The organism is Acidimicrobiales bacterium, from assembly GCA_035546775.1.
In the GTDB taxonomy this organism is placed as follows: domain Bacteria; phylum Actinomycetota; class Acidimicrobiia; order Acidimicrobiales; family JACCXE01; genus JACCXE01.
Map to the genome: position 1 here is coordinate 399,320 of DASZWD010000030.1, position 44,588 is coordinate 443,907.

The following is a 44,588-nucleotide window of genomic DNA, read 5'->3' on the forward strand; positions in this document are numbered from 1 at the left end:
GCAAACGGTGACGCCGAATCACCTCCTCGGCCGCGTCAATTCGGTCCATCGCATGTTCGGCATGGGCTCGATCCCGATCGGCGCCGCCCTCGGCGGCTTCGAGGCCCACGCCTTCGGGGTGCGGGCCCCCTTCGTCATCGCGGCGATCGGGTTCGGGCTTGCCGCAGTGTTCCAGCGCGTCGTGCTGGCGCCACTACGAGACGAGGTCGTATAGCCAGCTTGAGCGTCCTCGCGGTGCGTCGGAATTGGCTGGCCGGCCACGCCGTGGTTTGCAACGGTTGTGCGGTGACGCCCTACGACAATTGGGTCGCCGATCTGGCGGTCAAGCACCGCGCCAAGGACGCGTTCTGGCGCCTCGTCCTCAGCGGGCCGGCCGCCCTCCCGGCGGTGCGGCGCGGTCTCGTCTCGGACAACGACGACATCCGGGTGGGCTGCACCAAAGTGCTCGACCATCTCGTCGACGAGGAGAGCTGGCCCGAGCTGATCGCCATGATCGACGACGCCAACCCGGACGTGCGGATGTGGACGCTGCACTCGCTGGCGTGTGACCGCTGCAAGGAAAGCGGCTGCGCACTGCCCGAGCGCAGCGAGGTACTCCCGCCGGCGATCCGCGCCCTGGAGTCAGACCCCGATCAGCACGTGCGCCAGATGGCCGTTGGTGTCATCGCGCAGTGGATGTACGACGACGCAGACGCGGCAGCGGCGCTGCGGCGCGCCCACGAAGCCGACCCGCACCCGGCGGTGCGCAAGAAGGCGGGCTGGTTCATTCCGGGCGGCGCCCGCTACGAGCGGCTGAAACCGCGCGCTATGCGGTGACGATGTTGGTGGCGTCCTGGAGGTTCCAGTCCTCAACTGCGGCTTCGCGCATCTTGAACTTCTGTACCTTGCCCGTCACCGTCATCGGGAAGTCGGCGACGAACTTCCAGTAGCGCGGCACCTTGAAATGGGCGAGGCGCTCGCGGCAGAAGGTGCGTAGCTCGTCCTCGGACGGCTCCGCCGCGCCCTCGCGCAGCGAGATCCACGCCGCCACTTCTTCGCCCATCTTGGCGTCCGGAACGCCGAACACCTGCACGCCCGCCACTGCCGGGTGCTGGAACAGCACCTCTTCGATCTCGCGGGGATAGATGTTCTCGCCGCCACGAATGAGCATGTCCTTGGCGCGCCCGACGATGTTGCAGTACCCGTTGTCGTCCATCACCGCGAGGTCACCGGTGTGCATCCAGCCGTCGGCGTCGATCGCCGCCCGGGTGGCGGCGTCGTCCTCCCAGTAACCCGGCATGACGATGTAGCCCTTCGAGCACAGCTCGCCCTTCTCACCGACGGCGACGGTCTCTCCGGTGTCGGGCGACACGACCTTGAGCTCGACGTTGGGCAGCGCGGTGCCAACCGTCGTGCAGCGAACGTCGAGGCCGTCGCTGCGTCGCGTCGCCGTCGAAACGGGCGACGTCTCGGTCATGCCGTAGGCGATCGTCATCTCCGACGCGTGCATCTCGTCGACGACGCGCTTCATCAGCTCGACCGGACACGGCGCGCCCGCCATGATCCCGGTGCGCAGCGTCTTGGTGTCGAGCAACGCAAACTCCGGCGCCTCGAGCATCGAGATGAACATCGTCGGCACGCCGTAGATCGAGGTGATTCCCTCGTCGACGATGGTGTTGAGCGTTGCCACCGGTTCGAACGACTCACCGGGATAGACCATCGTCGCGCCGGTGGTGACACAGCCCAGGTTGCCGATGCCCATCCCGAAGCAGTGGTACAGCGGTACCGGGATGCACACGCGGTCCGCCGTGGTGTAGCCGAGCACGCCGGCGATGGCCGCGCCGTTGTTGACCACGTTGTGATGCGTCAGGGTGGCGCCCTTGGGGTTACCCGTCGTGCCCGAGGTGAATTGGATGTTGATCGGGTCGTAGGTGTCGAGCTGCGCCTCGCGCTGCGCCAGGGCGTCGGCGGGCACCGTTGCCCCGAGGGCGAGCAGATCCGACCACAGCAGGTCGTCGGGACCGTCGGTCTTCTCGACGCCCAAAGCCACGACGCGCTCGAGGCTGGGCACGTCGCCGCGGACCTCCTTCACCATGGCGTGGTAGTCGGACGTCTTGAACTGCCGGGCGGTGACGACCATGCGCACGCCGACTTTGTTGAGGGCGTAGAGCAACTCGCTCGGGCGGTACGCCGGGTTGACGTTGACCAGGATCGACCCGACGCGCGCCGATGCGAACTGCAGGATCGTCCACTCGGCACACGTGGGCGACCAGATGCCGATGCGATCGCCGCGGCCGACACCGAGCGCCAGCAAGCCCCGCGCCGCTTCGTCGGCCGCCGCGTCGAGGTCGTTCCACGAGAGCCGGATGTTCTGGTGCCGACTGACCAGCGCCTCGGCGTCGCCCCACTTGGCCGCCGCTTGGCGCAGCGCCGCCCCGACGGTCACGTTCATGATCGAGTCGTCGACGGGACCGGCGGTGTACGCGAGCGTCGTCACAGCCCGCGAGTGTAGGAACTCAGGCGACGGCGGTGACCGGAACCTGAGCCGGACGCAGCCGCTCCTTCATCCGCAGGAACGGCGCTTCGATGTAGTGGTAGCTCACGAGCGAGACGCCGAGGGCGATGACGGTCATGAGCGGCACGGCGATCCAGTTGGTCGTGTGCGGGAAGGCGTTGCGGAACATCACGAACAGCGGCAGGTGCCACAGATACAACCCGTAGGAGATCTTGCCCAGCTCGGTCAGCGGCGACCACGCCAGCACCCGAGGCATCACGCCCGTCGGCATGACGACGACGGCCGCGACGATCGCCGCCGTGCACAGCGCGATGAACGAGAGCCCGAGGCCGTGGTAGTCGCGCACCCCGGGGCGACCCCACCACAAGCAGGCGGCGACGACGACGACGGCGCCGGCGAAGCTGGCGGTGCGCAGGGCGGCCAGCGTCGCCCGCCGCCGCGGCATCCACCCGGCGTAACACGCAATCGCCACCGCGCAGCCCATGAGCAGCGCGTCGACGCGGGTGTCGGTTCCGAGGTAGATGCGGTCGAGCCTGGCGCCGTGGGCGATCAACACCCAGCGCACGGCGGTCGACGCGGCCACGCCAACGAGCGCGACCTGCGCCAACCGGCGGTAGCGCCCGCCGCGCAGCGCCAACGCCACGACGATCGGCGGCCACAGCAAATAGAACTGCTCCTCGATCGACAGCGACCAGGTGTGCACCAGCAGGTACGGCTTGCTGCCGACGTGGATGTAAACCCAGTTGACGACGTAGAACATCGCCCCCGCTTCGGCGCGCGCCACCTGGTGACGCGGCGCGTGCCCCGGAAAGAGCAGCGAGTAGGCGGCGACAAAGGCCAGTACGGCGACGAGCGCCGGGAGCAGGCGCAGGACGCGCCGCAGGTAGAACTGCCGCAGGCTGATACCGCCGGTCTCCCGCGCCTCTTCGAGCAGCACGGCGGTAATGACGAACCCGCTCAACACGAAGAACATCTGCACCCCGAGGTAGCCGCCCTTGACGCCGATGCCGGCGTGCAGCGCGACGACGGCGGCGACAGCGAGCCCACGGATTCCGTCGAGCGGCGCCCGCCTCCCCAGGGTGAATGGCATCGGGCGTCCAACGAGAACCGCGCGCCGAAACTCGCGCGACTTTCGCGCATCGTTGAGATTTGACGGTCCGTTTAGAGCGGTTTCGGAGAGCGAGGATCAGTTCGGGCGCTGTTGCGCCAGCGCCCGCAGCTGCACCCGGGCGTTGCCGAGCGCGGCGGCCTCGACCGGACCGACGGTGCACGGCAGCTGCGTGGCGCGTTCGATCAGGGCCACCAGCAACGGGATCTGCGTACCGCCGCCGAGGAGGTCGAGGGCCCGCACCGGCGTGCCCGTGACGTGGCCGATCTGCTCGATCACGCCGGCGGCGGCAGCGGCGATGGATTCGAAGATGCAACGCACCACGGCGCCGCGATCGTCGGCGTCGAGCTCAGTCAAATCCGCGATCGCCTTGGGCACGTTCGCCACGCCGGCGAGGCGCGGGTCGTCGGTGTTGACGACGACGCCGCCGCGCGCCGCTTCGGCGGCCGCAACGAGCTGGTCGAGCGAGGCGTCGGGCCATTGGTCGCGGCAGCGTTCGAACAGCCATAAACCCGTGATGTTCTTGAGGAAGCGGTACCCGCCGTCGACGCCGCGCTCGTTGGAGAAATTCGCCAAGCGGGCCATACGCGTCGTACAGGGCTCGTCGCGCTCGACGCCCACGAGTACCCACGAGCCCGTCGACACGAACGCCCGGTCCTCGGCGCGGCCGCCGGGACGGGCGAAGACGGCAGACGCCGTGTCGTGACCGCCGACGAGGTGCACCGGGACGTCGCGCCACGCACCGACACGCGTACCCGGCGCGGCGATCGCCGGCATGAGTCCGATCGGGACGTCGATCAACTCGAACAACTCCTCGTCCCATGTGCCGGTGTGCAGCGACACCAAACCGGTCGTCGCCGCGCTCGTGATCTCCGCGGTGATCGCCCCCGTCAGGTGATGCACGAGCAATTCGGGCAGCAGCAAGACGTGGGCGGCGCGCGCCAGCTCGGCGCGATCGTGCACCGCCAGTTGGAAGATCGTGTTGATCGCCAGCAACTGCACGCCGGTGTCGGTGTAGAGCAGCTTGTCGCCGAGGCGCTCGACGACGCTGTGCCAGCTGTCGGTGCGCGGGTCGCGATAACAGAAGGGCGCGGCGACGAGCGCGCCGGCGTCGTCGATCAGGCCGTAGTCGACGCCCCAGGTGTCGACGCCGATCGAGTCGAGTGGCCCCGCCTCGAGCGCCAGCGTAAGACCGCGCTCCACTTCGGCCACGAGTGCGTTCCAGTCCCAGCGCAACGTGCCGTCGTCGTGGGTGACGGGCTGGTGCGCGTAACGGTGGACGACGTCGACGCGGTCCGGGTCGCCGCTGTCGACGATGGCGATGCGTGCGCTCGTGGCGCCGAGATCGACGGCGGCAACGCGCACGGCCTTACAGTCCCGTCGCTACTGACTCCGCCCCACGCTCTTGCACCTTCTGGGCGCGATACCCCGATGCGCGGTACGCGAGGAACGGCTCGACGGCGGCGCCGTTGTGTCGTCGTGCCTGTGCCACCAGCGGCCGCACGTCGGTACGGAACGCGCGGTGCAGTACCTCGGCGGCCCGCGCCGGATCGTTGTCGCCCTGCGCGTCGGCCAACTGCTGACGGTTGACGCACAGCGCCAGCGCCAGGGCGTGCTGGATCGCATCGGTCGCCTGGATCAAGTCCTCGATCGGATCCTTGAGGTTGTGGCTCTCGTCGATCATGTACGCCAAGTCGGGCATCGTGCCGCCGCCGACGTCGAGCAGTTCGAGAAAGATGAGGAACAGCTGGAACGGCTTGATAGAGCCGACGGTGAGGTCGTCGTCGCCGTACTTCGAATCGTTGAAGTGGAAGCCGCCGAGGCGATTCGTCATGGCGAGGCGCGACACGACCTGCTCGATATTCGTGTTGGGCAGGTGGTGACCGAGGTCGACGAGGCACTTGCACCGCTCCCCCGTCGCCAGCGCCAGCAGCAGCGACGACCCCCAGTCGTTGTTGACCGACGAGTAGAACGCCGGCTCGAAGGGTTTGTGCTCGGTGAACATCAGCCAGTCCTCGGGGAGCTCCCGGTGGATGGCAGCGAGCCCGTCGGCGACGCGCTCGAATTGCCCGCGGAAACTCGCCTGCCCCGGGTGGTTCATGCCGTCGGCCAGCCACACCGTGAGTGCCTTCGATCCGAGTTTCACGCCGAGCTCGATGACTTCGAGGTTGTGTTCGATGGCCGCCTTGCGGGCCCCCTCGTCGACGTTGGCCAGGCTGCCGAACTTGTAGGAGATGGTGCCGCCCTGCGTTGTCGCGGCGTTGTCCTGGAACGTGTTCGAGTTCATGGCGTCGAAGGCGATACCCCGGCCCTGCGCGAACCAACGGAGGTCCTCAGGGTCCTCCGGGTTGTCCCATGGCACGTGAAGGCTGATGGTGCGGTTTGCCCCGGTGAGGGCGTTGAGCGCCGCGACGTCCTCGACTTTCTCGTAGGTGTTGCGGGGCTCGCCGCCGATCGGGAAGCGACCGAAACGCGTGCCGCCCGTGCCGACGGCCCACGACGGCGCGGCCACGGAGAAGCGGGCGACCTCGGCCACCACTGCGCCGGCGTCGATCCCGCCCGCCTCGAGCACGTCGTGCGCGTGAGCGACGTCGCGGCGCAATGCGTCCTCGTATTGCTCGTTGTGCTCGGCGACGAACTCCGGGGTGATCATCGGATGGTTCCTCCTAACGAAGGAAGGCCTGCGGGACTCCCCCGTCGACTGGTACCAGTGTGCCCGTGGTGAGGGGCAGGTCGCCACCGACGAGCGCGAAGACCGCGGCGGCGACGTGCGCTGGGAGCACCTCCTGCTTCAGCAGCGTGCGCGACGCGTAGAACTGACCGAGATCCTCCTCGGCGACGCCGTACACCTTGGCCCGTTCTGCTCCCCAACCTCCGGCGAAGATGCCCGAGCCCTGCACCACACCGTCGGGGTTGACGCCGTTCACCCGAATGCGGTGCTCGCCCAACTCGGCGGCGAGCAGGCGCACCTGGTGCGCCTGACTCGCCTTGGCGGACGAGTACGCGACATTGTTCGGGCCGGCGAACACGGCGTTCTTCGACACGACGTAGACGATGTCGCCGCCGACGCCTTGGGCTTCCATCACGCGAGCCGCCGCCTGGCTGACGAGGAACGAGCCGCGCGCCATCACGTCGTGCTGCACGTCCCAGTCGCGCTCTGTGGTGTCGGCCAGCGGCTTCGACACCGACAGACCTGCGTTGTTGACGACGATGTCGACGCCGCCGTGCTGCAACACCGCGGCGTCGAAACCCGCGGCGATCGACGCTGCGTCGCTCACGTCCATGCGCACGTCGGCGCCATCCGCGATGTCACTCACGATCACCGCGGCGCCCTCGTCGGCCAAACGTTCGGCGATGGCTTTGCCGATGCCCGACGCCGCGCCGGTAACGAGCGCGACGCGACCCGTCAGCGCCTTGGGCTTGGGCCGGCGCTGGATCTTGGCCTCTTCGAGCGCCCAGTACTCGACGCGGAACTTCTCGTCTTCGGGCACCGGCGCGTAGCTCGACAACGCTTCAGCACCGCGCATGACGTTGATGGCGTTGACATAGAACTCGCCGGTGATGCGCGCCTCGGCGGGCGTTGCGCCGAAGGAGAACATGCCGACGCCGGGCACGAGCACGACGGTGGGGTCGGCGCCGCGCATCGGCGGCGTGGTCGCCGTGGCGTGACGGGCGTAATAGGCGGCGTACTCGGATCGATAGCTTTCGAATGCCTCCGCGATGCGCGCTGTGTCCTCGATGAGGAGCGGTCGCACCTTCGTACGGATGAAGTGATCGGGACACGACGTGCCGAGCGCCACCAATCGCGGCGCGGCTTCACGCGACAAGAAGTCGAGCACGACGTCGCTGTTGTCGAAGTGCCCGACCATCCAACGGTCACGCGACGCCAGACCGCGAATGACCGGCGCGAGGTCCGTCGCTGCCGGCGCTGCGGGACGCTCGACGATCGGTCCGAACGGTTCGGGCTTGCCGCGCGCCGCGATGAACGCCTCGGCTTGCGCGATGACCTCGAACGATGTGCGCTCGCACTCCTCCGACGTCGCCGCCCAGGTCGTGAGGCCGTGGCCGCCGAGCACGACGCCGCGCAGGTTCGGCTGGGCGCGTTGCAACGCGTCGATCTCGAGCGCCAGTTCGAATCCGGGCCGTCGCCACGGCACCCAAGCGACCGTGTCGCCGAAGCACTCCTTCGTCAGCGCTTCGCCGTCGGCAGCGGCGGCGAACGCGATGACAGCATCGGGGTGGAGATGGTCGACGTGCGCCGCGTCGAGCAAGCCGTGCATGGCCGTGTCGATCGACGGCGCGGCTCCGGCGCTCACGCAGCACAACTCGACGAGTCCGACCATCTCGTCCTCGTGCTCGACGCCGCGGTAGCGCGCCTTCAGGCCGCGCAGCTCGCGCAACCGCAGGGTGGCCAGCCCGTCGGCGTGCAGCGTGCCGAGGTCGCCGCCCGATCCCTTGACGTGCATGACGTCGATGGCGTCACCGGTGAGCGGGTCGTCGAGCGTGGTCTTGCACGACGTGTTGCCGCCGCCGTAATTGGTGACGCGCTTGTCGGCGCCCAAGGCGTGCGACCGCGCCAGCAGGTCGTCAATGGCAGCCATCACCGACAAGTATGGGTCGCGTGAACCTCCTGCTCATTCGTCACGCCCTGCCGCAACGCGTCGAGCTGGCCGAGGGGCGCGCCGATCCGGCGCTGTCAGAGGAAGGACTGCGGCAGGCAGCGCGGCTCGGCGAGTGGCTCAAACACGAGGAAATCCACGGGCTCTACGCCAGCCACCTGCTGCGGGCCCAGCAGACGGCCCAACCCATCGCCGCGGCGCACGGCCTCGAGATCGTGACCGAACCCGACGTGGCGGAATTCGACCGCGACGCCTCGAGCTACATCCCCTTCGAGGAGATCGACCGCAACAGCGCCGAGTTCCAAGCCATCGTGAGCGGCGACTACACCGCCATCGGTGGGCCGAAGCCCGACGAGTTCATGGGCAAGATCGTCGCGGCCATGGACCGCATCATCGAACGCCATCCGGGCCAGACGGTCGCGGTGGTGTGCCACGCCGGCGTCATAAACGCCTACATCGCCCACATCCTCGAACTGAACCGCGTGATCTTCTTCGGCCCGGGCTACACGTCGGTCAACCGTGTCCTGGCCAACGCCCGCGGCATGCGCGGCGTCGGATCGCTCAACGAGTTAGCGCACCTGCGCGGGATCTAGCGCCCGGTAGAAGCACTGGCCCGACGACGACGCGAGCAGCGTGCGGTTCTCGCTCCACACCTCGCCGCGGAAGGCGAACAAACCCTGCGTCGACACGTCGGCGCGGCCGGCCATCAGCAGCCACTCCGCCTCGGGCTCGAACCGGTGGAACTGCACGTTCAGGTCGAGCGACGGCGCCATCCACGGCAGCGGACCCGAGTAGGCGCGCGTGGCCGACGGCCAGCTCACCGTGTCGGCCAGCACGATGAGGCGTGCCGCGTCGACGGCCACGTCCTTCGTGTCGGGCGTCGGGTTGTAACGCACCCAGTTGGTGAACACCGGGTCGCCCGCGGGACGGTCTTCCCAGTTGTCGTGCCACACCGTCGGGCGCTCCTCGAAGTTGCCCCAGAACGTGAAGCCGCGCTGGCGCTCCTCCTCGGCCACGCCCATGCGATCGAGATGGTCGCTGACCGTCGGCAGCTCGCTCCAGTGCGCCACGTCGGGCATGCGGGCGAAGTCGTGCTCGAGCCCCTCGTGGTTGTCGTCGATGAACCACGCCTGGGCCGTCAGCAGCAGCCGCTCGCCCTGGTGCAGCTCGACCGTCACCGCCTCGGCGCGTTTGGTGCGCCGCGTGGTGACGACGCGCGCGTCGACGTCGTCGAACGCGCCGACGGCCAGGTACTGGCAGCTGAAGCTCGCCGGGCGCAGCAACTCGGCGTGTTCCGCCGCCGCCCGCAACGCCACTGACGCGATGTAGCCGCCGTTCGGTCCCCAGATTTCCCACGCTCGTTGCAGGCGGCCCCTGTACAACCCAGGCTCGACCAACGCAACGGCGGTGTCACTCCCCAGCTCACCCATGGGACGGATCGTCGCACAGCGACGCCCCGTCCCATGCGGCATTTTCGGTTCGCTCCGCCCGAGGGCTCCGCTCACGGTTCCGGCGGGGACCCCAACCCCGCGGGCTCTATCTTCGGGCATGGCTCTTTTCCACCGCGCAACGATCTCGCCTACCAAGGCCGAACTCATGGCCGACTGGATGCCGGGCCAGCCGTGGGGACCACCCGCGGGAGACGCCATCGACGTCATCGGTTCGTTCCGCTTCGACGATCCCGAGGGCCGCGTCGGCATGGAGACGCACCTGGTCGCGGCCGGCGGCGCACTGTTCCAGGTGCCGCTCACCTATCGCGACGCGCCCCTCGACGACTCGGCGGCGCTCATCACGAAGATGGAGCACTCGGCGCTCGGCACCCGCTTCGTCTACGACGGCCTGCGCGACCCGCGCTACGTGCTCATGCTGGCGGGCGTGACCATGACGGGCCAGGGCGAGGCGCTGGGCATGGTCGAGGTCGAGGGCCGGTGGTACATCGCGCCGAGCAACGTGCGCATTCGCGGCGGCGGCTGGACCGGAGCACGCGTGGCCGTCGACGGGTTCGAGTTGGTCTCCGACGAATCCACGGCGTCGGTGTTGCGCAACGACCGCTTCGAGCTGACCGTCTACCGACGCCCGACGGCGGGCCAGCGCCCGCCGATCGCGTTGACGGCCAAGTGGGAGCGCGACACCGAGCCCGTCGTGTTGGCGAGCGTCACGGAGCGGTAGGACTACCGCCGTGAACTCCCGCGAATTACTCGACGAGCTGTACGGCCGGCTCCCCGACCTCGTGCGCCACGCCGTCGACGGACTCGGCGCCGACGAAATGTGCACTCCGCCAGCCGACGGCGCCAACACCGTCGGCTGGCTCGTGTGGCACCTCACCCGCGTGCAGGACCATCACGTCGCCGAGCTGGTCGACCAGCCCCAGATCTGGGTGACCGACGACTGGGGCCCGCGCTTCGGGTTGACGTCGGACCCGCACAACACCGGCTACGGCCACGACGCCGACGACGTGGCCGCGGTGCGGCCGTCGAACGCCGCCGTTGTGGTCGCGTACTTCGACGCGGTGTTCGCCCGTACGCGGGAGTTCATCGCGACGCTCACCGACGCCGACCTCGACCGCGTGGTCGACACGCGATGGAATCCGCCCGTCACCCTCGGCGTGCGACTCGTCAGCGTGGCCGACGACAGCCTTCAGCACGCGGGCCAGGCCGCGTACGTGCGCGGGCTTCTGTAGCCCGCTACGCGTTCGTCTTGGCGCGCTTGGCGGCGCGGCCGCGCTCGGTGGCGTCGAGCACCACCTTGCGGATGCGCACCGACTTCGGCGTGACCTCGATGCACTCGTCTTCGCGGATGAACTCGAGCGACTGCTCGAGCTGCATCGTCACCGGCGGCACGAGCTTCACCGTTTCTTCGGCAGTCGACGAGCGAATGTTGTTGAGCTTCTTTTCCTTGGTGATGTTGACGTCCATGTCCTCGCTGCGAGCGTTGACGCCGACCACCATGCCTTCGTAGACCTCGACGCCGGGCCCGACGAAGAGCTGGCCGCGCTCTTGCAGGTTGATGAGGGCGAAGGTCGTCGTCGGACCGAGACGGTCGGCGACGAGCGAGCCGTTGGGTCGCGTCTTGATCTCGCCGAACCACGGCTCGAAGCCTTCGAACACGTGGTGCAGCTGGCCCGTCCCCCGCGTCTCGGTGAGGAACTCCGTGCGGAAACCGATGAGACCGCGCGCCGGCACGATGAACTCCATGCGCACCCAACCCGAGCCGTGGTTGACCATCGACTCCATGCGCCCCTTGCGCAACGCCACGAGTTGGGTCACGACGCCGAGGTAGTCCTCGGGCACGTCGATGGCGACGCGCTCGACGGGCTCGTGCGTCTTGCCGTCGATCTCCCGGGTGAGCACCTGCGGCTTGCCGACGGTGAGCTCGAAGCCCTCGCGCCGCAGGATCTCGACGAGGACGGCCAGCTGCAGCTCGCCGCGGCCCTGCACTTCCCACATGTCGGGCCGGTCGGTGGTGAGGACGCGGATCGACACGTTGCCGATCAACTCGGCGTCGAGGCGGCTCTTGATCAGCCGGGCGGTGAGCTTGGTGCCCTCCTTGCCCGAGATCGGCGACGTGTTGACGCCAATGGTCATCGACAGGCTCGGCTCGTCGACGGTGATGACCGGCAGCGGGTGCGGGTCGTCGGGGTCGGCCAGCGTCTCGCCGATGGTGACCTCGGCGAGGCCGGCGATCGCCGCGATCTGTCCCGGGCCCGCCTCCTCGGCCGAGACGCGTTCGAGCGCCTCGGTCACGAACAGCTCGGTGACCTTCACCTTCTCGATCGTGCCGTCGACCTTGCACCACGCCACCATCTGGCCGCGCCGCAGCACGCCGTGGCGCACGCGGCACAGCGCCAACCGCCCGAGGTAGGGCGACGAGTCGAGGTTGGTGACCAGCGCCTGGAGCGGATGGTCCTCCTCGTATTCGGGCCCGGGCACGTGCTCGCGCAGCATCTGGAACAGCGGTTCGAGGTCGGTGCCGAACTCGCCGCGCAGCACGGCGTCGAGGTCAGTGGTCGCCTGACCGTTCTTGGCGACGCAGAAGATGATCGGGAACTCGATCTGCTCCTCGGTGGCGTCGAGGTCCAGGAACAGCCCGTAGACCTCGTCGATGACTTCCTTCACTCGGCTGTCGGGCCGGTCGACCTTGTTGATGACGAGCATGACGGGCAGCTCGAGCTCGAGCGCCTTGCGCAGCACGAAGCGCGTCTGGGGCAGCGGACCTTCGGAGGCGTCGACCAACAGCATGACCCCGTCGACCATGTTGAGGGCCCGCTCGACCTCGCCGCCGAAGTCGGCGTGCCCCGGGGTGTCGACGATGTTGATGCGCAGGCCGTCGTGCAGGACCGACGTGTTCTTGGCGAGGATCGTGATGCCCTTCTCGCGCTCGAGGTCCATCGAGTCCATGACCCGCTCGTTGACGTCCTGGTTGGCCCGGAAGGCGCCGCTCTGCCAGAGCATCGCGTCGACGAGCGTGGTCTTGCCGTGGTCGACGTGGGCGACGATCGCGACGTTTCGGAGGTCAGAGCGGACTGTCATAAGGAGCCGACAGTGTGGCTTGTGCACAGGGCGATCCACATATCCACTGCACGATCCCCAACGAAACGCCCGTAAATCCCCGCGAAAAACACATGTTTTCCTTCTTGTTCCCCACAGGGGCACGGGAGTTTGATGTCTCCATACCCGGTGCACGGGAAACCGAGCCAGGGGGGAACGAGACGGTGGCAACACCACTCGGAAACCCCGGGACACGGAGCCCGAGCACTGGAGATGGGTTACCAAGCGGGTGTGGAAGGGGCGGCCTCGGCCAAACCGGAAGCGTCCGGGTCCGGTGATCGCACTTCGGTGCGGACGCCGGACGAGGTGCTCATCGCGTGAGCGGTCCCCCGGGGCCGCCGGGCTTCGGTCCGGCGACGTCGGTGGGGCCGCTTTTCGCGTTCGGTTGCGTCTCGGTGCCTCCGGGCCGAACAAGTCGGCCCTGCGGCGTTACGTCTTGCGTGCCTGCGGCTGCTTAGCGCAGGTCTGCGAAGAGGTCGGTGCTGAAGTAGCGCTCCATGCGGTCGCAGAAGACGGTGGCGATCGTGTGGCCGGGCCCGAGCTGGCTCGCCAATGCCTGTGCGCCTACGTAGTTGAGGCCGCTGCTGAGGCCGCAGGGGAAACCTTGGCGGATGAGGGCGCGGGTGGCGACGACGGCTTCGTCGTGGGTGACGGCGATGTCGTCGGCGAGACCGATGGCGTCGCCGTCGAGGATGGCCGACATGCAGTCGACGACGCCGGGGATGTCGGAGCAGGGCCCACCCTGTTCGGCATCGGCCTCCGCCCCGGCGACGCGCACGCGCGCCAGCACGACGTCGTCACCCATCGTCGCCCGCAGCGCCGCGCCGACGCCCATCAGCGTGCCGGCAGTACCGACCGCGGCGACGAAACCGTCAATGCGCGTACCGACCTGGCTGATCATTTCCGGACCCGTCCGCAACTGATGGGCGCGGGCGTTCTCGACGTTGGCGAACTGGCGCGGCAGGAACACGTTCGGATCGCGTGCCGCCATGTCCTCAGTGCAGGCGATCGCCCCCGCCATGCCATCAGCATGCGGCGTCAGGATCACCTCGGCGCCGTAGCGGCGGATGATGAGGAGTCGCTCGTTGCTCACGCCTTCGGGCATCACGGCCACGAACGGCACGCCGATCGACGCGCACGCCATGGCGAACGCGATCGACGTCGATCCGCTCGACGCCTCGACCACGGTCGAGCCCGCGTGCAGATCGGCGACCTGCAAGATGCGCGCCGCGATGCGGTCCTTCGTCGACCCGCTCGGCATCTCGTATTCGAGCTTGGCGTAGATGGTGCATCCGCTCGCGTCGTCGACGAGCGCCACCGTCGGGGTGACGGTGGCCGCGATGCGCGCCAGCGGAGCGAGGTTCACGACCCAAGCATGACGCGTCGTGCCGTAACGCCCCGGCGTCGGCGCGAGACTGAAGGGCATGAGCCTCTTCGGACACAAGAGCGCCATGGTTGCTCCCGACAAGGCGCTGCCTGGCCGTACCGACAAGCAGATGATCGTGGCGCCCGAGAACATCGTCACGCATCATCCGATGACAGCACCGTTCCCCGACGGCCTCGAGACCACCATCGTCGGCCTCGGCTGCTTCTGGGGCGCTGAGCGCAAGTTCTGGCAGACCGACGGCGTGTGGACGACCGCCGTCGGCTACTCCGGTGGCTACACGCCGAACCCGACCTACGAAGAGGTTTGCTCCGGACGCACCGGCCACGCCGAAGTCGTCCTCGTCGTGTTCGATCCCAAGCAGATCGACTTCGAACACGTCCTGCGCGTCTTCTGGGAGTCGCACGACCCGACCCAGGGCATGCGCCAGGGCAACGACGTCGGCACCCAGTACCGCTCCGGCATCTGGTACACGAGCGACGAGCAGAAGGCGACCGCCGAAGCGTCACGCGCCATGTTCCAGGAAGCGCTGAGCGCGGCGGGCCACGGCGAGATCACCACCGAGATCACCGCCGCCGGGCCGTTCTATTACGCCGAGGACTACCACCAGCAGTACCTCCAGAAAAACCCCAACGGCTACTGCGGCCTCGGCGGAACCGGCGTCACCTGCCCCACTGGCATCGCCGACGCCAAGCCGTTCAATCTCGACTGACGATGGCGGCCTTCGCGCCCGTTGCTCGGACGTCGCGTTTCGTGTGCACTTGAGGACGTGACGGCCGCCGGGACCGGACCAAGCACGTCTCTAAATGCACAGCAAAGCGTCGACCTCGGTTAGCCGACGCCTTCTTTCACGTCGCTCGCCGGCGGGATCACGATGCCGGGGTCCTTGCCGAAGTCGTAGAACTCCAACTGGACCGTGGTCGTCGCCCGCTGCGTGCCTTCGCCCACGGTGAGGCTGTAGCTGAGCCGGCGCACGCGCCCGTCGCCGTCGAGCCACACGTCAATCGGATAGCTGTCAGCGCCGAGTGACTGGCGCGCCTGGCGCAGGCTGTCCTGCGCATCGACCGGCGCCTTGGCAATCGCCGCGTCGCTCAGGTCGACGTCGGCGTGCACGTGGGTGGTGTCGGTGCCGCGTACCTTCTCCTTGCCGACGACCTTGGCGTTCTTCGTGCCGCTGCCGAGGTTGCGCAGCGTCTCGCGCGGGTCGAGTTGCGAACGGATCGACGCCAGGAAACTCGTCGATCCCGAGTTGGCCAACTCGGCGTCGGTGAGCGCCGCCCACTTCTTCGGACCCTGCGGCGTCTTGATGTACACCTTGTCCGGCGTGAAGATCAGGTCGAAGTTCGACAACAGCGCGCCGGCGAGCGTGAAGCGCCCGGTCTTCTTGTCGAAGTCGTAGGCGCCGTTGCCCGTCGCCACGGTGAGGCTGGCCGTCTTGGCGCTGAGGTCGAGCTTGACGCTGTTGCCCTCGGCGGTGCGCGTCGCCGCGGCCGCCAGCGCCGCGGCGGGATCCTTGCTCACCGAGACGGCGTCACCCTTCGAACAAGCACCGGCGCTGGCCGCGAGAGCGGCGGCGAGCGCGACGGACACGAGGACGCGGCGGCGGAACATGGCGTGAGGGTAACGGTCGCCCGTCTGCGAGGATGGCGTCATGGCGAAGAACGTGCTCGGCACCGAGCTCGAACCATGCTCGTACGACCCGCTGACCGGCTTCTACCGCAACGGCTGCTGCGACACGGGCGCCGAAGACGTCGGCTTGCACACCGTGTGCATTCAGGCGACCGCCGAGTTCCTGGACTTCTCGAAGTCCGTCGGCAACGACTTGTCGACGCCGATTCCGGAATACCACTTCCCCGGCGTGCAGCCGGGCGACCGCTGGTGCCTGTGCGCGTCCCGCTGGCAGCAGGCCTATGAGGCTGGCTTCGCTCCCCCGGTTTTCCTCGCCGGCACGCACGCCACCACCGCGGAGTGGGTCGACCTCGACGGCCTACGCGCCCACGCCCTCGACGCTTAGCTGGCTTCGGACACCGCCCACTCGGCGACGGCGTCGCCGACGCCCATCTCCGCGAACCACTCCTCCGTCACCGTCGGCACCGGCGGGCCGCACAGCGGCTGATACGTGAAGTCGGCGGCCTTGTTCGCCACCTGCGTGATCCAGCGCAGGTCGCGCGCGGCGGTCGCGTGGGGCATCTCGTCGTGATGGGCGACGGCATCGACGACTTCGGGCGGGAAGCCCCACAGGCTGAGCAGATAGCCGCCCGCCTGCGCGTGAGTGAAGCCGAACGTCTCGAGCTCGACCTCCGACAGCGAGGCGCACCGCTCGTTGCGCAATTCCAGGTGAGCGGCGAACACGCCGGGGCGGCTGCGGGCGAACACCAGCTGACCGCACTCGTGCAGCAACCCGGCACAGAAGGCGTCGTCGCGCTCGGCGCCCGTCGCCAGGTTCCGCGCCAAGCGGCCAGCCTCGTAGCCGTGGCCGTTGAGCTTCTCGATCCACGCGTGCACCGCCGGCGTCGCCGAGAATTCGCGCTGCACCTCTTCGACGAGAATCAGCGAGCGCAGCACGCGCAGACCCAGACGCACAACGGCCACGTCGAGCGACGTCACACGCGACCGTGGTGCGAAGAACGACGAGTTCACGATCTGGAGAACCTTCGCCGCCAGACCCACGTCGCGCTCGAGGATCGCGGCGACCGCACGCGCGTCGGCGGCGGACGAGTCGATCAGCGCCACGAGATCGCGGAACACCGGCGACGGCGACGGCAAGACCGCCAGCTGCGACACGTCGCCCCGGAGGATGTCGCCGTCGTCGAACTGGTCGCGCAGGCGCAGGGCGCGCTCGATGGCGTCTTGCAACTCGCGCCCGGCGCAGGGTTTGCGCATGAACTGGTGCGCCAACCCAACGGCGCTGGTGAACGCCGTGGCGTCGGCCTTGCTCGACAGCACCAGCCGCGCCGTGTCCGGATAGCGCCGCCGCACCTCGGTGAGCAATTGGTCGTCCTCGGCGACGATGACGTCAGCCGGGCTCGCCGCCATCAGTTCGAGGGCGACGGCACACGTCTCTACAAAGTGCACGTCCCACGAACACGCATCGGGACTAAAGGTGCCCCGCAAGGCCTCCAGCTGTCGTTCACCTGCGTCAACAACCAACACCCGCGCCGCCACGCGCCTTCCATCGGACACCGGTGGCAAAAGCTTGATGGTGTTCGGCAGAAGTTGGGCGAGATCTCAACGTCTTGGCCGGAAGTAGGCGTTCCATTCGTCGTCGATGGCGCCCAGCACGTCGGTTTCGGTCGGTTCGTCACGCGCGCCGACCAGCAACGCGTTGTACGTCGCTTCACGGTTGTTCTCGAACACGTCGTTGACCATCAACGCCTTGGGATTGACCCACACCGCGGCGATGAGCACGTTGTTCAACTCGACGACGCCGTCGCGCAGCGCGCGCGCCACGCCACCGGCGACACCGGCTTGCGCCGCGCCCCACGTGAGTTCGCCGTGCTCGTCGGACTCGATCGGCGCCTTGTTCACGAACAGCGTGTAGGGCTTGACCGGGAGCCCTGGCTGCATCACTACGACGAACGGCGCGTGCCGCAGGCTCGGCGTGGCGAGTGCCGTCGCCCACGCGTGACCGACCGGGCCCTCGCGCGACCCGACCATGGTGTTGACGTGCGCCGCGTGGACACCGTCGCCGACGAAGGACTCACCCAGCTGCATGCAACGGCTCCGTGCGTCCGTAGCGGATCTGCTTGAGCAAGTCCGACGACATGGTGTCGGGCTGGGTGTCGTAGCCGAACAGCGCCACGTAGCGCGGCCGGTCGCCTTCGACGGGGGTGACGCGGTGCAGCGAGCGGCGCCCTTCGAAGATCATGAGCGTGCCCGGCGTCATCGGCTCGACGACGACGCGCTCGCGCGCGTCGCCGGCCAATATCGCGGCGACGGTCGCGTAATTCTCGTCACCTTCGGCGCCGCGCAGATGGGCCACGTTTTCGAAGTCGCCGCCGCGCTCGCTCGACTGAATAGCGAGCGACACCACGAAGTCGGTCTGGTCGTAGTGCCAGCCGAGCACGTCGCCGGCGGTCATCACCGCAACGTTGAGGGCCCCGATCGGATCGGCGTAGCGGTACAGCGGACGGCGTTCGAGCACGTCGCTCAGGAACGCGAGGAAGGCGTCGTCCTCGTAGAGGCGGCGGATGCGCGAGGTCGCGGGGAACTGGTCATAGCCCAGCGTGTGCACCGCTGATCGCGTCCAGGTCGTCCGCGGGTGATCGGCCGGCCACCCGTCGGACGGCAACTCGAGGTAGGGCGTGCCCTGCACGTCCTGGTGGTAGGCGTCGGCGGCCAGCGCGTCGCACTCGTCCACCATCGCCGTGATCTCGTCGGCGGGCACAAAGCCGGGAATGACGCACACGCCGCGAGCGCGCAGCTGGGCGCGGTAGTCCTCGAGCACGGCGCGACGCTACGCGATGACCGCGATGACCGCGCCGCCCGAACCGGTCGAGTTCGGACGCAGCCCGCGGGCGCGCAAACGCTGCGCCAGCGCGTTGTGCGCCGCGGGCAGCGGCGCCACTTCGTCACGCAGGCGCGCCGACGCGTCCATGAGGTCCGCGAGCGCATCGGCGTCGCCGGCGCTGAACGCATCGGCCGCGGCGCGGGCGATGCGTGCGAGCCGCGCCATGCCGGCGGGCGACGGGCGCCGCGCCCGGTGGTACTCACCAGAGTCGGCGGCAGCGGCCGGATCCCAGGCGACCACGAAATGCAGATCGCGCGCCGGTGTCAGCACCCGCACGGTGTCGCCGTCCACCAACACCGGCTGTTCGTAGGCTTGCACGGCGCGATCCTGCAGCCCTGCGGGGATACCGAGGTCGTCGCGTTCGACGGCCAAGGCCAGGTGCGCCAGCGCCAGAGGGTCTTCGGGCGCACGCCCGCTGGCGCGCAACGCGGCGATGACGAGCGCGCTCGAACCGGCGAGACCGACGCCGCGGGGAATGTCGGTCTCCCATCGCGCAGGCGCGTCCACGCCCACGCGCGCCAAGGCCGCGTCGAGCAGCGGCAGTGAGGCTCCGTCGCCGCCCACGGTGACCGTCGCGGCGAACGCCTGCACGGGCACCGCCAGCACCGCGCCGCCGTGCATGTCCGACGGGTTGCCGGCCAGTGCCGCCCGGGCGGGTACGCGTGCCTGCTTAGATCGGGAGGTGGAGTCGTTCACGGCGTGGCTGGGTGACATTCGGGCGGAGGTGACCGGCGGCGTCGACGCGTCGATCGACGTCCATGATGACCGCCTGACGGTCCTCACGCTGCGAGCGACACGCGACCTGACCGGTGTGGCGACGGGCGACTTCTCCGATCCGTCGAACTACTGGACGTTCACGCCCGCCGCGCCCGACGGCTCGGTCGGCTTCGGTTACCAGTACACCGAATTCGGCATGCCGACAATCGCCGACGGGTCGTTGCAGGGTTGGTTCTTCTTCCCGGCGCGACCCTCGCTGGTGCTGCCGATGATGCTGATCGCACCCGACGACCGCACGCTGTTGCTGGCGCCGCTCAGCGGCTTCCACGAACAGGTGGGCGCGGTCGACGGTCGCGTCCGTGTCGGCTGGCACGGCGACCTCGACGTCGTGCCCGAAGGGTTCAGCACGAAGTTGGCGCTGTGGAGCGCGTCGTCGCCGCGCGCCGCGCTCGCCGAATGGGCCGCCGAGGTACAGCAGCGCTACCGCACGGTGCGACCCGGTCGTTACGACGACGATCTCGGCCGGCACCCCTCGTACTGGACCGACAACGGCGCCGCCTACTGGTACAAGACCGAACCGGGGCGCACAACGACCGAGACGCTCGTCGACACCGTCGCCGACTTGCGCGCCCGCGGCGTGCCGTTCTCGACGGTGCAGCTCGACTCGTGGTGGTATCCGCACCAGGTACTGCGGCCGTTCAACACCGACGAATGGGTTGTGCCGCCCACCGGGCTCCTGCGGTGGGAACCGCGCGACGACGTGGTGCCCGAGGGCATCGCCGCGCTGCGCACGGCGCTGGGAGATCCGCCGCTGGCGGCGCACTGCCGGCACCTGTCGTCGCAGTCGCCCTACCTGCGCGAGTTCGAGTGCTGGGTCGACGGCGACCGGGCGCATCCGAAGGGACCCGAGCTCTACGAGCGCTGGCTCGACCAGTGCGTCGAGTGGGGCGTCGAGACCTTCGAACACGACTGGCTGGTCGAGGCGTTCCTCGGCGTGCGCGGCTTGCGTGAGGAACCTGGCCGCGCCCGCGCCTGGCAAGAGGGCATGGACCGCGCCGCCGGCCGGCGCAACATCACGCTGCAGTGGTGCATGCCGTCTCCGGCCGACATATGCCAGACCGTCACGCTCAACAACGTCACCTCGATCCGCACCAGCGGCGACCACGGCTACCTCGTCAGCGCCGGCTACCTGTGGGCGTGGTTCCTCTACACCAACGCGCTCGCCGGCGCGCTCGGCCTGGTGCCGTACAAGGACGTGTTCCACACGCGTTCGGAACACGCAGAGGTCGAGGCGCTGCTGTCCGCACTGTCAACGGGCCCCGTCGGCATCGGCGACCGCTTGGGCGAAGCCGACCCGGCGATCGTGCGCCGCTGCTCACGCGCCGACGGCGTCCTGGTGAAACCCGACGCGCCGATCGCCGCCATCGACCGCGGCTTTCGCAAGTGGGCGACGTCGCGCGGGCAGTTGCTCACCGGTACGACCCATTCCGGCGCGGTGCACTACGTCGTGACGCTGAACTGCACCAATGGCGACGCGTCGGGTCGCGTCGAACCGGGCATCGACGCCCGCTCGCTGGTGTGGGACTGGCGCACGCAGACGTGCGAGGTGGTCGAGGCCGGTGGCGGCTGGGAAGTGTCGCTGCCGTCGCTCGACTGGGACTACCGCGTCGTCGCGCCGATCGTCGACGGCGTCGCCGTGATCGGTGACCCCGCCCTCTACGCCACCGCCGGCGATTTGCGCATCCACCACGTCGCCGGTGACACCGTCACCGTCGTCGGACCGAACGACACCTTCGACTTGGTGTGGTGGACCGAGGCCGCAGGCCTGCAGCGGCGGCGCATCGAGATCAGCGACGTCGGCTGGGCGAACGTCAGCCTGTCGTAGCCGACGCGTTCAGCGGTCGGTCCACGTCGGACGCTCGCGCTCGGCCCACGTCCGCGAAACCATGCCGCCCAGCATGCTCTGGAGCAGTTCCCCTTCGCTGAGCGCCTTGAGGATGTGCCCCACCGTCACGATGGCGAGGCCGATGTAGGCCCAGTCGTGCACGAAGGTGGCGCCGGTGCGCCACGCGTCGGGGAACGCGTTCGGCCGGAACATCAGCAAACCCGTCAGTAGCTGCATCGTGAACAGCCCGGCGAACAACGCGGTGGCGAGCTTCTGCCCACCGTTGAACTTGCCTGCGGGCACCCCGCGCGTGCGGCGGCGCAGCCAGCGCCAGTCGGTCGTGCTCCAGCGGCTGAGCTCGACGAGGTCGGCGCGCAGGCCGCGCCCCGAACGACCCGCCGCCGCGCCGAGGGCGAGCGGCACCACCAGCAGCAGGCTGGCGAACACGTGCACGTCCTTGAGCGTTGCTCGCATGCCGACGGTGGCCGACAGCTCGGGTACGTAGAGGATCGTGCCGGTCACGAGCGCGATCAACCCGAGCGCGGCCGTCGCCCAGTGCACGGCGCGCGTCACGCCGTCGAAGCGGAGCCGCATCGTCGGTGTCGTCATGACGTCGGCGCCTCGTGACCGCCGTTGCTGCGCCCGACCCACCCGTCGAGGTCGTAACCACGCGTCTCCCAGTAGCCGCCACCGTCGTCGGGAAGGTGGTCGACGAGTTCGATCCGATCGAGCCACTTGAGTGACTTGTAGCCGTACATGGGGGCGACGTACATGCGCACCGGGCCGCCGTGCTCGCGCGTGATCGGCTTGCCTTCCATGGTGTGGGCCACGAGGACGTCGCGCCGCCGCGCCTGCTCGAGGCTGAGGCTTTCGGTGTACGTGCCGTCGAAGCTGTGGAACCGGACGCGCGTCGCCGCCGGTTGCACGCCCGCTTCGTCGAGCACGTCGGCCAGTACGACGCCGCGCCAATCGACGTCCGCGACGCGCCATCCTGTGACGCACTGGAAGTCGCGGGTCAGCGCCGCCTGCGGCAGGCGGCGCGTGAGGTCGCCGTAATCCAACGTCAGCGGGCGCGCGACGAGACCGCCGACGTGCAGCCGATACGACGCGGTCGTGCGGTGCGGCAGGTTGGCTGTCACCGAATAGATGCGGAAGCGCCCGGCGACGGGCAAGAGCCCGGTGAGTCCCGTCGGGTCGTGCAGCGTGACCGGCAACAGCGCTTCTTGCAGGAAGCGCTGGACCCGGTCGCCCACGAGCACGCCGAGCGCGGCCGCACCGAGCGAACCCAGCACGACGCGGCGGCCGATTGCACGAGCCAAGCAGCCAGTGTACGGACCCGAGTTGTCCGGAACTTTTCGGGGCTGCGCGACGACCTACGTCAGGACGGCGACAATGGCTGGCACTGATGACGACCTCCGAGTTCTCGCGCTTCTTCGCCGTGTTGTCGTTGGCGTGCGGCGCCGGCACGCTGGTGATCGGCGTGGCGTGGGTCGCCGCGCGCGTCCGGCCGTCGTCTCGCGTTGCCGACCTGCTCGACGGTGTCGCGCCGGCGGCGTTGTGGGTCGCGTGGATCGTGGCCGCAGTGACGACGTTCGGCAGCCTCTACTACTCCGAGGTCGCGCACTTCGTACCCTGCAAGCTCTGCTGGTACCAGCGCATCGCCGTCTATCCGCTGAGTCTGGTGTTGCTCGTCGCGGGATTGCGTCGCGACGACAGGGTATGGACCTACGTGCTCCCGCCCGCGCTCGTCGGCTTGGGATTTGCCGTATTCCACACACAACTGCAGGCCTACCCCCACACATCGTCGTTTTGCACCACGACCGAGCCGTGCACGGCGCGCTACGTGTGGGAGTTTGGGTTCGTGTCGTTACCGTTCATGGCTATGACCGCGTTCGCCGGGATCATCGCGCTCGTGCTCCTCGCCCGGCGTGGACATGACTGACCGCCAGAGCCGGCGCGCGCGGGAATTGGCGAAGCGCCGCGCCACCCGTGGCCGCGGCGCGCCACCGCCGCGCCGCTCGTTGATGCCATGGATCGTCGCGGGACTCGGTGTCGTTGTCGGCCTCGCGCTCGTGGTGGCCATCGGCGGGGGCGGCAAGAAGCATCCCGCGGCGCAGCCCGCGCCGAGCGCCCTGGTGCGACAGGTCACCTCGGTACCCACTTCGGCCTTCGACGCCGTCGGCGCCGGCGACATCCAGCATTGGCCCTCCGCGCTGTCGGCGCCCGCCGAGACGCGCGAGGGCAAACCCGTCGTGTTGTACGTCGGCGCCGAGTACTGCCCCTACTGCGCCGCGGAGCGGTGGGCGATGATCACGGCGCTGTCGCGCTTCGGCACGTTCGCCCATCTGAGTACGACGCACTCTTCCAGCACCGACGTGTTCGCCAGCACGCCGACGTTCACCTTTCACGGTTCGACCTTCACCAGCGACTACCTCGTCTTCGAACCCGTCGAGACCGCCGGCAACGAGTTGTCGGGCGGCACGTACCCGCCGCTCGAGACGCCGACCGCCCATCAGGAACAGCTCGTGCAGACCTACGACGCGCCCCCGCTGACGGACACGTCGGGCGCGATCCCCTTCCTCTTCATCGGCGGCAAGTACGGCGTGAGCGGCGCCATGTACGACCCCGGCCTGTTCGCGGGCAAGAACCACGATGAAATCGCCTCGGCGATGCACGACCCGTCGAGCAAGATCGCCCGTTCGGTCCTCGCGGCGGCCAACGGGCTCAGCGCCGCCATCTGCGCCACGACGGGCGATCAACCGGCGTCAGTGTGCAGCAGCGCCGGCGTCGTCGCCGCTCGCGCGAACCTCGACTGAACCGCACTTCGTCCGGGCGCGCCCCGTGAGCAGCGCGAGAGCGAGGAACACGAGTCCCGGCAGCAGGTTCGACGAACCACCAGTTACCGGGATCACGGCCCCGGGCGCAGCGACGGGCGGCGCGACGCGCGGGAATCGGTACGTCCACACACCGAGGCCGAAGGTGCCAGCCACCAGCAGGTCCGGGTCACCGGGCTTGAGCTGGAGGCTGAACACCGCGACCGGCGGCAGCCCGTCACCGAGCAACGCGTAATGCCCGCCGGTGGTTCGCGCCGCCGCAAAGACACCGATCGCGGTCCCGACGACCAGCTGGCCGGCGTGCACAACGGACCACGTGGCTTGGACGTGTGGGAGGTCGCCGGAGATATCGGTGAACGTTGCGCCGGCGTCGGTCGTCTTGAAGACGCTGCCCGTGCCGACGGTGCTGGTGTCGTCGCCGAGGGAGCCGAGGGGCGCCCAGTACCGCGCCGCGCTGGCGCCGACAGTTACGTACGCGACTCGGGGATTGGCGGGGTCGACGGCGACCGACGTGATGATGCGGTTCGGGAGGCCCTTGCCCGCGGCGATGTGCCACCCGTCCGCCGTACCGCGCTTGGGCGGCTTGCTCCCGCCGACGTTGGTGGCGAAGCCGGTGTGAAAGACGCGGTTGGTCTTGACGGGGTCGCAATCGCCGCAAAACCCGACGTACGCGTTGTCGCCGTTGAGCGCGGCGGCGACCCCGACGTTGGACGGGTCCGCATCGGTCGCAACGGCCGCGGCGTCGCCGGGGTGCGCATGGGTGCCCAGGTCGAACACGGATTTCCAGTCGCCCGACGCGGTCGCTGGTCCCGCGGTGGTCTCCGCCACGTTGCGTCCGGTGGCGAGGATGTGTTTCGCGCTCGTGGGGTCCATCACCATCGGAGCCACGAAATCGCCTTCGATCACTCCTGGATCCATCGATGACCACGTCTTGCCGCCGTCGGTGGTGACGTTGATGCCGCCGTTGGGCAATTCGTCGTAGGCGACCTTCGAATTGTCCGGGTCGACGAGCGAGAAGATGCCGTCGCCCACGTACACCGTGTGCTCTTCGCCGTTGGGGAGGATCTTCAGCTCCCCGTTGTCCTGAAGCCCCCCGAACACGGTGCCGTCCTTGGCCATGGCCGCGCCGTACACCTCGAGCGTGTCGAAGCCCGCGTTGGCACCGTCGCCCCATCCCAGTTGGTTGAACTCGCCCAAGGGACCGACCGTCTGTGTGTACGCGCCGCCGTCATTGCCGACCACGAGGGTCACCCCCCCGTCGCTTTTCGGAATCATCGCGATCGCGTGCTGGTCTGGGTGTGTCGTCGTGTGAGGCGCGATGGTCGAGACGGCTCCGCATTGCGCTGCCAGCGCGAGGCACGCACCGCCGTTCGCGGTATAGGCGCCGATCGCCTGGAACCGCGTGGGGCCGCGCTGTGGGACGGCGGGTGGAACGGTCGACCACACCTCTTCCATCCCGAGAATCACGCGCGTGGGCGTCCCGTCCACGAACTGTCGCGTCGGGTCGGGCCGTACGAACTCGTTGTACGACGTCTGATATCCCGGGCCGATGCCGGCCACGGTGAGCTGGCTCAGGGCCGACAGGTTGGTCGGGTCGTAAAACTCCTCTCGGCGTTCCATCAACGTCCACGTCGCGCCGAAGTCGGGCGATACGTAGACGGCGTCCAAGACCGATGGCGTGCCGACCAGCGGAATGTCGCCCTCGCCGCCGTCGACCGTCCGACTGAAACTCTGGGCGTCCTGCGCGACCGCGTAGAGGTATTGCGAGTTCTGCCGTGGCCCGGTGGTCGCCCCTAGCGCGATCCTGCCCGCCTTGACCGTAGGAGTGAAGCCCGCGCTGTCGGGGACCTTGACGAAGCTGCCCGGCAGCCCAGTGGGCGATCGGTAGAGGCCGTTGGCCGGAGCTTGCGGCTTGCCGTTGAAGTTCAGGTGTTGACCGGCGCGCCAACCGACTGCGGCAACCACTGCACCACCGCGATGACCGAGCGAGTCGGTCGCCTGCACGGCAACGTCAGTGACGACGTTGGCGAAGAAACAGTCGGGTTTCAGTGAGTTGCCGGCGCAAGCGCCGGTCGGCAAAACGACGTTGACGAATGATCGTCCTGCGTCCGTGGAACGGAACAGGCCCACCCCCGTCGCGAGGTATACGACGTTCGGATTCGTGGGGTCGACCGCGAGGCGGAAAGACAGCGCGCCTTCCGGTGCGCCGAGGGCTTGGTGCCAGGAGTCGCCGTCATCGGTGGACCAAAACGTGCCGACGCCCGCATAGTCGTTGCTGAACGCCATGTCGCCCGTAGCGACGAGCAGGGTGCCCCCGCCGGCGGGGCTCCACGCGACAGCCCCCGTCGAACCGATCGGCAGCTTCCGGCCAACGGCGCGCCAATGCTCGCCAACGTCGGTGGACTCCCAGAGGCCGCCCTGGGCCGCCGCGGCATACAGCTTCTTCGTCTGCGGCACCCACGTCAGGTCGTTGATGCGCCCTTCGATCTTCCCGTAGCCGTCGCCCATCGTCGCGGGATAGGCGGGGTCGTCGCCGATCATCGGACCATGGCCGTACTGCGTCCAATGGCCATTGGTGCCAGGGACCACCGACGGCCCGGCCGCGAGCCGCGCACGCTGTTTCAACGCTTCGCCGAGCTGGACGGGAGAGTCGGTGGCCTGACGAGCGATCGCGAACGCGTTGAGGCGTAGCAGTTCGGCATTGGTCTCGAACTCGACGGGAAGCGCCGCGCGCACGCCGTCGCTCTCGGGCTCATCCGCACGCGCGGTGCCACGCCCGGTGAAGCTGGCGATCGCGAGGGCGAGCGCAAGTACCGCAGCGATGGCTGCCCAACGATGTCCCGCGCTCGTTGTCCCCACCAGCCGGGAGCGTATCCGGAGGCGCCGACGTGTGACACCGGCAGCAGTAGCAGTCCCAACGGGATTCGAACCCGTGTCGCCACCTTGAGAGGGTGGTGTCCTAGGCCTCTAGACGATGGGACCTTGATGTCGCTTCTTGCGCTGGGGAGAGAGGACTCGAACCCCTAATAACTGGGCCAGAACCAGTCGTGTTGCCGATTACACCACTCCCCACTGAGTGGTCAGGAGACTGTAATCGGTGTGACGAGTCGCGCGATATTTCGCAGGGTCGCCTCGGGGAAGTCGTGTACTTCGTCCCACGTGAGCCGCCCGCACCGCCACCCGGTGACGATGGTGAGGCGCGTCTGGCGGTTGGCGTCGTAGACCGGCTGGTCCTTGTGACCTTGGCCGTCGAGTTCGAGGAACAGGCCGAGTTCGGGCCAGCACAGGTCGGGGCGGGCGACGAAGTTGCCGTCGGCGTCGTAGATCGTGAGCTGGCGCGTCGGCGCCGGGATCGACGGATTCTGCCGGATCAGCTGCACCGCGAGCGTCTCGAGCAGTGACTCGGTCGGCGGCACGAGCAGCCCGCCACGCGCCTTCACCACCCGGCGCACGACCGGGTGGTGCCACTCGCCGACCTCGCTCGTGGTCACGAGCTGCTTCCGCAGGCAGTACTCGAGCGCCTGCTCCCAGTGCGTGTCGTCGAGCACCGACGCCAACTGCCGGAGCGTCTCGGGCGCCGGCAGGCACTGCACCTGCCCGACCTCGACCGTCTCGCCCGGCAACTCCGTGACCCGCCGCGTCCACCCGCGTTTGCCACTCGACGCCTTGGCGACGAGCACGTGCGGCCCCCATCGCTCCACGCCGTCCCACTCGAGCAGCTGCGCCGTGGCGACGGCGTCGAGCACCCCGCCCGTCACCAGCCCCGTCGCCCGCAGGATGTCCATGGTCGACGGCGGCCGCCCGCCAGCGCCATAAACACCGTGGACGACGCGTGTGATCGCGCCCCGCCGGAGCGCCGATCGCACGCGCTCGGTAGTCCAGCCCGCGGCTCGCAAGTCCGCCTTCGTTCGCAACTTCCGCACCGTGCACCCTCTTTGGGGGAAAAAGTCGGCCTGGCGCCCCATAAGGGCGCACGAAAGGGGAAGGGCTGCGGTTAGAGAGTGTTGCGGGCGGCGGTGAGGCGGCGCAAGACCTCGTCGCGGGGCAACGACGCGATCGACGTGATGGGCAAGCCGTGCGGCTTGCCCATCACCGCCAGCCGGATCGGGGCCTGCGCCTTGCCCAATCGCAGTCCGTTGGCTTCGCCAACGGACTCGATGGCGGCCTTGACGCCGTCGTGGTCCCACGGGCACGTCTCGAAGGCTGCGAGGCAGCCTTCGAGCATCGGCGCGGCGACCTCTCCCTGGACGACGGCGTCGGGCGCCACGAACAGCCAGTCGATCAACCCCGGCACGTCCGACAGCACCTCGATGCGCGTCTGCACCTCGGGCGCGATGGCGCCGAACACCTCGGCGTCGAAGTCTTCGAAGTCGAGCCACGGCTCGCAGGCGGCGACGAACTCGTCGACGGTCATGTCGCGGATGTACTCGCCGTTAAACGCCCGCAGCTTCTTCACGTCGAAAAACGCGCTCGACACGTTCACGTCCTCGAGACGGAACAGCTCGATCATTTCGTCGACGGGCAGGATCTCCCGGTTCTCGCCCGGTGACCACCCGAGCAGGGCCAGGTAGTTCCGCATCGCATCGGGCAGATAGCCCTCGAGCGCGTACTTCTCCATGACGACGAGGTCGCCGTCGCGCCGCTTCGACAGTTTGCGCCGCTTCTCGTCGACGATGACCGACAGGTGGCCGAAGACGGGCAACTCTCCCCCGTCGAGGGCGTGCCACAGCAAGATGTTCTTCGGCGTGTTCGGCAGGTGCTCCTCGCCGCGCACGACGTGGGTCACGCGCATGTCGATGTCGTCGACGGTGTTGGCCAGCACGAACAACGCCGAGCCGTCGGCGCGCTGGATGACGAAGTCCTCGATGTTCGCGTTGTCGAACTCGACGTCCCCGCGCACGACGTCGTTGACGATGGTCGTGCCCGGCGGGACCTTGAACCGCAGCGCGGCGCCGTCGCCGGCGGGCAGCCCGCGGTCACGGCAAAACTTGTCGTAGCCGCCCTGCGGCGCGCCCGGCGGCTTGCGGGCGTCGATCTCGTCACGGGTGCAGTTGCAGTAGTACGCCTTGCCCTCGTCGACGAGGCGCTGCGCCGCCTGGGCGTACAGCCAGGACCGCTCGCTCTGGCGGTACTCCTCGTCCCAGTCGAGACCGAGCCAGTGGATGGCGGCGCGGATGCCGTCGACGTGCTCTTCGCCGTGACGCTCGCGGTCGGTGTCCTCGATGCGCAGGATCAGCACGCCGTCGAGCGACTGGCGCGCCAGGAACCAGTTGTAGAGCACGCTGCGCCCGCCGCCGACGTGGAAATAGCCGGTGGGCGACGGGGAGAAGCGGGCTCGGACGGGGCGCGACATCCCATGCATGATCGCAGACCGGGTCCCACTACCCTCGGTTCAATGCAGCGCACGATCTTCGACGAGGAGCACGAACAGTTCCGGGCGAGCGTTGCCCGCTGGCTCGACAACGAGTGGGTTCCCCACGCCGACGAATGGGAGAAGGCCGGCATCGTGCCGCGCGAGATGTTCCTCAGCGCCGGCAAGAACGGGTTCCTGGGGATGGACGTGCCCGAGGAATACGGCGGTGGCGGCGTCGAGGACTTCCGCTACAACCTCGTCATCGGCGAGGAGATGCACGCCCGCGGCCTGGGCGGCGCCGGTCTCGGCATCCTGTTGCACAACGACATCTGCATGCCGTACCTGCTCAAGTACTGCACCGAGGAGCAGCGGCAGCGCTGGATGCCCGGGGTGTGCTCCGGCGAGATCATCATGGCGATCGGCATGACCGAGCCGGGCATCGGCAGCGACCTGGCGTCGATGTCGACCACCGCGCTGCGCGACGGCGACCACTACGTCGTCAACGGCGCCAAGACGTTCATCACGAACGGCATCAACGCCGACCTCGTCATCACCGCGGTGAAGACGGATCCGAGCCAGCGTCACAAGGGCATGTCGCTCATCGGCATCGAGCGCGGCATGGAGGGTTTTGAGCGCGGGCGCAACCTCGAGAAGATCGGCCAGCACGCGCAGGACACCGCCGAGTTGTTCTTCACCGACGTGCAGGTGCCCGTCACCAACTTGTTCGGCCCGGAGGAAGGCCAGGGTTTCATCCAGCTGGTGCACAACCTCCCGCAGGAGCGGCTGTCGATCGCCACGGCGGCGGTGGCCTCGGCGCGCGCCGCGCTCGGGTGGACACTCGACTACGTCAAGCAGCGCACGGCGTTCGGCCAACCCGTCGGCTCGTTCCAGAACAGCCGTTTCGTGCTCGCCGAGATCGCGACGGAACTCGAGATCGCGCAGAGCTTCGCCGATCGCTGCGTGCTGGCGCTCAACGAGCACGCCCTCACCGCCGAGGAGGCGGCCATGGCCAAGTGGTGGTGCACCGAGTTCCAGAAGCGCACCGTCGACCGCTGCCTCCAGCTCCACGGCGGTTACGGGTACATGCTCGAATACCCCATCGCCCGCGCCTACACCGACGCCCGCGTCACCACGATCTACGGCGGCACCACCGAGATCATGAAAGAGATCATCGGGAAGAGTCTGGGCGTCTAAGGCAGTTGCAGTAACTCCTGGCCCGACGCCATCGCCGCCTTCACCATCGGCGGCGTCATGCGCAGGGTCGACTCCGGCACGGCATCGGCGATCGCCCGGCGCTTCCAGTAGTGATGCGACGCTTCGGCGAACAATTCGACGCGCTTCTGCACGACGGCGGTCGGCGCGCCGCCGAGGTAACCCCACACCGTGAACGCGATTTCCCAGTCGTAGATCACCGGGCCGCGGCCGAACAGCGACGCCCGCTTGGTGGCGACGCCGAGGCAGCCGTTGATGACGTCGTTGCGGTGCTCGCCGTCGACCAGCTCGAGCTTGTCGGCGAACCGCTTGGCCAGGAACAGCGCATAGCCCTGGTCCGGCCCTTGATTGCCGAAGCCGTCGCCTTCGGGCATGCGAGTGTCGACGGTCTCGCCCGGCCGCGTCGCCTCCCACCGCTTCGGCGGCGGCAGGAGTTCAGCCGGACGGACTTCGTCGCGCTCGCCGACGGGAACGAATTCAGGTTGAGCCATCGGCTGCGAATCTATTCGGTGGTGTGCAGCAACCCGTAGACGATCGAGTCTTGGAGAGCCTGCCACGACGCCTCGATGATGTTCTCCGAGACCCCGATGGTGGTCCAGGACCGGTCACCGTTGGTCGAATCGAGCAGGACGCGGGTGACCGCGCCCGTTCCGCGGTTGGAGTCGAGGATGCGCACCTTGTAGTCGGTGAGGTGGATCCTCGACAGCGCCGGGTGCCGCGAGCCGATGGCGGCGCGCAGCGCGTTGTCGAGCGCGCTGACGGGGCCATCGCCCTCGCGCGTCTCGATGAGCCGCTCGGTGCCGACGAACAACTTGACGGTCGCCTCGGTGGAAAACCCACCTTCGCCGCGTTCATCGGCGATCACCCGGAACGACTCGAGCCGGAAGAAGTCCTGCTCCCAACCTGACGCTCGCCGCATCAGCAACTCGAGCGAACCGTCGGCCGCTTCGAAGTGATAGCCCTCGTGCTCGAGCCGCTTGAGCGTGTCGATGGTTTCGGTCAAGGCCGGGCCGTCGAGGTCGAGCCCGAGCTCCTTCGCCTTGAGGACGAGCGTCGACTTGCCGGCGAGCTCGCTCACCACGAAACGGGTGCCGTTGCCGACCGACGCCGGCGATACGTGCTCGTAGGCGTCGGGTCGCTTGGCGATAGCGGAGGTGTGCAAGCCGGCCTTGTGGGCGAACGCCGACTGCCCGACGTAAGGCGACTGCGGGTGCAGCGGCATGTTCACCAACTCGGCGATGTGGTGCGAGACGGGCGTGAGCCGCTCGAGGCGGTCGCGCGGGATCGTCTCGATGCCCATCTTCAGCGTGAGGTTCGGGATGATCGTCGTGAGGTTGCAGTTGCCGGTGCGCTCGCCGTAGCCGTTGATCGTGCCCTGCACCTGCCGGGCGCCGGCGCGTACGCCGGCGAGCGCGTTGGCCACGCCCACGCCGGCGTCGTCGTGGAGGTGCACGGCCACGATGACGTCGTCCTTGAAGTGGTCGAGCACCGCGGTGACGGCTTCCTCGACGGCGTCAGGCAGCGTGCCGCCGTTGGTGTCGCACAACACGAGATGCGTGGCGCCCTTCATCACCGCGCCCTCGAGCACGCGCAGCGTGAACTCGGGGTTGTCGCGGTAGCCGTCGAAGAAGTGCTCGGCGTCGAGCATGACGCGCAGACCTGAGCGAGTCAGGAACTCGACGGAGTCCGCGACCATGGCGACGCCTTCGTCGTGGTCGGCTTCGAGGGCGTGCAGCACGTGGTACTCGCTCGACTTGCCGACGATGCACACCGTCTCCGTGCCCGCCTCGACGAGGTGGCGCAGCGTGTCGTCGCTGTCGACCTTGCCGAGCTTGCGCCGCGTCGAGCCGAAGGCCACCAGCGTCGACGTGTCGAGCTTGAGTTCCTTCTGCGCACGCTGGAAGAACTCGTCGTCCTTCTGGTTGGCGCCGGGCCAGCCGCCTTCGATGTAGTGCACGCCGAGCCAGTCGAGCTGTTCGGCGATGCGCAGCTTGTCGTCGACGGTGAGCGAGATCCCTTCGAGCTGCGACCCGTCGCGCAGGGTCGTGTCGTAGATCTCTACCGCAGAGGGGGTGCGGTCAGCGGACATGTTCGTTCCAGTCTTTGTAGCGATCGGTCTCCCCGTGCACCGCGGCGAAGTACGCCGCTTGAATGGCGGTGGTGATCGGCCCGCGCTCGCCGATGACGCGGTCGTCGACGGAATGGATCGGCACCACTTCGGCCGCAGTACCCGTGAGGAACGCCTCGTCGGCCGTGTACAGGTCCGAGCGCAGGATGTTGCCGACCTCGACCTCGTAGCCGAGGTCGCGCGCGATGGTGAACACCGAGCTCTGCGTGATGCCTTCGAGCGCACCCGCCGACACCGGCGGCGTGATAATTCGCCCGCGCTTGACCACGAAGATGTTCTCGCCCGTGCATTCCGACACGTAGCCCTGGGGTGACAGCAGGATCGCTTCGTCGTAGCCGGCGCGCAGCGCCTCGACCTTGGCCAGCGACGAGTTGACGTACATGCCGGTGATCTTGGCGGCGGGCGGCATGGCGTTCGGGTCGTGACGCTGCCACGAGCTGATCTTCATCTTGACGCCCTTGGCCAGGCTCTCCTCACCGAGGTACGCGCCCCATGGCCAGCACGCGATCGCCACGTCGACCTTGCACGGCAGCGGGTTGAGCCCCATCTCGCCGTAGCCGAGGTACGCGATCGGACGGATATAGCACTCGTCGAGTTCGTTCACCGCCACGGTCTGCTTGGTCGCCTCGACGAGTTCGTCGACCGAGAACGGTATGTCCATCGACAGGATCTGCGCCGAGTCGTGCAACCGCACGATGTGATCGGTAAGTCGGAACACCGCCGGGCCCTGCGACGTGCTGTAGGCCCGCACGCCTTCGAAGACGCCCATGCCGTAGTGCAGCGTGTGGGTGAGGACGTGAATCTTGGCGTCCTCCCACGCGACGAGTTCGCCGTTCATCCAGATTTGCTTGGACGGGGTGATGGGCATGGACCTCTCCTACAGAGCAGCAGCGACCAGGTCGCCGATAGTGGACGGAACGGGATTGGTTGCGAGAACGGTGTCGACGGCCTTGCGAATGCGGGCGCCGGCGTCGACGTCGCCGAGAAACTCGAGCATCATCGCCGCCGCCTTGATCTGGGCGGTGGCGTTGACCTTGTCGGTGCCGAGGGCGTCGTGGGCCGAGCCGTGCACCGGCTCGAACATCGACGGGAACACGCGGTCGGGATTCAGGTTGCCCGTACCGGCGAGACCGACGCCGCCCACGACGGCGCCGGCGAGGTCGGTGATGATGTCGCCGAACAGGTTGTCGGTGACCACGACGTCGTACCGGCTCGGATCCTCGACGAAGTAGATGCACGACGCGTCGATGTGGTTGTACGCGGTAGCGACGTCGGGATACTCGGACTTCACTTCGTTGAACGTGCGCTGCCACAGGTCGCCGGCGAAGGTGAGCACGTTCGTCTTGTGCACCAGCGTCAGGTGCTTGCGCTCACGCGTGCGCGCCAACTCGAAGGCGTACCGCACACACCGTTCGACGCCGTGGCGCGTGTTGACCGAACCCTGCGTGGCGATCTCGTGCGGTGTGCCCTTGCGCAGGAACCCGCCCTCGCCGGCGTAGCTGCCTTCGGTGTTCTCGCGGATCACGACGAAGTCGAGTCCACGACCTTCGAACGGGCGCAGATTGATGTACTCGTCGAGGGCGAAACGCAGGCGCAGGATGATGCCGCGCTCGATGGTGCCGCCCGGGATCCTGGTGTCGCCGATGGGCGGGCCGAGCGGGCCCTTGAGGATGGCGTCGTGCGACGCGATCGCGGCGATGTCGTCGTCGTCGAGCACGTGGCCGTCGCGCAGGTAGCGATCGGCCCCGACGTCGAACACCGTCGTGTCGAGGTCGACACCGGCAGCGGCGACCACCTGCAGCGCAGCCGCGGTGATCTGTGGACCGATCCCGTCGCCTTGGATGACCGCTACCCGATGAGTCAAAACCTCTCCTTGAACGAAAAAACCGTCCGGCTCTGCGAGCGGACGGCGAAGCGCTTCTGCGGGGGTCGCAGAAGCGCTAACTGATGATGATTACGACAACCGAAACCATTGGCTGGCCATTGTAACGTGTCACCCCTTATGGCGCCTCAACAGCTGTCCCGCGACGCGTACGAACGGCTTTCCGCCGAGCTCGAAGAACTCACCACCGTCGGTCGCACCAAGATCGCCAACGACATCGAAGCGGCCCGCGCCCTCGGCGATCTGTCCGAGAACGGCGACTACCACGCCGCCAAGGACGCACAGGGCCACATGGAGGCGCGCATCCGCAAACTCGAGGCGCTGCTCGACGGCGTCGAGATCGTCGACGCCGCGGCCAGCGACACCGTCATCATCGGTTCGGTCGTCGGCGTGCGCTACGAGGGCGACGAGGACGTCGAGGAATACCTCGTCGGTTCGATCGAGGAACGCCGCGATGGCATCGAGGTGGCGTCGCCCGAATCACCGCTCGGCAGCGCGCTGCTGGGCCACAAAGTCGGCGACACCGTCGAGTACACGACACCGACGGGCGCGACCCTGCGTGTGGAGATCGCCGAGATCAACTAGCCGGCGACTGCGGCGACGTCGATGACCTCGTGCGTGTTGGTGACGGGCGCCCCGGCGGTGGCGCCGCCGATGAGGTGCAACCAGCCGTCGAGCTCGACCGCCGCCAAGCCGAAACGCGGTACGCGCATCTGCCCGATCACGCTCCAGAAGCCCGTGCCGTAACACTCGACGGTGGCGACCACGCCCGTCGAGTTCTCGCCGCCGCCGACGCAGGGCCCCGCCGCCGCCGCCGCGACCCGCTCGTTCGCCAGATGGGCCTCGGTGCGCCAGCCCGACGAGCCTGACCGCCACGACTCGACGCTGTTGACCGCCGGCGTGCCCGGGTTGCGCCCGCCGATGGCGTAGATGCGGCCGTTCATCGCCAGCGCCGACGCGTACGACCGCGGGATCGACATCGGCTGGGTGTCCTTCCAGTCGCTCCCACCCTTGGCCAGGACTTCGACCTTGTCGAGAATCGTGCCGTCGCTCGTCTCGCCGCCGAGCACCACGAGGAACGTGCCCAACGTGGCGGCGGCCGCGCCGGCGCGCGCGGTGTGCAGCGCGGGGCCGTCCTGCCAGTCCTCGCCGCCGGGATGGAAGTAGTAAGTGCTCGACTGGGCCACCGGCTGCCCGTTCTCGATGGCCAGACCGCCGACGACCCACAGGTCGTCTCCGACGACCGCCAGCGACGCGTCGCGCAGGGGCACCGGAAGGTTCGGGCCGCGGCTCCACGCACCGGTCTTGGGGTCGTAGGCGTCGACGCGCACTGAGTAGCCACCACCGCCGCCCACGCCGCCGGCAACCACGACAAGCCCCTGCCACGCCGCGCCCGCAACCCCCGTACGCGCCACGGGCAGCGGCGTCTCCGCCGGCTTGACTCGTCCGGCGACGACGGTGGTCGTCGTGGTCGCGCCCGCCGCGGTCGTGCCCGTCGTCACTTTGCGCGCCGTTGTCGTCGTCGTCGCGTGCACCACGGCACCGAACGGCGTGGTGCTCGGTGTCGTGGTCGACACCACGGCCGCCGGGAATTTGCCGTTGCGCAGCGAAGTGGGCGTACCGGAGTCGAGGTCGTGGCTGCCGCCGCACGCGCCCAGCACGCCCGCGACCAAGCCGACGAGCGCGACGATGACGACGGTCCTCGGCGCGCGCGTCACGCCGACAGTGTGGCGCGATTCGCGCCCAAACCCGTCGCGTTGACCAGTGCCCGCACCAGCGCCCACGCCGCCAGGCCCATCCACAGCGCACGCAGGCCCAGCGCCGGGTGCACCAGGACGGCGGCGGCGCCGACCAGGAACGCCACGAGGCCCAGCAGCGTCGAGCGGCGGACGGTGACGAAGTCGCCGTTGCCCATGAGCACGCCGTCAAGCAGGTAGGCGCCGGCCGCCGGGAATTGCATCAGGGCGAGGATCGGCATCACGCCGGCCGCCACACGCCGCACCGCCGCATCGTCGCTGAACAGCGCAGGGATGGCGTGGGTGCCGCCGACGAGCGCGACGGCCACGACGGCGGCACCGAACGCCGTGAGGCGCGCCGAGCGCGCCACGACGAACCGGAATCGTTCGCCGTCGGCCGCGCCCGCCGCCTCGGCCACCAGCGTCTGCGCCGCGATCGCCACCGAGTCGAGCACGAGGGCGGCGAACAGGTTGAGCTGGGCGACGACCTGATGGGCGGCGAGCGACGCCGTGTCGATGCGCGCCGCCACCGCGGAGGCCAGCGTCAACGCGGCGAACAGCGCGCCGGTGCGCACGATCAGGTTGGACGCGACGCGGCCGATCGCCCGCAGCTCGTCGCGATCCCTGCGTCCACCGGCCGCCCGACGCGCCAGCCGCAGCGCGAACACGGCGGCGCCCGCCCACTGCGCGACGACGGTGCCCCACGCCGATCCGGCGATCCCCCAGTGCAGGCCGTAGACGAACCACAGCTCGAGCAGGAGGTTGGCGACATTGGCCGCCACGACGACAAACAGTGGGCTGCGGGTGTCGCCTTCGCCGCGGGCGACCCCCATGCCCGCCCAGCTGATCAGCAGCGCGGGCATGCCCAGCACGCCGATACGCAGGTAGACGACGGCGTCGTGCAAGACCGGGCCGTGCCCCCCGAGGGCGCGCACGACCGGCGACGCGCCCACGCCGAGCACGACCACCAGCAGTGCGCCGAGCACGCACGCCAGCCACAGCACGGTGGCGGCGACGCGCTGGACGCCCGAGTCGTCCCCGGCGCCGCGCAGGAAGCCGACGCGGCTCGTCGTCCACCACGTCAGCACGTTGCACAACCCCGAGGACGTCGTCAGCACGATCGATGCGAGCCCGAGACCGCCGAGGGCGCGCGTCCCGATGTGACCGACGATGGCGGTGTCGGCGAGGACGTAGAGCGGCTCGGCGGCCAGCGTGAACAGCGACGGGATGGCCAGCGCCAGCAGGCGCCGGTCGACGGCGTTCAACGGCGCGTGAGTGCGTGTTCGATCTCGCGCGCGGCGTTCGCCACTGCGTCGCCGTGCTTGCTCCCCGGCGTGCGGCCCAGCCGGTCGACGGGACCTGAAACAGAAACCGCGGCGACGATCTCGCCGTGCTGCCACACGCCGGCGCTGACGCTGGCAACGCCGGGCTCGCGCTCTTCGACCGAGGCGAGCCATTTCGTGGCCGGCGACCGCTCGCGCAGCACCCGCCCCGCCGAACCGCGCGAGATCGGCAGTACCGAACCCACGGGGACGATCGTGCGCAGCGAATGCGGCGACTCCGCCGCCAGCACGCACACCCGCTCGTCGCCCCGGCGCACGTAGAGCTGCGCGCTCTCCCCGGTGCGATCGCGCAGCGCGGCCACCACCGGCGCGGCGGCGCTCACCAGGTCGTTGCCCACCACCCGGGGCCCGAGCACGAAGCGCCCCTCGTCGTCGCGCTCGACAAAGCCATGGGCCTCGAGCGCGACGGCCAGGCGGTAGGCCGTGGCGCGCGGCAACCCAGCCGCCGGCGCCAGGTCGGCGAGCGTGAGCGGGCCGCCGGAAAGCGCGTCGAGGACGGCGACCGACTTGTCGAGCACGCCCACCCCCGTTACAGTTCGTTCCACAAAGCGAGATCATAATCTCAGATTGTGAGACAATTCCAATGGCGCCCACCACCCTCAGCCAGAAGATCTGGGACCGTCACGTCGTTCACTCGGCCCCCGACGAGCCCGACCTGCTGTTCATCGACCTCCACCTGATTCACGAGGTCACGTCGCCCCAGGCGTTCGACGGTCTGCGTCTCAGCGGCCGCAGCGTCCGCCGCCCCGACCTCACGCTGGCGACGATGGATCACAACGTCCCCACCACGAACCTGCTCGAGCCGGTGAAGGACCCGATCAGCGCCCGCCAGATGGAAGTCCTCGCCCAGAACTGCAAAGAGTTCGGCATCACGCTGTACCCGATGGGCCATCGCGACTCGGGCATCGTCCACATCATCGGCCCCGAGCAGGGCCTCACACAGCCCGGCATGACGATCGTGTGCGGCGACAGCCACACCTCGACCCACGGCGCCTTCGGCGCCCTCGCCTTCGGCATCGGCACCAGCGAGGTCGAGCACGTTCTCGCCACCCAGACGCTGCCCCAGCGCACGCCGGGCACGATGGCGGTCGTCGTCGAAGGCGAGCTGCCGCCAGGCGTGTCGGCCAAGGACGTGACGCTCGCCATCATCGGCCGCCTCGACACCGGCGGCGGTATCGGCTCGGTCATCGAGTACCGCGGCTCGGCGATCCGCGGCCTGTCGATGGAAGGCCGCATGACGCTGTGCAACATGTCGATCGAGGCGGGCGCACGCGCCGGCCTCGTCGCCCCCGACGACACGACCTTTGCCTATCTCGAAGGTCGTCGCCACGCGCCGAAGGGCAAGGATTGGGAGGCGGCGCTCGACGACTGGCGCACGCTGCGCACCGACGACGACGCCGTGTTCGACAAGACCGTCGAACTCGACGCCACCGCCATCGAGCCGCACGTCACCTGGGGCACCAACCCCGGCCAGGTCGTGCCGCTGTCGGGTCGCGTCCCCTCCCCCGACGCGTTCGCCGACGACGTGCACCGCAACGCCGCGGCCCGCGCCCTCGAATACATGGGCCTGCGCGCCGACACGCCGATGCGCGACATCAAGGTCGACACGGTGTTCATCGGCAGCTGCACCAACGCCCGCATCGAAGACCTGCGCGCCGCCGCCGCGGTGCTCGACGGCCGGCGCGTCGCCCAGGGCATGCGCGCCCTCGTGGTGCCGGGCTCGGTGCAAGTAAAGGAGGCCGCCGAAGCCGAAGGCCTCGACAAGGTGTTCACCGCCGCCGGGTTCGAGTGGCGCGGCGCCGGCTGCTCGATGTGCCTCGCGATGAACCCCGACAAGCTCGCCCCCGGCGAGCGCGCCGCCTCCACGTCGAACCGCAACTTCGAAGGCCGACAGGGTCCCGGGGGCCGCACGCACCTCGTGTCGCCCGCCGTCGCCGCCGCCACGGCCGTCGCCGGCCACTTCGCCAACCCGAAGGACCTCGACTGACCATGGAAAAGATCACGACCATCACCGGCACGGCGGTCCCGCTCGAGCGCAGCGACGTCGACACCGACCAGATCATCCCGGCCGAGTGGCTCAAGCGCGTCGAGCGCACCGGCTTCGGCGAAGGCCTCTTCAGCGCGTGGCGCAAGGACGCCACCTTCCCGCTCAACGACAAGCGCTACGAAGACGCGGTGATCCTCATCGCCGGCCCGAACTTCGGCACCGGGTCGTCGCGTGAGCACGCGGTGTGGGCGCTCATGGACTACGGGTTCAAAGCGGTGGTGTCGCCCCGCTTCGGCGACATCTTCCGCAACAACGCCACGAAAGCCGGTCTCGTGCCCGTCCAGGTGTCCGACGCCACCGCCGCCGCCCTCATGAAGGCGGTGCAGGACGATCCGTCCGTCGAACTCATCGTCGACATCGACTCGCGCACCATCGGCTGCCTCGCCGCCGGGATCGAGGAGCAGTTCCCCCTCGACGACTTCACCCGCATGCGCTTCCTCGAGGGCCTCGACGACATCGGCCTCACGCTGCGCAACGCCGACGCCATCACCGCGTACGAGGGTGCGCGAAAGGCCTGGCTGCCGTCTTTGCCGTAAATCGGGACTACTTTCGGGGCATGCCGAGGCTCTTCCCCCGTCTGGGCGCTCGCGGGCTCGTGCTCGCGATCGCCACCCTTGCCATCACCATGTTCCTCCCGGCGCAGGTCGCGCAGGCGGCCCCGGCGACGCATCTGACGTTGGTGAACGTCGACAGCACGGCCACGGCCAACCGCACGATCGACTCCGTGTCCGTGCACGCGCAAGACGGGTCCAACGCCGACGACGCGACCTTCGCCGGCAGCGTGAGCTTCAGCGCCGCCTGTGGCAACTGCTTCGCCGTGTCGGTCAACGCCGACATGAGCAGTGCCCAGCCGGGCAACAACAACTCGTACCAGTTCAATCCGGTCTTCGGCGACTTCGGGTCGAAGACCTTTTACGTCGAGTGGAACGAGGCAGGCGTCGGCACCCAGACGCTGCACGTCGCGTCCGGCGGCATCACCGGAGCCGACGCCAACACCGCGACGGCCGTCGCCTCCAACAACCCGACGAAGCTCGTCATGACGGGCCCGCAGTCCAGCGGGCAGCAGAACGTGGCGGAAACGGTCACGGTCGCGATGCAGAACCACGCCAACCAGACGAATCCGAACCCGTACACCGGCACGGTCACCTTCAGCGCCTCGTGCAGCGACTGCTTCACCGTCTCGCCGAACGACGGCGCCGGCCACCTCGACGAATACACCTACAAGACGGCCGACAACTCGACGAAGAACTTCTCGTTGACGTGGACCACGACGGGCACCGGCCGCTCGTTCAGCGCCCAGGGCACCGACCTGGCCGACGTCGACTCCGCGACGAAGAACAACATCAGCGTCGTCGCCGGTCCCACGACCACCACGTCGTCGAGCACGACGTCGACCTCGACCACGTCCACCACCGTCGTTCCCCGCCAGAAGGCGGCCATGGTCGTCACCGGCGCCGCCCAGGGTGGTGGCCCGCACGTGATCGCACGCGACGCCAACACCGGCGCCGTCGTGTACTCCTTCATGGCCTACGACCCGAACTTCGCCGGCGGCGTGCGCGTGGCCACCGGTGACGTGAACGGCGACGGCTGGGACGACATCATCACCGGCGCCGGCCCGGGCGGTGGCCCGCACGTCCGCGTCTTCTCGGGCAAGGACCTCTCGGAACTCGCCTCGTTCCCCGCCTACGGCAACTTCCACGGCGGCGTGTTCGTCGCCGCCGGCGACGTCAACAACGACGGCAAGGCCGACATCATCACCGGCGCCGATGCCGGCGGCGGTCCCCACGTGCGCGTCTTCGACGCCACCAAGCTGCACAGCGCCAACATCGACGACGCCCAGATCCTCGCCTTCATGGCCTACGACAACTTCGCCGGTGGGGTGCGCGTGGCGTCGGCCGACTTCAACGGCGACGGCCACGACGACATCGTCACCGGCGCCGGTCCCGGCGGTGGCCCGCACGTGCGCTTCTGGTCGGGCACCAACGGCGCCGAACTCGGCGGGGCGCACGGCTTCTTCGCGTACGCGCCGAGCTTCAGCGGCGGTGTGTACGTCGCCGCCACCGACGCCCAGACGCCCGTCGTGATCACCGGTGCGGGCGCCGGCGGCGGTCGCCACGTCCGCGTGCTCGACATCCATGGCACCGAGGACCTCGGCTTCATGGCCGACCCCACCTCGACCCAGGGTGCCGTCCCCGCCATCGGTCGGGCGAACACACTGGCCAATGACGACTTCTACGTGTCGCGGGCCACGGGCAACCCAGCGGTGCAGCAGTTCGACCTGAGCGACGGCCACCAGATCACCGCCTTCCCGGCCTACCAGGCCGGCGTCGGCGTGTTCGTCGCCGTCGGCGTCTTCTAAGGGCGCATGTTCCGCCGGCTGCTGCGCTTCACCGTCCGCGTCGGCCTGCTCGCGGCGGCGGTGGCGCTGGTCGTCAAGCTCCTCGAAGACAAGCCGGCCCCCGAGGTCATCGCGGCGCCGCCGCGCCCCGAGCCGCCGCGCCCCGAGCCACCGCGCCCTGTACCGCCCCGGGTCGAGGTCTCCTGGGTCGAACCGCACGGCACCGTGTGCCCGCCGTCGCACCCGATCAAGGCGAAGCTGGGCAGCAAGGTGTTCCGCAAGCCCGAATCACCGGGCTACGACACCAGCAAGCCCGACCGGTGCTACGCCTCGGAAGCCGAGGCCGCGCGCGCCGGGTTCCACGAGGCGCGGCGCTAACCCACCCGAATCGGTACGCGGTCGCGTGGCGTCAGGCGGTAACGGCGCGGGCGTCGAGGATGCCCGGCGCGCCGCGCAAACCGGCCACGACCGCATCCGGCACCGCCGCGTCCGTCGCCAGCACCATCAGCGCGGCCGATCCGTCGGTGGACCGCCCGAGATGCATGTCCGACACGTTGATGTCGGCGTCACGCATCGCCGCGGTCACGAGCGCCAGCATGCCGACGCGGTCGTCGTTGCGCACCACGAGCAGGTGCTTGGCCGGGGGCACTTCGCAGCTGATGCCGTCGATGGCGGTGATGCGCGCTTCGCGCGTCAGGCCCGTGATCGTGCCGGCCACCGACCGGTCGCCGCAGCGCAGCGTGAGCACGCTGCGCGCTTCGGTCGTTCCGACCTTCAGTTCCTTGACGTCGAGGCCGCGCTGCTCGGCGATCGTTGGCGCGTTGACGAACGAGACGGGGTCGTCCCCCGCCGCGTCGAGCACGCCGAGCATGGCCGACAGCGTGGCGAGGCTGACGTCGTTGTCGGCGACGGGCCCGCGGTATTCGACCTCGAGCACGTTGACGCCGGTGTCGCCCACGAGGCCGGCGAGCAACCCGCCGAGGCGTTCGGCCAGCGCCACGAACGGGCGCACGGTCTCGGACGCCGCGTGGGCGTTGACGTTCATCGCGTTCGGCACGAAGTCGCCGGCGAGCGCCAGCACGACCTGCTCGGCGACCTGCACGCCCGCCTTGTCCTGCGCCTCGGCGGTGCTGGCCCCCAGATGCGGCGTCACCACGACGTTAGGCAGGCCGAACAGCGGCGACTCCTTCAGCGGCTCCTCGGCGAACACGTCGAGCGCCGCGCCCCCGACCCGTCGCTCACGCAGCGCGTCGGCGAGATCGTTCTCGTCGACGATGCCGCCGCGGGCGTCGTTGACGATGCGCACCGTCGGCTTCATCTTCGCCATCAACTCGGCGTTGACGAGCCCGACCGATTCCTTGGTCTTGAGCAGGTGGATCGAGATGAAGTCGGCGACCGCCGCCAGCTCGTCGAGCTCGAGCAACTCGACGCCCATCTGCTTGGCGCGCTCGGGCGACGTCCACGGGTCCCACGCCACGACGCGCATGCCGAAGGCGTTGGCCCGCTGCGCCACCAGCGTGCCGATGCGGCCGAGACCGAGCAGGCCGAGCACCTTGCCGTGCAGCTCGACGCCCTCCCACTTCGACTTCTCCCATCGGCCCTCGACCAGCGCGCCGTGCGCCTGCGGGACGTTGCGCGCCAGGCTCAGCAGTAGCGCCATGGCGTGCTCGGCCGTCGACACGCTGATGCTGAACGGCGCGTTGGCGACCATCACGCCCTTGGCGGTGGCCGCCGCCAGGTCGATGTTGTCGATGCCGACGCCGGCGCGGCCGACCACCACGAGCGAGTCGGCGGCGTTGATGACGTCGACCGTGACCTTGGTGGCCGAGCGCACGATCATCGCCTCGACGCCCTTGACGGCGTCGAGCAGCTCCTCGGGCGACAGCCCGATCTTCTCGACGACGTCGTGGCCCGCCGCAGTAAGCGCGGCGGTGGCCGACGGGGCGAGCGGTTCAGTGATGAGGACGGTCGCCATTACGCGAACAGCTTCTGCAGGCGCGTGATGCCCTCGACGATGGCGTCGTCGCTGAGCGCGTACGAGAAGCGGGCGTAGCCGGGCGTCCCAAAGGCCTCACCGGGCACGAAGGCGACCTTGGCTTCCTCGAGCACGTAGGACGCCAGCTCCAGCGTCGTCGGCATCTTGTCGGTGAGCAGGCCCTTGAGCGACGGGTAGGCGTAGAACGCGCCGTCGGGCATCGGGCACACGACACCGGGGATGTCGTTGAGCATCGACACGATCGTCTGGCGGCGCCGGTCGAACGCCTCGCGCATCATCGCTACCGCCGACAGGTCGCCCGACACCGCGGCGAGCGCGGCGCGCTGGGCGACGTTGGACACGTTGGAGGTCGAATGGCTCTGGAGGTTCGTGGCGGCGTCGATGGCGTCCTGCGGGCCGATCATCCACCCGACACGCCACCCGGTCATGGCGTAGGTCTTGGCCACGCCGTTGAG

General features: G+C 68.9%; 43 protein-coding genes and 2 tRNA genes (1 of these 45 cut by a window edge). 16 read left to right on the top strand and 29 right to left on the bottom strand.

The features are described 5' to 3' along the window. Together VHC63_07750 and VHC63_07755 are read left to right on the top strand one after the other, a co-directional pair. Window positions 1–214: the 3' end of an MFS transporter gene (locus tag VHC63_07750; protein ID HVV36485.1), read on the top strand. Its footprint begins 974 nt before the window's first position; the window shows 214 of its 1,188 coding nt (coding positions 975–1,188); its start codon lies beyond the left edge, outside the window; its stop codon occupies window positions 212–214. 71 nt (window positions 215–285) lie between these two features. Beyond that, complete coding sequence (locus tag VHC63_07755) at window positions 286–816, top strand: HEAT repeat domain-containing protein (protein HVV36486.1); 531 nt, start codon at window positions 286–288, stop codon at window positions 814–816. Here the strand turns inward: VHC63_07755 and VHC63_07760 are convergent. The 5 genes from VHC63_07760 to rhaD form a co-directional block, all read right to left on the bottom strand. Continuing rightward, complete coding sequence (locus VHC63_07760; GenBank protein ID HVV36487.1) at window positions 806–2,476, bottom strand: AMP-binding protein; 1,671 nt, start codon at window positions 2,474–2,476, stop codon at window positions 806–808. The genes VHC63_07755 and VHC63_07760 overlap by 11 nt on opposite strands. Before the next feature lie 19 nt (window positions 2,477–2,495). Further along, a complete protein-coding gene (locus tag VHC63_07765) occupies window positions 2,496–3,584 on the bottom strand; it encodes an acyltransferase (GenBank protein ID HVV36488.1) in 1,089 nt (362 codons plus the stop codon). Between the two features lie 96 nt (window positions 3,585–3,680). Beyond that, a complete protein-coding gene (locus VHC63_07770) occupies window positions 3,681–4,967 on the bottom strand; it encodes an FGGY-family carbohydrate kinase (protein HVV36489.1) in 1,287 nt (428 codons plus the stop codon). Between the two features lie 4 nt (window positions 4,968–4,971). Beyond that, the gene (locus VHC63_07775; GenBank protein HVV36490.1) at window positions 4,972–6,255 is read right to left on the bottom strand and encodes a hypothetical protein; all 1,284 of its coding nucleotides are present in this window, start codon (window positions 6,253–6,255) and stop codon (window positions 4,972–4,974) included. Between the two features lie 13 nt (window positions 6,256–6,268). Then, entirely contained in the window at window positions 6,269–8,203 is a 1,935-nt protein-coding gene (rhaD, locus tag VHC63_07780; GenBank protein ID HVV36491.1) for a bifunctional rhamnulose-1-phosphate aldolase/short-chain dehydrogenase, read from the bottom strand. Between the two features lie 20 nt (window positions 8,204–8,223). Here rhaD and VHC63_07785 point away from each other — a divergent pair, with 20 nt between their 5' ends. Beyond that, complete coding sequence (locus VHC63_07785; GenBank protein ID HVV36492.1) at window positions 8,224–8,814, top strand: histidine phosphatase family protein; 591 nt, start codon at window positions 8,224–8,226, stop codon at window positions 8,812–8,814. On the opposite strand, the gene VHC63_07790 is transcribed toward VHC63_07785, so the two are convergent. After that, a complete protein-coding gene (locus VHC63_07790; GenBank protein HVV36493.1) occupies window positions 8,791–9,651 on the bottom strand; it encodes a thioesterase family protein in 861 nt (286 codons plus the stop codon). The genes VHC63_07785 and VHC63_07790 overlap by 24 nt on opposite strands. Before the next feature lie 118 nt (window positions 9,652–9,769). On the opposite strand from VHC63_07790, the gene VHC63_07795 reads away from it, so the two are divergent. Together VHC63_07795 and VHC63_07800 are read left to right on the top strand one after the other, a co-directional pair. Continuing rightward, a complete protein-coding gene (locus tag VHC63_07795) occupies window positions 9,770–10,390 on the top strand; it encodes a hypothetical protein (protein HVV36494.1) in 621 nt (206 codons plus the stop codon). A gap of 10 nt (window positions 10,391–10,400) precedes the next feature. Further along, window positions 10,401–10,901 carry a DUF664 domain-containing protein gene (locus VHC63_07800; protein ID HVV36495.1) on the top strand — a complete coding sequence of 167 codons (501 nt, stop codon included), beginning with the start codon at window positions 10,401–10,403 and terminating at the stop codon, window positions 10,899–10,901. Between the two features lie 4 nt (window positions 10,902–10,905). Here VHC63_07800 and typA read toward each other — a convergent pair whose 3' ends face one another. Together typA and VHC63_07810 are read right to left on the bottom strand one after the other, a co-directional pair. After that, window positions 10,906–12,750 (bottom strand): translational GTPase TypA, encoded by a 1,845-nt coding sequence (gene typA, locus VHC63_07805; protein ID HVV36496.1) that lies wholly within the window; start codon window positions 12,748–12,750, stop codon window positions 10,906–10,908. 472 nt (window positions 12,751–13,222) lie between these two features. Beyond that, window positions 13,223–14,194, bottom strand: a complete 972-nt coding sequence (locus VHC63_07810) for a cysteine synthase family protein (protein HVV36497.1) — start codon at window positions 14,192–14,194, stop codon at window positions 13,223–13,225. Between VHC63_07810 and msrA the strand changes: the two genes are divergently transcribed. After that, window positions 14,193–14,864 (top strand): peptide-methionine (S)-S-oxide reductase MsrA, encoded by a 672-nt coding sequence (gene msrA, locus VHC63_07815; protein ID HVV36498.1) that lies wholly within the window; start codon window positions 14,193–14,195, stop codon window positions 14,862–14,864. The two genes, VHC63_07810 and msrA, sit on opposite strands and share 2 nt — an antisense overlap. Window positions 14,865–14,983: 119 nt before the next feature. Here msrA and VHC63_07820 read toward each other — a convergent pair whose 3' ends face one another. Next, complete coding sequence (locus tag VHC63_07820) at window positions 14,984–15,763, bottom strand: LppX_LprAFG lipoprotein (GenBank protein ID HVV36499.1); 780 nt, start codon at window positions 15,761–15,763, stop codon at window positions 14,984–14,986. 40 nt (window positions 15,764–15,803) lie between these two features. Here VHC63_07820 and VHC63_07825 point away from each other — a divergent pair, with 40 nt between their 5' ends. After that, complete coding sequence (locus tag VHC63_07825) at window positions 15,804–16,166, top strand: DUF2237 domain-containing protein (protein HVV36500.1); 363 nt, start codon at window positions 15,804–15,806, stop codon at window positions 16,164–16,166. On the opposite strand, the gene VHC63_07830 is transcribed toward VHC63_07825, so the two are convergent. From VHC63_07830 to VHC63_07845, 4 genes are all read right to left on the bottom strand, one after another. After that, entirely contained in the window at window positions 16,163–17,227 is a 1,065-nt protein-coding gene (locus VHC63_07830; GenBank protein HVV36501.1) for a response regulator, read from the bottom strand. The genes VHC63_07825 and VHC63_07830 overlap by 4 nt on opposite strands. Window positions 17,228–17,380: 153 nt before the next feature. Beyond that, window positions 17,381–17,866: a formaldehyde-activating enzyme gene (locus VHC63_07835; protein HVV36502.1), complete on the bottom strand. Its 486-nt coding sequence runs from the start codon at window positions 17,864–17,866 to the stop codon at window positions 17,381–17,383. After that, complete coding sequence (locus tag VHC63_07840) at window positions 17,853–18,599, bottom strand: hypothetical protein (GenBank protein HVV36503.1); 747 nt, start codon at window positions 18,597–18,599, stop codon at window positions 17,853–17,855. Before VHC63_07840 ends, VHC63_07835 begins: the two co-directional genes overlap by 14 nt. 9 nt (window positions 18,600–18,608) lie before the next feature. Beyond that, window positions 18,609–19,358 carry a hypothetical protein gene (locus VHC63_07845; GenBank protein HVV36504.1) on the bottom strand — a complete coding sequence of 250 codons (750 nt, stop codon included), beginning with the start codon at window positions 19,356–19,358 and terminating at the stop codon, window positions 18,609–18,611. On the opposite strand from VHC63_07845, the gene VHC63_07850 reads away from it, so the two are divergent. Next, window positions 19,345–21,264 carry a hypothetical protein gene (locus VHC63_07850; GenBank protein HVV36505.1) on the top strand — a complete coding sequence of 640 codons (1,920 nt, stop codon included), beginning with the start codon at window positions 19,345–19,347 and terminating at the stop codon, window positions 21,262–21,264. The two genes, VHC63_07845 and VHC63_07850, sit on opposite strands and share 14 nt — an antisense overlap. A 9-nt stretch (window positions 21,265–21,273) precedes the next feature. Here VHC63_07850 and VHC63_07855 read toward each other — a convergent pair whose 3' ends face one another. Together VHC63_07855 and VHC63_07860 are read right to left on the bottom strand one after the other, a co-directional pair. Then, window positions 21,274–21,873 (bottom strand): cytochrome b/b6 domain-containing protein, encoded by a 600-nt coding sequence (locus VHC63_07855; GenBank protein HVV36506.1) that lies wholly within the window; start codon window positions 21,871–21,873, stop codon window positions 21,274–21,276. Beyond that, window positions 21,870–22,583 (bottom strand): molybdopterin-dependent oxidoreductase, encoded by a 714-nt coding sequence (locus VHC63_07860; GenBank protein ID HVV36507.1) that lies wholly within the window; start codon window positions 22,581–22,583, stop codon window positions 21,870–21,872. The genes VHC63_07855 and VHC63_07860 overlap by 4 nt, the downstream gene beginning before the upstream one ends. Window positions 22,584–22,669: 86 nt before the next feature. Here VHC63_07860 and VHC63_07865 point away from each other — a divergent pair, with 86 nt between their 5' ends. Both VHC63_07865 and VHC63_07870 read left to right on the top strand, forming a co-directional pair. Further along, window positions 22,670–23,206 carry a disulfide bond formation protein B gene (locus VHC63_07865; protein ID HVV36508.1) on the top strand — a complete coding sequence of 179 codons (537 nt, stop codon included), beginning with the start codon at window positions 22,670–22,672 and terminating at the stop codon, window positions 23,204–23,206. Further along, on the top strand, window positions 23,199–24,080 hold the full coding sequence (locus VHC63_07870) for a DUF929 family protein (GenBank protein HVV36509.1): 882 nt from the start codon (window positions 23,199–23,201) through the stop codon (window positions 24,078–24,080). Before VHC63_07865 ends, VHC63_07870 begins: the two co-directional genes overlap by 8 nt. Here VHC63_07870 and VHC63_07875 read toward each other — a convergent pair. From VHC63_07875 to gltX, 5 genes are all read right to left on the bottom strand, one after another. After that, the gene (locus VHC63_07875) at window positions 24,030–26,957 is read right to left on the bottom strand and encodes a hypothetical protein (GenBank protein ID HVV36510.1); all 2,928 of its coding nucleotides are present in this window, start codon (window positions 26,955–26,957) and stop codon (window positions 24,030–24,032) included. The genes VHC63_07870 and VHC63_07875 overlap by 51 nt on opposite strands. A 50-nt stretch (window positions 26,958–27,007) precedes the next feature. Beyond that, a tRNA-Glu gene (locus tag VHC63_07880) sits at window positions 27,008–27,080 on the bottom strand. Between the two features lie 18 nt (window positions 27,081–27,098). After that, window positions 27,099–27,170: transfer RNA gene (locus VHC63_07885), tRNA-Gln, on the bottom strand. 8 nt (window positions 27,171–27,178) lie between these two features. Continuing rightward, window positions 27,179–27,964, bottom strand: coding sequence for a DUF559 domain-containing protein (locus VHC63_07890; GenBank protein HVV36511.1), 786 nt, complete (start codon window positions 27,962–27,964; stop codon window positions 27,179–27,181). A 128-nt stretch (window positions 27,965–28,092) separates the two neighbouring features. Beyond that, entirely contained in the window at window positions 28,093–29,451 is a 1,359-nt protein-coding gene (gltX, locus tag VHC63_07895) for a glutamate--tRNA ligase (GenBank protein HVV36512.1), read from the bottom strand. Between the two features lie 42 nt (window positions 29,452–29,493). Here gltX and VHC63_07900 point away from each other — a divergent pair, with 42 nt between their 5' ends. After that, entirely contained in the window at window positions 29,494–30,645 is a 1,152-nt protein-coding gene (locus tag VHC63_07900; GenBank protein HVV36513.1) for an acyl-CoA dehydrogenase family protein, read from the top strand. Here VHC63_07900 and VHC63_07905 read toward each other — a convergent pair. Genes VHC63_07905 through VHC63_07920 form a run of 4 tightly spaced genes read right to left on the bottom strand, consistent with a single transcriptional unit; the run spans window position 30,642 to window position 34,655 of the window. Then, window positions 30,642–31,154, bottom strand: coding sequence for a hypothetical protein (locus VHC63_07905; GenBank protein HVV36514.1), 513 nt, complete (start codon window positions 31,152–31,154; stop codon window positions 30,642–30,644). The genes VHC63_07900 and VHC63_07905 overlap by 4 nt on opposite strands. A gap of 11 nt (window positions 31,155–31,165) precedes the next feature. Beyond that, entirely contained in the window at window positions 31,166–32,752 is a 1,587-nt protein-coding gene (gene cimA, locus VHC63_07910; protein ID HVV36515.1) for a citramalate synthase, read from the bottom strand. Beyond that, window positions 32,742–33,659 (bottom strand): branched-chain amino acid transaminase, encoded by a 918-nt coding sequence (locus VHC63_07915; protein ID HVV36516.1) that lies wholly within the window; start codon window positions 33,657–33,659, stop codon window positions 32,742–32,744. Before VHC63_07915 ends, cimA begins: the two co-directional genes overlap by 11 nt. A 9-nt stretch (window positions 33,660–33,668) precedes the next feature. Continuing rightward, window positions 33,669–34,655, bottom strand: coding sequence for a 3-isopropylmalate dehydrogenase (locus tag VHC63_07920; GenBank protein ID HVV36517.1), 987 nt, complete (start codon window positions 34,653–34,655; stop codon window positions 33,669–33,671). 138 nt (window positions 34,656–34,793) lie between these two features. Here VHC63_07920 and greA point away from each other — a divergent pair, with 138 nt between their 5' ends. Further along, window positions 34,794–35,258 (top strand): transcription elongation factor GreA, encoded by a 465-nt coding sequence (greA, locus tag VHC63_07925; GenBank protein ID HVV36518.1) that lies wholly within the window; start codon window positions 34,794–34,796, stop codon window positions 35,256–35,258. On the opposite strand, the gene VHC63_07930 is transcribed toward greA, so the two are convergent. Genes VHC63_07930 through VHC63_07940 form a run of 3 tightly spaced genes read right to left on the bottom strand, consistent with a single transcriptional unit; the run spans window position 35,255 to window position 38,297 of the window. After that, window positions 35,255–36,391, bottom strand: a complete 1,137-nt coding sequence (locus tag VHC63_07930; GenBank protein HVV36519.1) for a hypothetical protein — start codon at window positions 36,389–36,391, stop codon at window positions 35,255–35,257. The two genes, greA and VHC63_07930, sit on opposite strands and share 4 nt — an antisense overlap. Continuing rightward, a complete protein-coding gene (locus VHC63_07935; protein HVV36520.1) occupies window positions 36,388–37,674 on the bottom strand; it encodes an MATE family efflux transporter in 1,287 nt (428 codons plus the stop codon). The genes VHC63_07930 and VHC63_07935 overlap by 4 nt, the downstream gene beginning before the upstream one ends. Then, on the bottom strand, window positions 37,671–38,297 hold the full coding sequence (locus VHC63_07940) for a helix-turn-helix domain-containing protein (protein HVV36521.1): 627 nt from the start codon (window positions 38,295–38,297) through the stop codon (window positions 37,671–37,673). Before VHC63_07940 ends, VHC63_07935 begins: the two co-directional genes overlap by 4 nt. A 38-nt stretch (window positions 38,298–38,335) precedes the next feature. Here VHC63_07940 and leuC point away from each other — a divergent pair, with 38 nt between their 5' ends. Genes leuC through VHC63_07960 form a run of 4 tightly spaced genes read left to right on the top strand, consistent with a single transcriptional unit; the run spans window position 38,336 to window position 42,515 of the window. After that, window positions 38,336–39,739 carry a 3-isopropylmalate dehydratase large subunit gene (gene leuC / locus VHC63_07945; GenBank protein HVV36522.1) on the top strand — a complete coding sequence of 468 codons (1,404 nt, stop codon included), beginning with the start codon at window positions 38,336–38,338 and terminating at the stop codon, window positions 39,737–39,739. Window positions 39,740–39,741: 2 nt separating this feature from the next. Next, window positions 39,742–40,335, top strand: coding sequence for a 3-isopropylmalate dehydratase small subunit (leuD, locus tag VHC63_07950; protein ID HVV36523.1), 594 nt, complete (start codon window positions 39,742–39,744; stop codon window positions 40,333–40,335). Window positions 40,336–40,355: 20 nt separating this feature from the next. Next, window positions 40,356–42,158, top strand: a complete 1,803-nt coding sequence (locus VHC63_07955) for a VCBS repeat-containing protein (protein ID HVV36524.1) — start codon at window positions 40,356–40,358, stop codon at window positions 42,156–42,158. A 6-nt stretch (window positions 42,159–42,164) separates the two neighbouring features. Continuing rightward, on the top strand, window positions 42,165–42,515 hold the full coding sequence (locus VHC63_07960; GenBank protein ID HVV36525.1) for a hypothetical protein: 351 nt from the start codon (window positions 42,165–42,167) through the stop codon (window positions 42,513–42,515). Between the two features lie 31 nt (window positions 42,516–42,546). On the opposite strand, the gene serA is transcribed toward VHC63_07960, so the two are convergent. Beyond that, complete coding sequence (serA, locus tag VHC63_07965) at window positions 42,547–44,112, bottom strand: phosphoglycerate dehydrogenase (GenBank protein ID HVV36526.1); 1,566 nt, start codon at window positions 44,110–44,112, stop codon at window positions 42,547–42,549. After that, on the bottom strand, window positions 44,112–44,588 hold a 477-nt coding region (locus VHC63_07970; protein ID HVV36527.1), incomplete at its 5' end, for an aminotransferase class I/II-fold pyridoxal phosphate-dependent enzyme. The genes serA and VHC63_07970, both read right to left, overlap by 1 nt.

Coding starts and splice junctions, on each gene's coding strand:
- VHC63_07820 (HVV36499.1), bottom strand. CDS start 15,763: ATGTTCCGCCGCCGCGTCCTCGTGTCCGTCGCGCTCGCCGCCGCTCTC.
- VHC63_07870 (HVV36509.1), top strand. CDS start 23,199: ATGACTGACCGCCAGAGCCGGCGCGCGCGGGAATTGGCGAAGCGCCGC.
- rhaD (HVV36491.1), bottom strand. CDS start 8,203: ATGGCTGCCATTGACGACCTGCTGGCGCGGTCGCACGCCTTGGGCGCC.
- VHC63_07855 (HVV36506.1), bottom strand. CDS start 21,873: ATGACGACACCGACGATGCGGCTCCGCTTCGACGGCGTGACGCGCGCC.
- VHC63_07835 (HVV36502.1), bottom strand. CDS start 17,866: ATGCAGCTGGGTGAGTCCTTCGTCGGCGACGGTGTCCACGCGGCGCAC.
- typA (HVV36496.1), bottom strand. CDS start 12,750: ATGACAGTCCGCTCTGACCTCCGAAACGTCGCGATCGTCGCCCACGTC.
- VHC63_07795 (HVV36494.1), top strand. CDS start 9,770: ATGGCTCTTTTCCACCGCGCAACGATCTCGCCTACCAAGGCCGAACTC.
- VHC63_07810 (HVV36497.1), bottom strand. CDS start 14,194: ATGCCCTTCAGTCTCGCGCCGACGCCGGGGCGTTACGGCACGACGCGT.
- cimA (HVV36515.1), bottom strand. CDS start 32,752: ATGTCCGCTGACCGCACCCCCTCTGCGGTAGAGATCTACGACACGACC.
- VHC63_07960 (HVV36525.1), top strand. CDS start 42,165: ATGTTCCGCCGGCTGCTGCGCTTCACCGTCCGCGTCGGCCTGCTCGCG.
- msrA (HVV36498.1), top strand. CDS start 14,193: ATGAGCCTCTTCGGACACAAGAGCGCCATGGTTGCTCCCGACAAGGCG.
- VHC63_07900 (HVV36513.1), top strand. CDS start 29,494: ATGCAGCGCACGATCTTCGACGAGGAGCACGAACAGTTCCGGGCGAGC.
- leuC (HVV36522.1), top strand. CDS start 38,336: ATGGCGCCCACCACCCTCAGCCAGAAGATCTGGGACCGTCACGTCGTT.
- VHC63_07865 (HVV36508.1), top strand. CDS start 22,670: ATGACGACCTCCGAGTTCTCGCGCTTCTTCGCCGTGTTGTCGTTGGCG.
- VHC63_07915 (HVV36516.1), bottom strand. CDS start 33,659: ATGCCCATCACCCCGTCCAAGCAAATCTGGATGAACGGCGAACTCGTC.
- leuD (HVV36523.1), top strand. CDS start 39,742: ATGGAAAAGATCACGACCATCACCGGCACGGCGGTCCCGCTCGAGCGC.
- VHC63_07775 (HVV36490.1), bottom strand. CDS start 6,255: ATGATCACCCCGGAGTTCGTCGCCGAGCACAACGAGCAATACGAGGAC.
- VHC63_07765 (HVV36488.1), bottom strand. CDS start 3,584: ATGCCATTCACCCTGGGGAGGCGGGCGCCGCTCGACGGAATCCGTGGG.
- VHC63_07955 (HVV36524.1), top strand. CDS start 40,356: ATGCCGAGGCTCTTCCCCCGTCTGGGCGCTCGCGGGCTCGTGCTCGCG.
- greA (HVV36518.1), top strand. CDS start 34,794: ATGGCGCCTCAACAGCTGTCCCGCGACGCGTACGAACGGCTTTCCGCC.
- serA (HVV36526.1), bottom strand. CDS start 44,112: ATGGCGACCGTCCTCATCACTGAACCGCTCGCCCCGTCGGCCACCGCC.
- VHC63_07825 (HVV36500.1), top strand. CDS start 15,804: ATGGCGAAGAACGTGCTCGGCACCGAGCTCGAACCATGCTCGTACGAC.
- gltX (HVV36512.1), bottom strand. CDS start 29,451: ATGTCGCGCCCCGTCCGAGCCCGCTTCTCCCCGTCGCCCACCGGCTAT.
- VHC63_07905 (HVV36514.1), bottom strand. CDS start 31,154: ATGGCTCAACCTGAATTCGTTCCCGTCGGCGAGCGCGACGAAGTCCGT.
- VHC63_07790 (HVV36493.1), bottom strand. CDS start 9,651: ATGGGTGAGCTGGGGAGTGACACCGCCGTTGCGTTGGTCGAGCCTGGG.